Annotated in this window: 48 protein-coding genes (2 of these 48 cut by a window edge); 26 read left to right on the top strand and 22 right to left on the bottom strand. The window is 72.4% G+C overall.

Going from position 1 to position 57671, the window contains the following annotated elements:
- On the top strand, positions 1-185 hold the 3' end of the coding sequence (locus tag OHB09_RS25765; protein ID WP_167794766.1) for a GH92 family glycosyl hydrolase. The gene continues 3100 nt to the left of window position 1, outside the view; 185 of the gene's 3285 nt are visible here — the last part of the coding sequence; its start codon lies beyond the left edge, outside the window; the stop codon is at positions 183-185.
- Positions 186-713: 528 nt separating this feature from the next.
- Here OHB09_RS25765 and OHB09_RS25775 read toward each other — a convergent pair.
- Complete coding sequence (locus OHB09_RS25775) at positions 714-4514, bottom strand: GH92 family glycosyl hydrolase (protein WP_191889692.1); 3801 nt, start codon at positions 4512-4514, stop codon at positions 714-716.
- 581 nt (positions 4515-5095) lie between these two features.
- Here OHB09_RS25775 and ngcE point away from each other — a divergent pair.
- From ngcE to OHB09_RS25820, 9 genes are all read left to right on the top strand, one after another.
- Entirely contained in the window at positions 5096-6577 is a 1482-nt protein-coding gene (ngcE, locus tag OHB09_RS25780) for an N-acetylglucosamine/diacetylchitobiose ABC transporter substrate-binding protein (protein ID WP_006142779.1), read from the top strand.
- A gap of 96 nt (positions 6578-6673) precedes the next feature.
- The gene (locus OHB09_RS25785; protein ID WP_006142780.1) at positions 6674-7600 is read left to right on the top strand and encodes a carbohydrate ABC transporter permease; all 927 of its coding nucleotides are present in this window, start codon (positions 6674-6676) and stop codon (positions 7598-7600) included.
- 5 nt (positions 7601-7605) lie between these two features.
- Positions 7606-8529, top strand: coding sequence for a carbohydrate ABC transporter permease (locus OHB09_RS25790; protein ID WP_006142781.1), 924 nt, complete (start codon positions 7606-7608; stop codon positions 8527-8529).
- Positions 8530-8787: 258 nt separating this feature from the next.
- On the top strand, positions 8788-9987 hold the full coding sequence (locus tag OHB09_RS25795) for an ROK family transcriptional regulator (RefSeq protein ID WP_006142782.1): 1200 nt from the start codon (positions 8788-8790) through the stop codon (positions 9985-9987).
- A 121-nt stretch (positions 9988-10108) separates the two neighbouring features.
- Positions 10109-11227 carry a substrate-binding domain-containing protein gene (locus OHB09_RS25800; protein WP_006142783.1) on the top strand — a complete coding sequence of 373 codons (1119 nt, stop codon included), beginning with the start codon at positions 10109-10111 and terminating at the stop codon, positions 11225-11227.
- 240 nt (positions 11228-11467) lie between these two features.
- The gene (locus OHB09_RS25805) at positions 11468-12259 is read left to right on the top strand and encodes an ATP-binding cassette domain-containing protein (protein ID WP_167794367.1); all 792 of its coding nucleotides are present in this window, start codon (positions 11468-11470) and stop codon (positions 12257-12259) included.
- A complete protein-coding gene (locus OHB09_RS25810) occupies positions 12256-13557 on the top strand; it encodes a sugar ABC transporter permease (RefSeq protein WP_093594310.1) in 1302 nt (433 codons plus the stop codon). The genes OHB09_RS25805 and OHB09_RS25810 overlap by 4 nt, the downstream gene beginning before the upstream one ends.
- 173 nt (positions 13558-13730) lie before the next feature.
- On the top strand, positions 13731-15662 hold the full coding sequence (gene dxs / locus OHB09_RS25815) for a 1-deoxy-D-xylulose-5-phosphate synthase (RefSeq protein WP_006142787.1): 1932 nt from the start codon (positions 13731-13733) through the stop codon (positions 15660-15662).
- A gap of 154 nt (positions 15663-15816) precedes the next feature.
- Complete coding sequence (locus OHB09_RS25820) at positions 15817-17313, top strand: amino acid permease (RefSeq protein WP_328922605.1); 1497 nt, start codon at positions 15817-15819, stop codon at positions 17311-17313.
- A 16-nt stretch (positions 17314-17329) separates the two neighbouring features.
- Here the strand turns inward: OHB09_RS25820 and OHB09_RS25825 are convergent, their stop codons facing one another.
- Positions 17330-17725 carry a PIN domain-containing protein gene (locus OHB09_RS25825; RefSeq protein WP_040896495.1) on the bottom strand — a complete coding sequence of 132 codons (396 nt, stop codon included), beginning with the start codon at positions 17723-17725 and terminating at the stop codon, positions 17330-17332.
- 79 nt (positions 17726-17804) lie between these two features.
- On the opposite strand from OHB09_RS25825, the gene OHB09_RS25830 reads away from it, so the two are divergent.
- From OHB09_RS25830 to OHB09_RS25840, 3 genes are all read left to right on the top strand, one after another.
- Entirely contained in the window at positions 17805-18821 is a 1017-nt protein-coding gene (locus tag OHB09_RS25830; protein ID WP_006142791.1) for a hypothetical protein, read from the top strand.
- A 171-nt stretch (positions 18822-18992) separates the two neighbouring features.
- A complete protein-coding gene (locus OHB09_RS25835; protein ID WP_191851996.1) occupies positions 18993-20219 on the top strand; it encodes a thiolase family protein in 1227 nt (408 codons plus the stop codon).
- Positions 20216-22345 carry a 3-hydroxyacyl-CoA dehydrogenase NAD-binding domain-containing protein gene (locus tag OHB09_RS25840; RefSeq protein ID WP_319115994.1) on the top strand — a complete coding sequence of 710 codons (2130 nt, stop codon included), beginning with the start codon at positions 20216-20218 and terminating at the stop codon, positions 22343-22345. Before OHB09_RS25835 ends, OHB09_RS25840 begins: the two co-directional genes overlap by 4 nt.
- A gap of 289 nt (positions 22346-22634) precedes the next feature.
- Here OHB09_RS25840 and OHB09_RS25845 read toward each other — a convergent pair whose 3' ends face one another.
- From OHB09_RS25845 to OHB09_RS25855, 3 genes are all read right to left on the bottom strand, one after another.
- Positions 22635-23921, bottom strand: coding sequence for a ribonuclease D (locus tag OHB09_RS25845; protein ID WP_006142794.1), 1287 nt, complete (start codon positions 23919-23921; stop codon positions 22635-22637).
- Positions 23922-24076: 155 nt separating this feature from the next.
- Complete coding sequence (locus OHB09_RS25850) at positions 24077-24736, bottom strand: response regulator transcription factor (RefSeq protein WP_006142795.1); 660 nt, start codon at positions 24734-24736, stop codon at positions 24077-24079.
- 372 nt (positions 24737-25108) lie between these two features.
- Positions 25109-25777 carry a DUF3000 domain-containing protein gene (locus tag OHB09_RS25855; RefSeq protein WP_040896499.1) on the bottom strand — a complete coding sequence of 223 codons (669 nt, stop codon included), beginning with the start codon at positions 25775-25777 and terminating at the stop codon, positions 25109-25111.
- A gap of 218 nt (positions 25778-25995) precedes the next feature.
- Between OHB09_RS25855 and hemE the strand changes: the two genes are divergently transcribed.
- Entirely contained in the window at positions 25996-27057 is a 1062-nt protein-coding gene (hemE, locus tag OHB09_RS25860) for a uroporphyrinogen decarboxylase (RefSeq protein ID WP_328923059.1), read from the top strand.
- A gap of 13 nt (positions 27058-27070) precedes the next feature.
- Here hemE and OHB09_RS25865 read toward each other — a convergent pair whose 3' ends face one another.
- Positions 27071-27889: a rhomboid family intramembrane serine protease gene (locus tag OHB09_RS25865; RefSeq protein ID WP_006142798.1), complete on the bottom strand. Its 819-nt coding sequence runs from the start codon at positions 27887-27889 to the stop codon at positions 27071-27073.
- A gap of 102 nt (positions 27890-27991) precedes the next feature.
- On the opposite strand from OHB09_RS25865, the gene OHB09_RS25870 reads away from it, so the two are divergent.
- The gene (locus OHB09_RS25870; RefSeq protein WP_167792922.1) at positions 27992-28327 is read left to right on the top strand and encodes a hypothetical protein; all 336 of its coding nucleotides are present in this window, start codon (positions 27992-27994) and stop codon (positions 28325-28327) included.
- A gap of 19 nt (positions 28328-28346) precedes the next feature.
- Here the strand turns inward: OHB09_RS25870 and OHB09_RS25875 are convergent, their stop codons facing one another.
- Together OHB09_RS25875 and OHB09_RS25880 are read right to left on the bottom strand one after the other, a co-directional pair.
- On the bottom strand, positions 28347-29768 hold the full coding sequence (locus OHB09_RS25875) for an FAD-dependent oxidoreductase (RefSeq protein ID WP_191852157.1): 1422 nt from the start codon (positions 29766-29768) through the stop codon (positions 28347-28349).
- A gap of 80 nt (positions 29769-29848) precedes the next feature.
- On the bottom strand, positions 29849-30856 hold the full coding sequence (locus OHB09_RS25880) for a DUF4349 domain-containing protein (protein ID WP_328922606.1): 1008 nt from the start codon (positions 30854-30856) through the stop codon (positions 29849-29851).
- A 281-nt stretch (positions 30857-31137) separates the two neighbouring features.
- On the opposite strand from OHB09_RS25880, the gene hemG reads away from it, so the two are divergent.
- A complete protein-coding gene (gene hemG, locus OHB09_RS25885) occupies positions 31138-32598 on the top strand; it encodes a protoporphyrinogen oxidase (protein WP_328922607.1) in 1461 nt (486 codons plus the stop codon).
- A 4-nt stretch (positions 32599-32602) separates the two neighbouring features.
- Entirely contained in the window at positions 32603-33334 is a 732-nt protein-coding gene (gene hemQ, locus OHB09_RS25890; protein ID WP_006142804.1) for a hydrogen peroxide-dependent heme synthase, read from the top strand.
- Between the two features lie 104 nt (positions 33335-33438).
- On the opposite strand, the gene OHB09_RS25895 is transcribed toward hemQ, so the two are convergent.
- The 7 genes from OHB09_RS25895 to zapE all read right to left on the bottom strand — a co-directional run bounded on the left by OHB09_RS25895 (position 33439) and on the right by zapE (position 39857).
- The gene (locus tag OHB09_RS25895; RefSeq protein ID WP_234525373.1) at positions 33439-34224 is read right to left on the bottom strand and encodes a TIGR04222 domain-containing membrane protein; all 786 of its coding nucleotides are present in this window, start codon (positions 34222-34224) and stop codon (positions 33439-33441) included.
- Positions 34225-34277: 53 nt separating this feature from the next.
- Positions 34278-35033 (bottom strand): DUF4142 domain-containing protein, encoded by a 756-nt coding sequence (locus OHB09_RS25900; RefSeq protein ID WP_328922608.1) that lies wholly within the window; start codon positions 35031-35033, stop codon positions 34278-34280.
- Positions 35034-35157: 124 nt separating this feature from the next.
- Positions 35158-36459, bottom strand: coding sequence for a DUF692 domain-containing protein (locus OHB09_RS25905; RefSeq protein ID WP_328922609.1), 1302 nt, complete (start codon positions 36457-36459; stop codon positions 35158-35160).
- A 146-nt stretch (positions 36460-36605) separates the two neighbouring features.
- Positions 36606-37394, bottom strand: coding sequence for an aminoacyl-tRNA hydrolase (locus OHB09_RS25910; protein ID WP_234525377.1), 789 nt, complete (start codon positions 37392-37394; stop codon positions 36606-36608).
- Between the two features lie 39 nt (positions 37395-37433).
- Complete coding sequence (locus OHB09_RS25915) at positions 37434-37664, bottom strand: hypothetical protein (protein WP_328922610.1); 231 nt, start codon at positions 37662-37664, stop codon at positions 37434-37436.
- 53 nt (positions 37665-37717) lie between these two features.
- The gene (locus OHB09_RS25920; protein WP_328922611.1) at positions 37718-38623 is read right to left on the bottom strand and encodes a polysaccharide deacetylase family protein; all 906 of its coding nucleotides are present in this window, start codon (positions 38621-38623) and stop codon (positions 37718-37720) included.
- A 166-nt stretch (positions 38624-38789) separates the two neighbouring features.
- The gene (gene zapE, locus OHB09_RS25925) at positions 38790-39857 is read right to left on the bottom strand and encodes a cell division protein ZapE (protein WP_006142811.1); all 1068 of its coding nucleotides are present in this window, start codon (positions 39855-39857) and stop codon (positions 38790-38792) included.
- 73 nt (positions 39858-39930) lie between these two features.
- Here zapE and OHB09_RS25930 point away from each other — a divergent pair, with 73 nt between their 5' ends.
- The 4 genes from OHB09_RS25930 (at position 39931) to msrB (ending at position 43329) form a co-directional block, all read left to right on the top strand.
- Positions 39931-40749: a pyrimidine reductase family protein gene (locus OHB09_RS25930; RefSeq protein ID WP_328922612.1), complete on the top strand. Its 819-nt coding sequence runs from the start codon at positions 39931-39933 to the stop codon at positions 40747-40749.
- Between the two features lie 119 nt (positions 40750-40868).
- Positions 40869-41342 carry a hypothetical protein gene (locus OHB09_RS25935; RefSeq protein ID WP_006142813.1) on the top strand — a complete coding sequence of 158 codons (474 nt, stop codon included), beginning with the start codon at positions 40869-40871 and terminating at the stop codon, positions 41340-41342.
- A gap of 115 nt (positions 41343-41457) precedes the next feature.
- Positions 41458-42846: a UDP-N-acetylmuramate--L-alanine ligase gene (gene murC, locus OHB09_RS25940; protein ID WP_328922613.1), complete on the top strand. Its 1389-nt coding sequence runs from the start codon at positions 41458-41460 to the stop codon at positions 42844-42846.
- A gap of 57 nt (positions 42847-42903) precedes the next feature.
- Positions 42904-43329: a peptide-methionine (R)-S-oxide reductase MsrB gene (msrB, locus tag OHB09_RS25945; RefSeq protein ID WP_191852155.1), complete on the top strand. Its 426-nt coding sequence runs from the start codon at positions 42904-42906 to the stop codon at positions 43327-43329.
- 61 nt (positions 43330-43390) lie between these two features.
- On the opposite strand, the gene OHB09_RS25950 is transcribed toward msrB, so the two are convergent.
- Positions 43391-44164, bottom strand: coding sequence for a DUF4232 domain-containing protein (locus OHB09_RS25950; RefSeq protein WP_328922614.1), 774 nt, complete (start codon positions 44162-44164; stop codon positions 43391-43393).
- Between the two features lie 140 nt (positions 44165-44304).
- Entirely contained in the window at positions 44305-45822 is a 1518-nt protein-coding gene (locus OHB09_RS25955; RefSeq protein ID WP_328922615.1) for a serine/threonine-protein kinase, read from the bottom strand.
- Between the two features lie 44 nt (positions 45823-45866).
- Between OHB09_RS25955 and OHB09_RS25960 the strand changes: the two genes are divergently transcribed.
- The 4 genes from OHB09_RS25960 (at position 45867) to OHB09_RS25975 (ending at position 49143) form a co-directional block, all read left to right on the top strand.
- Positions 45867-46421: an RNA polymerase sigma factor gene (locus OHB09_RS25960; protein WP_006142819.1), complete on the top strand. Its 555-nt coding sequence runs from the start codon at positions 45867-45869 to the stop codon at positions 46419-46421.
- Between the two features lie 153 nt (positions 46422-46574).
- Positions 46575-47708, top strand: a complete 1134-nt coding sequence (locus OHB09_RS25965) for an ABC transporter ATP-binding protein (RefSeq protein ID WP_167792932.1) — start codon at positions 46575-46577, stop codon at positions 47706-47708.
- Entirely contained in the window at positions 47705-48481 is a 777-nt protein-coding gene (locus OHB09_RS25970) for an ABC transporter permease (protein WP_234528423.1), read from the top strand. The genes OHB09_RS25965 and OHB09_RS25970 overlap by 4 nt, the downstream gene beginning before the upstream one ends.
- On the top strand, positions 48478-49143 hold the full coding sequence (locus tag OHB09_RS25975; RefSeq protein ID WP_093594357.1) for an ABC transporter permease: 666 nt from the start codon (positions 48478-48480) through the stop codon (positions 49141-49143). Before OHB09_RS25970 ends, OHB09_RS25975 begins: the two co-directional genes overlap by 4 nt.
- A 95-nt stretch (positions 49144-49238) precedes the next feature.
- Here OHB09_RS25975 and OHB09_RS25980 read toward each other — a convergent pair whose 3' ends face one another.
- The 5 genes from OHB09_RS25980 to OHB09_RS26000 all read right to left on the bottom strand — a co-directional run bounded on the left by OHB09_RS25980 (position 49239) and on the right by OHB09_RS26000 (position 57100).
- Positions 49239-51365: an alpha-galactosidase gene (locus OHB09_RS25980; RefSeq protein ID WP_234528422.1), complete on the bottom strand. Its 2127-nt coding sequence runs from the start codon at positions 51363-51365 to the stop codon at positions 49239-49241.
- Between the two features lie 300 nt (positions 51366-51665).
- Positions 51666-53726, bottom strand: a complete 2061-nt coding sequence (locus OHB09_RS25985) for a beta-galactosidase (RefSeq protein WP_191852154.1) — start codon at positions 53724-53726, stop codon at positions 51666-51668.
- A 68-nt stretch (positions 53727-53794) separates the two neighbouring features.
- Positions 53795-55132, bottom strand: a complete 1338-nt coding sequence (locus tag OHB09_RS25990; RefSeq protein ID WP_093594363.1) for an ABC transporter substrate-binding protein — start codon at positions 55130-55132, stop codon at positions 53795-53797.
- Between the two features lie 95 nt (positions 55133-55227).
- Entirely contained in the window at positions 55228-56169 is a 942-nt protein-coding gene (locus OHB09_RS25995) for a carbohydrate ABC transporter permease (RefSeq protein ID WP_093594366.1), read from the bottom strand.
- A gap of 4 nt (positions 56170-56173) precedes the next feature.
- On the bottom strand, positions 56174-57100 hold the full coding sequence (locus OHB09_RS26000; protein WP_006142826.1) for a carbohydrate ABC transporter permease: 927 nt from the start codon (positions 57098-57100) through the stop codon (positions 56174-56176).
- Between the two features lie 352 nt (positions 57101-57452).
- On the opposite strand from OHB09_RS26000, the gene OHB09_RS26005 reads away from it, so the two are divergent.
- Positions 57453-57671, top strand: the 5' end (the start) of a protein-coding gene (locus tag OHB09_RS26005) for a LacI family DNA-binding transcriptional regulator (RefSeq protein ID WP_167792940.1). The gene runs 774 nt beyond the window's last position; the window shows 219 of its 993 coding nt (coding positions 1-219); its start codon is at positions 57453-57455; the stop codon falls past the right edge of the window.

Here is a 57671-nt window from a genome sequence, read left to right on the forward strand (position 1 = left end):
TCCAGTACGACAACGTGGTGCTCGCCAAGACCGCGTACCGCAACGTCGCCGGCGCCGACAAGGACCCCGTCGCCACGTACGTCTTCGCCACGAAGCCGTACGAGGCCCCGGCAGGCAAGCGCGTCGCGAGCGTCACGCTGCCCGACAACGGTGACCTGCACGTCTTCACACTGGCCACCGACTGACCCACCCCACCGGCCCCCGCCGGCCCGGACGCCGACCGCGCCCGGACCGACGGGGGCCTCTCCGTTGCCGACCGCCGACCGCCGAACCTGCCCCGGCGACACGGCGACACGGCGACACGGCGACACGGCGACACGGCGACACGGCGACACGGCGACACGGCGACACGGCGACACGGCGAGCCGTACGAGCCTTGCGTGGCAGCGTGCGAGGCGCTCGACTCAGGGACGGGGCGCGGGCCGGCGGCCTGTCCCGCGCCGAGACCGATCACCGGGTACCGGTCGCCGCCGGTCCGGCCGCCGGGGAAATCCCACATGGCGCGCCCCGGCGTGCTGCGCCACTGTCGCGGGAGCACGTCCCGGCGGACGCCCGCCTGGTGGTCCGGTTCCTCGAAGGCGAACGCGCGGGCCGCTGTGGGATCGGGGAGGTCGGGCACGAGGTGATCGGGGCCGCGGTTTCCCTGCGCGCGCACGGCAAGACGGGCCCGGGGAGACCCCCGGGCCCGTCTCTCGCGTGCTACAGCCGTGGCGTCAGCCCAGGAGTTCCACCTCCGCGAGGGTCGGCTCGCCGGTCAGGACCAGGCGGTAGTGGGCGTACGAGGCCGCGTGCGGGATCGTGAACGCCCGGGTCTGCCGGTCCCAGCGGAAGGACTCGCCGGAGCGCTCGTCCAGCGTCCGCCAGTGCGTGCCGTCGCTCGAGGCCTGCAGTGTCCAGCCCGTCGGGGCCTTGGTGTGGTCGGCGGGTGAGGTCAGCGTGTACTGGACCGCCTTGGCGCGGTCGCCGGACAGCGGCAGGTCCACCGTCGTGGCGCTCGCCTCGGTCGACGAGGTGTTGTCGAACAGGGCGCCCCCGGTCTTCAGGAGGTCCGCACGGGGCGTGGGCGTCTTGTCGTCCTTGGTCACGGACACGGGCGCGTCGTGCTTGCCCGTGCCCCAGGAGGACGGCTTCGCGCCCATGTCGAAGTCCAGCACCCCGCCGCGCGAGAGCAGCGAGTGCGGCAGGGAGGTCTTCGACCACCGCTTGCCGTTGACCTTCAGCCCCTGCACGTAGATGTTCTTCATGCTGTTCTTCGGCGCCTTGACGACCAGGTCGTGGCCGTTCTCCAGGTGCACGGTCGCCTTCTTGAACAGCGGGGAGCCGATGGCGTACTCGCCGCTGCCCATCACCAGCGGGTAGAAGCCGAGCGAGGAGAACAGGTACCAGGCCGACTGCTCGCCGTTGTCCTCGTCGCCGTGGTAGCCCTGCCCTATGGCGCTGCCGGTGTAGAGGCGGGAGAGCACCTCGCGGACGTTCTTCTGCGTCTTGTACGGCTGCCCGGCCGCGTCGTACATGTAGGTGATGTGGTGCGCGACCTGGTTGGAGTGGCCGTACATGCCCATCCGCACGTCACGCGCCTCGATCATCTCGTGGATGACGCCGTTGTAGGAGCCCTTGACGTCCACGGAGGCGGTCTCCGGGGTCGAGAAGAACGTGTCCAGTTTGTCCCCGAGCTTCTTCTTGCCGCCGTACAGGTTGGCCAGGCCGTGGCTGTCCTGCGGCACGGTGAAGGCGTAGCCCCAGCCGTTGGTCTCCGTGTAGTCGTAGCCCCACAGCCGGGGGTCGTACTTGTCGGAGGGCACCCGCCAGTCGCCGTTCTCGTCCTTGCCCTGGAAGAACCCGGCCTTGGAGTCGAACAGGTTGACGTAGTCGCGGGCGCGGTTGAGGAAGTACTCGGACTCCTCCTTGTAGTGCTTCTTGTGGGTCTTCTCGTACAGCGCCTTGCCCATCTGGGCGATGCCGTAGTCGTTGACGTAGCCCTCCATCGCCCAGGACAGGCCCTCGCCGGTCTTGGTGCTGGTGTAGCCGAGGAAGGGCGAGGTCGTCATGCCCTTGCGGCCGACACCGGAGGAGGGCGGGACGACGGTGGCGTTCTTCAGCGCCGCGTCGTACGCCGACTCGGCGTCCATCTTGACGCCCTTGACGTACGCGTCGGCGAAGGCCACGTCCGAGGACGTGCCGGTCATCAGGTCCGCGTAGCCGGGGGAGGACCAGCGGGAGGTCCAGCCGCCGTCCTTGTACTGCTGGACGAAGCCGTCGACCATCTCACCGGCCTGGGAGGGCGTCAGGAAGGAGTAGGCGGGCCAGGTCGTGCGGTAGGTGTCCCAGAACCCGTTGTTGACGTACACCTTGCCGTCGACGATCTTCGCGCCGGTGTGCGTCGGGGTGTTCTCGCCGGTCGCCTTGGAGAACGGGGAGGCGTACTGGTACTTGCCGCCCACCTTCTCGAAGCCGGAGTTGGGGTACAGGTACAGCCGGTAGAGCGAGGAGTACAGCGTGGTCAGCTGGTCGGAGGTGGCACCCTCGACCTCGACCTTGCCGAGGATCTTGTCCCAGGCCGCTTGCGCGCTCCGCTTCACCGAGTCGAAGGACCTGCTGTCCGGGAGTTCCCGGGACAGGTTGTCCTTGGCCTGGTCCACGCTGATGAGCGAGGTCGCCAGGCGCAGGGTGACCGCGTGGTCGTGGCCGGCGTCGAAGCGCAGGTACCCGGTGACGCCGGAGGACGAGCCGTCCTCGACCGCCGAGTCGAAGCGGCCGTAGACGAACAGCCGGGTCGCGCCCGCCGAGCCGCCGGACTTCACGTCCGAGTAGCCGGTGACGACGCCGTTGTCCTTGTCGAGGGTGAGGCCGCCCTCGTCCCGGATGTTGTCGAAGACGACGCTCGCGTCGTCACCCGGGTAGGTGAAGCGCATCGCGGCCGCGTGGTCGGTCGGCGCCATCTCCGCCTTGATGCCGTTCTCGAAGGTCACGCCGTAGTAGTACGGGCGGGCGGTCTCCTTCTCGTGGCGGAAGGGGAGCTGCCGGGCCTCCTTGCCGGTGTCCGGGGTGCCGGAGGCGGCGGAGGGCATCACCTGGAAGGTCTGCCGGTCACCCATCCACGGGCTGGGCTCGTGGCTGGCGCTGAAGGACTGGATGGTCGGCAGGTTGTCGTCGTTGTTGCCCCGGCTGTAGTCGTACAGCCAGTTCTCCACGCTCGCGTTGGTCACCGGCGTCCAGAAGTTGAAGCCGTGCGGGACCGCCGTGGCGGGGAAGTTGTTGCCGCGGGAGAAGCTGCCGGAGGAGTTGGTGCCCCGGGTGGTCAGCGCGTAGTCGGAGTAGTGCGCCTTGGGCCTCTCGGGGGCCGCGACCTTCAGCGAGACGTCGTCCACCCAGCCGCGGAACTTCGCCGGGCCCTTGGGGGAGTCGTAGGCCACCAGTATCCGGTCGACGGTCTTCCCGGCGGCCACCGAGCCGATCGAGGAGTTCACGTCGTTCCACTGGTTGACGTAGAGCACCTTGGCGTCGCCCTGGCCGCGCGGGGTCAGCGGGAAGCCGTGCTCGTCGAGGGCACCCAGCCGGCTGAGGTAGGTGCCGTCGGTGAAGGCGAGGTCGACGGAGACGTTGGTGGCGTCGTAGTCGAGGTCGCCGCCCGCCATCGAGGGGAAGATCCGGTACGACAAGCGCGTGTTCCGCTCGACGCGCACGTTGACGTCGAAGACCTTGTTGTACGAATACGCCCGGCCGTCCGCCTTGTGCCGGCCGGCGTACCGCAGCGCCCGCTTGCCGGTGAAGCCGGCGCCGGACTTGGCGGTCGGCGATCCGGTGGGGCCCTGGTCCACGAGGCTCAGCATGTCCTCGGGCGTGGTGGCGACATGCCCGTCGGAGAACTGCACGTCGGCGAGCTGGAGGATGTCCGCACCGTGGTTCTTGGTGAAGTCCAGCCGGAAGTGCTGGTACTCGGCCGGCTCGGCCAGGTCGTAGCTGTTGGTCGTCTGCCGGTCGGCGAAGGACTGACCGCTGCGCGTGTCGATCGTCTTCCAGTCCTTGCCGTCCGTGGAACCCTTCAGGGTCCAGTCGGCGGGATCGCGTTCGACGACGTCGTTGGCGGAGGTGAGGGCGTAGGTCTTGAGCTTGACCGGGGCGTCCATGTCGAACTCGACCCAGCCGGTCTTCTCGAAGGTGAGCCACTTGGTGGTGGGCTCGGTGTCGACGAGGTTCTCCTTGACCTCGCCGCCCTGCTTGTTCTCGGAGCTGGCCCGCACACCGGTGACGTGGTCGGTCACGCCGCCGGGAATGCCGGTGCTGTATCCGCCGTCGACGCCGGAGGCGCGCTTGCCGCCGCCCGCCGTCTCGACGGTGTTGACCCACGTCGGGGACGGGTCCCCCGACTCGAAGGAGGAGCTGAACTCCCGGTCGGCCTTCGCCGCTTGCGCGGGTCGGGCGACGGCGGCGCCCTGGGAGGCCGCCACCAGAGCGAAGGCGGTCGCTGCCACGACCGCCGAGGGACCCCATCTGTGCCGAGCTCTGTACTGCATGCGCGAGAACCCTTCCTGCGCGGAGTGGAAAGAGATACCGGACAACGTTGTCAACTTCGCGCGCAGAGACCAGTAGGGGTTCAAGTGACCGTCGGTGTCAAGGGTGTTGCCTACGGCATACGGGTCCCCTGCCGTCCGGAAACCGTCCGAGAGCCGTCCGGGGCCCGCCGCAACTCCTCCGCCGGGGAGTGCCGCCGAGTTGTCGATCTTCGCACGGGTGCCGCACAGGAAGCGCATATTTCCGGCGTCCCGGCGCCCGCGTGCCGCCTCCGGATCCGCTCACGTTTCCGCGAGGTCTCAACTCGGAAAAGGCGTCCGTCAACCTTGCGTTCGATCTTGCTCCGCCGAGGGGAAGTGGACTATACCTGTCGGCGTCCGGCTGGCCGTCACCTCGTGGTACGCGCCCGGCGGACGCGCACGACCCGGGGGGAAACGGGAGGGGGCGGATCGCCGGCGCGCACGAGTGAGTGCCGTATCGTCCCTTTTCGGTCCCTCGTGCACGACCCCAGCTTCACATCACCGCGGTGCCGGGGAAGGATCCGGTACACCGCCTGAGTCCTGGAGAAGGCGAGGACTTGAGCATGGGATCCACTTCCGCCGAGCACAGTTCCCCCAAGAGCGGCACCGACGGGCAGATCGCCCCCTCGGGCGTCGGCCGCCGCGACCTGATCAAGCGCTCCGCGGCGCTCGGCCTCGTCTCCGTCCCCGCCATGGGCTTCCTCTCCTCCTGCGCCAGCGGCGGCGGGGACGGCGAGGAGAAGGCCAAGGCGGGCAAGAAGACCGACAAGAACCCGCTCGCCGTCAACGAGACCGCGCAGATGGAGTTCGTGCTCTTCGACGGCGGCTTCGGCAAGGAGTACGCCGAGGACGCCGTCAAGGTCTACGAGAAGGCCTTCCCCAAGGCGAAGGTCAAGTTCTCCGCCACCCAGAAGATCCAGTCCACGCTGCAGCCGCGCTTCAACGGCGGCACCCCGCCGGACCTCATCGACAACTCCGGCGCCGAGCAGATGGACATGGGCGTCCTCGTCGGCAAGAACCAGCTCGCCGACCTCACCCCGCTGCTCGACGCCCCGTCCTACGACGACCCGAGCAAGAAGGTCCGCGACACGCTGCGGCCGGGCATCGTCGAGATGGGCCAGTTCGACGGCGAGCCGGTGTGGATCATGTACTACGCCTACACCGTCTACGGCGTCTGGTACTCCCAGAAGGCCCTGGACCGGCTCGACGAGAAGTACCCCGAGACCTGGGACGAGATGCTCGCGGTCTGCGCGAAGGCCAAGAAGAAGGGCATGGCGGGCTGGACCTACGCCGGCAAGTACCCCTACTACATCCCCTTCTCGCTCTACCCGATGATCGGCAAGGTCGGCGGCCGCGAGGTCCTCGACGCCATCGACAACCTCGAGCCCAACGCCTGGAAGCACCCGGCGGTCAAGGCCTGCTTCGAGGCGTACTACGAGCTCCAGCAGAAGGGCTACGTCCTCAAGGGCACGCCCGGCCTGGACCACATCCAGTCCCAGACCGCCTGGGCCAAGGGCGAGGCGCTGTTCATCCCGAACGGCTCCTGGGTGGAGAACGAGTCCGCCAACGTCATCCCCAAGGACTTCGACCTCGCGGTCTCCGCGCCCACCGGCATCGACTCCTCCGACAAGATGCCCTTCGGGACCATCTGGGCCTCCGGCGGCGAGCCGTTCATCGTCCCGGCCAAGGCCAAGAACGGCACCGGCGGCATGGAGCAGCTCCGCATCATGCTGAGCGAGGCCTCGTCGAAGAACTTCACCGCCAAGGTCAAGTCGCTCACCGCCTTCAACGGCGGCACCGACGGCATCTCCCTCACGCCGGGCCTGAAGTCCGGTGTCGCGGCGCTGGAGAAGGCCGGGGACAACGTGGTGAACCCGCGGCTCCAGGACTGGTACGTGAAGCTCCAGAAGGAGCAGATCGGCGTCTCCGGCCTCGGCGAGATGATGGCCGGCCGGGCCACCCCGGCGGAGGCCATCAAGAAGATCCAGGGCTACGCCGACGCGGCCGCCAAGGACGACTCGATCAAGCACTACAAGCACCAGTAAGCGGCACGCGACAGCACACCGGTGCCGCCGCCGGTGACACCCGCCAAGGGGTGTCACCGGCGGCGGGCACCCGCCCTGAGACCGAGGTCGGTGGCAATGCAGCACGGCAAGTACCGGTTCATCGTGGGGTTCCTCGCGCTGCCCCTGGGGCTGTACGCGCTCTTCGTGATCTGGCCGTTCATCCAGTCGATCTACTACTCGTTCACGGACTGGACGGGCCTGAGCCCAGAGTTCAAGACGGTCGGCTTCGACAACTACACGAAGATGTTCCACGACGACGTCTTCTGGAAGTCGCTGCAGCACAGCCTGCTCTTCGCGGTGCTGCTCCCGGTGGTGACGATCAGTCTGGCGCTGTTCCTCTCCTTCATGATCAACGTGGGCGGCCGGCGCCGCCGGGGCGGTCCGGCGATCACCGGGGTGCGCGGCTCCTCGTTCTACAAGATCGTGTACTTCTTCCCGCAGGTGCTGTCCATCGCCATCGTCGCGTTGCTGTTCGCCTTCGCGTACAACCCGGACAGCGGAGCGATCAACTCGGTGCTGCGGGGCGTCGGCCTCGACAGCCTCCAGCCGCTGTGGCTGGGCGACCCGAACCTCGCGCTGTGGTGCGTGATGGCGGTGCTCGTGTGGTCCACCGTCGGTTTCTTCGTCGTCCTGTTCTCCGCCGGTATGGCCTCCATCCCGGCGGATCTCTACGAGGCCGCGCTGCTGGACGGGGCCGGCCGGGCCAGCACCTTCTTCAAGATCACCCTGCCGCTGCTGTGGGACACCGTGCAGTCCGGCTGGGTCTACATGGGCATCCTCGCGCTCGGCGCGGAATCGTTCGCAGTCGTACAGATCATGACGACCGGACCGGGCGGGCCCGACTATTCGACCACCGTGCTGGTGCTGTACGTCTACCAGAAGGCCTTCCGTGACGGTCAGGCCGCCTACGCAACCACGATCGGTGTCGCCCTGCTCGTCGTCACGCTGCTGTTCGCGGCGGTCGTGATGCGGCTGGGCCGGCGCGAGCGGCTGGAGTTCTGAGGACCATGAAGACGACCGAGACCCCCGCCCCCGTACCGGCCGAGCCCGGTGTCACCGTGACCAAGGCGGACCCCCCGGCCGCGAAGCCGCCGAAGGAGGGCAAGGAGGGCGGCGTCCTCAACGCCTTCTCGCACGGCATGCTCGTGCTCTGGGCGGTCATGGTGGTGATGCCGCTGGTCTGGGCGGTGATGACGTCCTTCAAGGACGACAAGTCCATCTTCTCCTCGCCCTGGGCGCTGCCCGACAAGCTGCACTTCGACAACTGGTCGCGGGCGTGGACCGACGCCCACATGGGCGACTACTTCTTCAACACCATCCTGGTGGTGGGCGGTTCGCTCATCGGCACGCTGGTGCTCGGCTCGATGGCCGCCTACGTGCTGGCGCGGTTCGAGTTCCCGGGGAACCGGTTCATCTACTACCTGTTCATCGGCGGCATGAGCTTCCCGATCATGCTCGCGCTGGTGCCGTTGTTCTACGTGGTGAACAACATGGGCCTGTTGAACACCATTCATGGACTGATCCTGGTCTACATCGCCTACTCGCTGCCGTTCACGGTCTTCTTCCTGACCGCGTTCTTCCGCACCCTGCCCAGTTCGGTGGCGGAGGCGGCCTTCGTGGACGGTGCCTCGCACACCCGTACGTTCTTCCAGATCATGCTGCCGATGGCCAAGCCCGGCCTGGTCAGCGTGGGGATCTTCAACTTCCTGGGCCAGTGGAACCAGTACATGCTGCCCACCGTGCTCAACACGGATCCCGACAAGCGGGTCCTCACCCAGGGGCTGGTCCAGCTCGCCGCGAGCCAGGGCTACAAGGGTGACTGGTCCGGACTCTTCGCCGGACTGGTGATGGCGATGCTGCCGGTCCTCGCGGCGTACATCGTCTTCCAGCGCCAGGTGGTCCAGGGGCTGACGGCGGGCGCCGTGAAGTAGCCGCACCCCTCCGCGAGCAGGGAGAACACCGACCGGCACGTCCCGCCGTCCCCTCCCGCCGCCTCCCGCGAACCGCCGCCGCGAAGCCGCCTCCGCCCTTTGGAGGCGGCTTGTCGGCGTGTCCGGGACCCGTGGCGCGTTGGGCGTCGAAACGGTTCAACCTCTTGACGGGAGGCGACCCGAACGGCTCAGCTTAGAGTTCACTAGTTGGACACGGACGGGGCCTCGCCGAAGCGGTCCCGCGCGCAGGAGGTCGTCGTGGAGACTCCAGGGTCGCAGTCGTCGCTGCACCGAGCCAACCTGGAGCGGGTCGTACGTGCCGTACGCCTGGCCGGGTCGCTCACGCAGGCGGAGATCGCGAGGACCACGGGTCTGTCCGCGGCGACGGTCTCGAACATCGTGCGGGAACTGAAGAACAACGGGACGGTGGAGGTCACCCCGACCTCCGCGGGCGGTCGCCGGGCCCGCAGCGTCTCGCTGAGCGGGGACGCCGGCATCGTCATCGGCGTCGACTTCGGCCACACCCACCTGCGCGTCGCGATCGGCAACCTGGCCCACCAGGTGCTCGCCGAGGAGGCCGAGCCGCTGGACGTGGACGCCTCGGCCGCCCAGGGCTTCGACCGGGCCGAGGAGGTCGTCAGCCGCCTGATCGAGGCGACCGGCGTGGACCGCACCAAGATCGCCGGCGTGGGGCTCGGCGTGCCCGGCCCGATCGACGTGGAGGCGGGCACCCTGGGCTCCACGGCCATCCTGCCGGGCTGGACCGGCGCCCGGCCCGCCGAGGAGCTGCGCGAGCGCCTCGGCGTCCCCGTGCACGTGGACAACGACGCCAACCTCGGCGCCCTGGGCGAGCTGGTCTGGGGCAGCGGACGGGGCGTGAAGGACCTGGCGTACATCAAGGTGGCCAGCGGCGTCGGGGCCGGCCTCGTGATCCAGGGCAAGATCTACCGGGGTCCGGGCGGCACGGCGGGCGAGATAGGGCACATCACGCTCGACGAGTCGGGTCCCGTCTGCCGCTGCGGCAACCGGGGCTGCCTGGAGACCTTCGCCTCGGCGCGCTACGTGCTGCCGCTGCTGAGGTCCAGCCACGGCACCGACCTCACGCTCGACGGCGTCGTCCGGCTGGCGCGGGACGGCGATCCGGGCTGCCGGCGCGTCATCGCCGATGTGGGCCGACATGTGGGCAGCGGAGTGGCCAACCTCTGTAATCTACTGAATCCCAGCCGGGTGGTCCTCGGCGGCGATCTCGCCGAGGCCGGAGAACTCGTTCTGGGGCCCATAAGGGAGTCCGTGGGCCGGTACGCGATCCCCAGCGCCGCCCGGCACCTGTCGGTGCTTCCGGGGGCCCTCGGGGGCCGTGCGGAGGTGCTCGGGGCACTCGCTCTCGCGCTCAGCGAGATGGGTGATTCGACCCTTCTGGACGGGTCCGCCCCCGTGGCCAGCCCTGCCTTCACTTAGAGAACGGATGGCACCGTTGCCATCTCGTTAAGGATTTACTTCTTGACGCCGCACGTGTGGCCGAGTTGACTTCCAGCCACCTCGGCCGCAACGTCGCGGCCTCGTCAGGGAGGTTTCTGAAGTGAACACGCGTATGCGTCGCGCCGCTGTTGCGGTTGCCGCCGGTGCCATGGCCGTCTCTCTCGCGGCCTGTGGAAGCGCCAAGGAGTCCAAGGACAGCGACTCCAACTCCTCGTCCTCGTCCAAGAAGAAGGGCGACGACATCACCGTCGGCCTGCTTCTGCCGGAGAACAAGACCGCGCGGTACGAGAAGTTCGACAAGCCCCTGATCGAGAAGAAGATCAAGGAGCTGACGAACAACAAGGCCAAGATCCTCTACAACAACGCGCGCGGCGACGCCAACCTCCAGTCGCAGCAGGTCGACACGATGGTCACCAACAAGGTGGACGCCCTCATCGTCGACGCCGTGGACGCCAAGGCCATCAAGAACGCGGTCCAGAAGGCCGTGGACAACGGCATCAAGGTCGTCGCCTACGACCGCCTCGCCGAGGGCCCGATCAGCGGCTACACCTCGTTCGACAACGAGCAGGTCGGCAAGGCCCAGGGCGAGGCCCTGCTGAAGGCGCTGGGCGACAAGGCGAAGAAGAGCTCGAAGATCGTCATGATCAACGGCTCGGTCACCGACCCGAACGCCGCGCAGTTCAAGAAGGGCGCGCACTCCGCCCTGGACGGCAAGGTCACCATCGCCAAGGAGTACGACACCAAGGAGTGGGCGCCGGACAACGCCAACTCCGAGATGGAAGCCGCGATCTCCGCCGTCGGCGCGAAGAACATCGCGGGCGTCTACTCCGCCAACGACGGCATGGCCGGCGGTGCCATCACCGCCCTCAAGGCCGCGGGCATCAAGGTCCCGATCACCGGCCAGGACGCCGAGCTCGCCGCCGTGCAGCGCATCCTCACGGGTGAGCAGTACATGAGCGTCTACAAGTCCTACCCGCAGGAGGCCGAGGTCGTCGCGCAGCTCGCCGTCGCGGTCGCCAAGGGTGAGAGCACGGACTCCCTCGCCAAGACCAAGGTCGACAGCGCCAGCGCCAAGGGCATCCCCGCGGCCATCATCCCGGTGATCTCGCTGACCAGCGAGAACATCAAGGACACCGTCATCAAGGACGGCTACTACACGCTCGACGAGATCTGCACGGCCAAGTACAAGGCCGCCTGCAACAAGGCCGGCCTCAAGTAACACCCGGCCGGCCCAGGGCCCTCGGCGGCCGCCTCCCGCGGACCGCCGGCCCGAGAGCTGTCGCGTCCCTCCGCCCGCTCGCGGATCCGCTCCCGGATCCGCGAAACGGGGAGGGACGCGCCACGGACTCCGTCCGGTGCCCCGTGATCCACAGCCCCGCAAGCTCATGCGGGGCGCCGGACGGATCACCTTCCCCCCAACTTCTGTACAACCTCTCCGCCGGGTCAGGCGGCGAAGGAGATGGTTCACGTGTCCGCTACGCCCGTGCTGGCGTTGCGCGGGGTCTCCAAGCGGTTCGGTGCCGTCCAGGCGCTCACCGACGTAGAGCTTGAGGTCCACGCCGGTGAGGTGGTCGCCCTGGTGGGCGACAACGGCGCCGGAAAGTCCACGCTGGTCAAGACGATCGCCGGCGTGCACCCCATCGATGACGGCGTCATCGAGTGGAACGGCAACGCCGTGTCGATCGGCAAGCCGCACGACGCCCAGAGCCTGGGCATCGCCACCGTCTACCAGGACCTGGCGCTGTGCGACAACATCGACGTCGTCGGCAACCTCTACCTCGGTCGCGAGGTCAAGAGGTTCGGCGTCCTGGACGAGGTCGAGATGGAGCGGCGCTCCCGCGAGCTGCTGGACACGCTCTCCATCCGCATCCCCAGCGTCCGCATCCCGATCGCCTCGCTCTCCGGCGGTCAGCGCCAGGTCGTGGCGATCGCGCGTTCGATGCTCGGCGAGCCCAAGCTGGTCATCCTCGACGAGCCCACCGCCGCCCTCGGTGTCGAGCAGACGGCCCAGGTCCTGGACCTGGTCGAGAGGCTGCGCGAGCGCGGCCTCGCCGTCATCCTCATCAGCCACAACATGGCCGACGTCAAGGCGGTGGCCGACAAGGTGGCCGTCCTGCGGCTCGGCCGCAACAACGGTGTCTTCGAGGTCAAGACGACCTCGCAGGAGGAGATCATCTCCGCCATCACCGGCGCCACCGACAACGCCGTCACCCGTCGTGCGGCCCGCTCGAACGGGGAGGTCTCGAAGTGAGCATCGACAAGACGTCCGCGACGGCGTCCAAGGACGACGCCGTGCCCGTGGAGAACCCCGAGGCGGCCAGCGGCGCGGACGTCGCCGTCGACCCCCGCCTCCTGGTCCGCGAGCAGGGCCTGACGGGCTACATCGGCGAGTTCAAGCGCAAGATCAAGGGCGGCGACCTGGGGTCCATCCCCGTCGTCATCGGTCTGATCGTCATCTGCATCGTCTTCCAGAGCCTGAACTCCAACTTCCTGTCCGCGCAGAACCTGAGTGACATCACCGTCACGATGGTCGGCACGGGCATGATCTCGGTCGGCATCGTCTTCGTGCTGCTGCTCGGTGAGATCGACCTGTCGGTCGGCTCGGTCAGTGGTGCGGCCAGCGCCATCGCGGCCGTCCTCGCCGTCAACCAGGGCTGGCCCGAGTGGGTGGCGGTGCTCTTCGCCGTCGCCGCCGGCGCGGCCATCGGCGCGGCGCACGGCTTCTTCTTCGCGGTGCTCGGCGCCCCCGCCTTCGCCGTCACCCTGGCGGGTCTGCTGTTCTGGCTCGGCTTCATGCTGAAGGTGCTCGGCGAGAACGGCACCATCAACCTCGACAGCGACGGCTTCATCGGCAAGCTGACCACGTACTTCTTCGCCGACGTGGCCGCCGCCTACGGCCTCGCCCTCGTCGTGGTCGCGGTGTTCTTCATCAGCTCCTTCCTGGGCAACCGCCGCCGCGAGGCCGCGGGCGTCCCGTCCCGGCCGCTCAGCGACACGGTGCTGCGCACGGTGCTGCTGGCCGTCGTCGCCTTCGCCGCGGCCGCGATGTACAACCAGTACAAGGGCCTGCCGCTGGCCACCGTGGTCTTCCTGGCCTTCCTGGTCGGCAGCGACTTCCTGCTGCGCCGTACCTCCTACGGCCGCAAGATCTTCGCGCTCGGCGGCAGCGTCGAGGCCTCCCGCCGTGCCGGCATCAACGTCACCTTCATCCGGATCTCGGTCTTCGCGATCGCCGGCGGGTTCTCCGCCATCGGCGGCCTCTTCCTGGCCTCCAAGATCGCCTCGGCCAACCAGAGCGCCGGTACCGGTGACCTGCTGATGAACGCGATCGCCGCGGCGGTCATCGGTGGCACGTCCCTCTTCGGCGGCCGCGGCCGCACGTGGAACGCGCTGCTCGGTGTGCTGGTGATCGTCTCCATCCAGTACGGACTCCAGCTCGAGTCCATCGCCGAGCCGGTGAAGTACATGATCACCGCAGCGGTGCTGCTGACGACCGTGGTGATCGACTCGGTCACCCGCAAGACGCAGAAGACGGCGGGCCGCGCCTAGCACGCGCCGCCTCGCCCCTGTGCCCGGCACCCCGGTGGGTGCCGGGCACAGGCATGTCCGGAGGACGCCGGGGGTACCGCGTCGGGGGTGGGCGTCGGGCGGCGACGGTGAACATTAGACTCGTCGGGCCGAACGAAGCCTGGAACTGCCGGCTCTACTGCAAGGAGGCACGGGTGCCGCTGCTGACCCGCATCGGGGGACCGCGTGATCTGGACCGGCTCACCCTGGAGGAGCTGGACGAGCTGGCGGAGGAGATCCGCACCTTCCTGGTCGAGGCGGTCTCCAAGACCGGCGGCCACCTGGGCCCGAACCTCGGGGTCGTCGAGCTCACCCTCGCCCTGCACCGCGTCTTTCACTCGCCCAAGGACAAGGTGCTCTTCGACACCGGCCACCAGTCCTACGTCCACAAGCTGCTCACCGGCCGCCAGGACTTCTCCCGGCTGAAGCAGAAGGGCGGCCTGTCCGGCTACCCCTCGCAGGCCGAGTCCGAGCACGACGTCATCGAGAACAGCCACGCCTCCACCGTGCTGGGCTGGGCCGACGGCATCGCCAAGGCCAACCAGCTCAAGAAGCGCGACAGCCACGTCGTCGCGGTCATCGGCGACGGCGCCCTGACCGGCGGCATGGCCTGGGAGGCGCTCAACAACATCGCGGACGCCAAGGACCGCCCCCTCGTCATCGTCGTCAACGACAACGAGCGGTCCTACGCCCCCACCATCGGGGGCCTGGCCAACCACCTGGCCACCCTGCGCACCACCGACGGCTACGAGCGCTTCCTGGCCCGCACCCGCGAGGTCCTGGAGCGGACCCCGGTCGTGGGCCGGCCGCTGTACGAGACGCTGCACGGCGCCAAGAAGGGCCTGAAGGACTTCATCACCCCGCAGGGCATGTTCGAGGACCTCGGGCTGAAGTACGTCGGCCCGATCGACGGGCACGACATCGAGGCCCTGGAGTCCGCGCTGACCCGCGCCAAGCGGTTCGGCGGGCCCGTCATCGTGCACTGCCTCACCGAGAAGGGCCGCGGCTACCAGCCCGCCCTCCAGGACGAGGCCGACCGCTTCCACGGCATCGGCCCCATCCACCCCGACACCGGCCTGCCGGTCAAGGCGGCGGGCGCCGACTGGACCTCCGTCTTCGGCGACGAGATGGTCCGCCTCGGCACGGAGCGCGAGGACATCGTGGCCATCACGGCCGCCATGCTGCAGCCGGTCGGCCTGAAGAAGTTCGCGGACGCCTTCCCGGACCGCATCTACGACGTCGGCATCGCCGAGCAGCACGGCGCCGTCTCCGCGGCCGGCCTGGCCCACGCGGGCGCGCACCCCGTCTTCGCCGTGTACGCCACCTTCCTCAACCGCGCCTTCGACCAGGTCCTCATGGACGTCGCCCTGCACAAGTGCGGCGTGACCTTCGTCCTGGACCGGGCCGGCATCACCGGCACCGACGGCGCCTCCCACAACGGCATGTGGGACATGTCCATCCTCCAGGTGGTCCCCGGCCTGCGGCTCGCCGCCCCGCGCGACGCCGACCAGGTCCGCGCCCAGCTCCGCGAGGCCGTCGAGGTCGAGGACGCGCCGACCGTGGTCCGCTTCTCCAAGGGCGCCGTCGGCCCCGCCGTGCCCGCCGTGGGCCGCGTCGGCGGCATGGACGTCCTGCGCGAGCCCGGCACCGACCGCCCCGACGTGCTGCTGGTGTCCGTCGGCGCGCTCGCCCCGATGTGCCTGGAGATCGCCGGGCTCCTCGACCGGCAGGGCATCTCCACGACCGTCGTCGACCCCCGTTGGGTCAAGCCGGTCGACGAGGCCCTGGCGCCGCTCGCCGAGCGCCACCGCGTCGTCGTCACCGTCGAGGACAACTCGCGCGTCGGAGGTGTCGGCTCCACGATCGCCCAGGCACTGCGCGACGCGGGCGTGGACGTCCCGCTGCGCGACTTCGGCATCCCGCCGCGCTTCCTCGACCACGCCTCGCGCGCCGAGGTCATGGCGGAGATCGGCCTCACGGCGCCGGACATCGCCCGCCAGGTCACCGGACTGGTCTCCCGGCTCGACGGCCGCTTCGAGCGGCCGACCGCCGAGGCCGAGCCCGTCGAGGAACCCGCACGCGACTGACCCACACCGAGGAGCGAGCCGGTCCCCCCGCCTTTACGGTGGGGGGACCGGCTCCTTCGCGTGAATCCGGCCACACGGGGGCATACGCATGTACGCCCCGCCCCGATCACACATGCCGGACGGACCGGGGACGACGAGTGTGGGAGGTACGCCCGTGAGCAACACCCTCTTCCGGACGAAGAACATCGAGCAGTCGATCAGGGACACCGAAGAGCCCGAACACGCGCTCAGAAAATCCCTCTCCGCCCTCGACCTGACCGTCTTCGGCGTCGGTGTCATCATCGGCACCGGCATCTTCGTGCTGACCGGAACGGCCGCGAAGAACACCGCCGGTCCCGCCGTGTCCCTGTCCTTCGTCGTGGCCGGCATCGTCTGCGCGCTGGCCGCCCTCTGCTACGCCGAGTTCGCCTCCACGGTCCCGGTGGCGGGTTCCGCGTACACCTTCTCCTACGCCTCCCTCGGCGAGTTCCCCGCCTGGATCATCGGCTGGGACCTCGTCCTGGAACTCGCGCTGGGCACGGCGGTGGTGGCCGTCGGCTGGTCGGGCTACATCCACTCCCTGCTGGACAACGCGGGCTGGCATCTGCCCGCGGCGCTCAGCGGACGGGACGGCGCCTCCGGGTTCGGCTTCGACATCCTCGCCGCGGCGCTCGTGCTCGTCCTCACCGCCATCCTCGTCGTGGGCATGAAGCTCTCCGCGCGGGTCACCACGGTCATCGTCGCCATCAAGGTCGCCGTCGTCCTCGTCGTCATCATCGCGGGCGCCTTCTTCATCCACGGCGGCAACTACGACCCGTTCGTGCCCCCGGAGCAGCCGGTCGAGGCGGGCGGCAGCCTCAAGGCGCCACTCATTCAGCTCATCTTCGGCTGGGCACCCTCGAACTTCGGCGTCATGGGCATCTTCACCGCCGCGTCCGTCGTGTTCTTCGCGTTCATCGGCTTCGACGTCGTCGCCACCGCCGCCGAGGAGACCCGTGTGCCGCAGCGCGACGTGCCGCGCGGCATCATCGGCTCCCTGATCATCTGCACCACGCTGTACGTCGCCGTCTCGATCGTCGTCACCGGCATGCAGAAGTACACCAAGCTCTCCATCGACGCCCCGCTCGCCGACGCCTTCAAGGCCACCGGGCACCCCTGGTTCGCCGGTCTGATCAGCTTCGGCGCGGCGGTCGGCCTGACCACGGTGTGCATGATCCTGCTGCTCGGTCAGGCCCGGGTGTTCTTCGCGATGAGCCGCGACGGCCTGCTGCCGCGCTTCTTCTCGCACACCCACCCGCGCTTCCGGACCCCCTACCGGCCGACCATCCTGCTCGGCGTGATCATCGCGGTCGTGGCGGGCTTCACCAGCCTCAGCGAACTGGCCGAACTGGTGAACATCGGCACGCTCTTCGCCTTCATCGTGGTCGCCATCAGCGTGGTCATCCTGCGCCGTACCCGCCCCGACCTGGAGCGTTCCTTCCGCACCCCGCTGGTCCCCGTCGTCCCGATCATCTCGGTGCTGGCCTCCCTGTGGCTGATGCTCAACCTCCCCGCGGAGACCTGGCTGCGCTTCGGCATCTGGATGGTCATCGGCTTCGCGGTGTACTTCCTGTACGGCCGCACCCACAGCCGGCTGGCACGGGGGGAGGAGCGCGCCGCCGCGAAGGGCTGAGCGCGCCCCGGGACTCCTACTCCCCGGTGGGGCCGCCGCGCACCGCCCGCGGCCCCACCACCTCCGCGCCCAGCGCCCCCACCCTGCGGCGCAGTTCGCGGTCGGCCGTCACCACCAGGCACCGCCGTCCGGCCGCCGCCCGCACGACCTCCACGATCGTGTCGTCCCCGCTGCCGGCCGCCGCCTCCACCCGCACCCCGGGGACCGGCTCGACCCCGCGCGCGGCCCCCTCCACCACCATCACGATCTCCACCGGCGGCGCCCACCCGGCGAGCCCGGTCCCGCCGCGTCCCGCCAGCGCGTCCCGCAGCCGCTCCGCCGCTCCCCGCCGGTCCCGCCACCATCCGTCGGGCACGGAGCCGACGACATTCGCGGCGTCGACGACAATCAGGGGCACACTCCGCTCGGTCATGACGGACAGCCTCGCACGCGGCCGCGGTGCCCCCGCCCCGCCCTTCGGCCGCCGTCGCCGTGCGTCATAAAGTGGGCGGGTGAACGGCGACTGGCTCCTCCGCGGCCGCGACGGCCGGCTCAGCCTCTACCGACTCTCCGGCGACCACGTCCTGTGCCGGGCGGAGAGCGTCCCCTCCGGTGCCTGGGACGCCCCCCGCCGCATCGGCGGCGAGCAGCGACTGCATCCCGTCCTCGCCGTGGGGCAGGGCGCCGACCACTACGCCCACCTCGTCTCCTGGCGCCCCACGGTCGACGGGGAATCGGGCCTGGTGCACTCCACCCACTTCCGGCCCGCGCTGGCCGCCCTGGACTGGAGCCCGATCGGGCACCCCAACAAGAAGGGCAGAGTCACCGGACCGCCCGCCGTCGCCGTCGACGCCCAGGGCCGCGCGCACGTCTTCGTCCGCAACAAGGGCGGGGGACTGAGCATGGTCGCCCAGAAGGAGAAGGGCGGCTGGGACCCCTGGCGCGACCTCAAGGGCCAGGGCCTGCACGAGGATCTCGCGGCCGTCTCCACCCGCGCCGGGCTGGTGGAGGTGTACGGCACCGTGCCGGACGGCATCGCGTGCTGGCGCCAGCCGGAGCCGGGTGCCCGCCCGGTGCCCGGGGACACGCTGCGGGTGCCGGTGCGGCCGGGCACCCTGCGCGCGCTCGCGACCTCCGAGGCGCACGTCACCGTGTTCTTCACGGACGAGTCGGGCGACCTGTGCGCCTGGCGCTCCGGCGCGGAGCCGGTCGTCCTGCTGCCCGCCGCGGGCCCGGGCCCGGTGGCGGCGGTGGGCTGCGAACTCGAGGGCCTGCCCTGCACCTTGCTCGCCCAGCGCGCGAAGAGCGGCCGGGTCGTCTTCGCCGCGTACCCGGCGGAGCAGGAGTCGGCGGGGGCCTGGTGGACGGAGTCGGGGGAGCCGGTGGAGCCGGACGCGAGGGTCGCGCTCGCGGAGGACGGGGCGGGTCGGGTCGTGGCGGCGACGCTCTCGCCGGCCTCGGGGGAGCTGCGGCTGACCCGCCGCAAGGCGGAGCCGGGGCTGGCGCTGGAGGCCTGGCGGCTGCTCTGACCCGCCGTTTTCACCGCTCTCGTCCGGGTCCCGCGCCGCTCGGGGACATGTGACCTTCACCGCTCCCGGCGAGGGGGCTGGGCAGCATGGTTACCCGTAAGTAGCATAGAGTCTGAGCGCACGCTCAGCGTGCCGCGGCAGTGCCACCCCGCACCCTGGAGGAGAGCCATCGTGCCTCGTACCGTCAGGGACGTCGTCTTCGTCGACGGCGTCCGCACCCCGTTCGGCAAGGCGGGCCCGAAGGGCATCTACCACGAGACCCGCGCCGACGACCTCGTCGTCAAGGCGATCCGTGAGCTGCTGCGCCGCAACCCCGGCCTCGACCCTCAGAAGGTCGACGAGGTCGCCGTCGCCGCCACCACGCAGATCGGTGACCAGGGCCTGACCATCGGCCGCACCGCCGGCATTCTCGCGGGCCTGCCGACCTCCGTCCCCGGCTACTCCATCGACCGCATGTGCGCGGGCGCCCTGACCGCCGTCACCACGGTGGCCGGCTCCGTCGCCTTCGGCGCCTACGACGTCGCCATCGCGGGCGGTGTCGAGCACATGGGCCGCCACCCGATGGGCGAGGGCGTCGACCCCAACCCGCGGTTCGTGAGCGAGAAGCTGGTCGACGAGTCCGCCCTGTTCATGGGCATGACCGCCGAGAACCTGCACGACCGCTACCCGAGCATCACCAAGCAGCGCGCCGACGAGTACGCCGTGCGCTCCCAGGAGAAGGCCGCCAAGGCCTACGCAGGCGGCCAGATCCAGGCCGACCTGGTGCCGATCTCCGTGCGCCGCACCACCCCCGAGGGCGGCGAGACCGGCTGGGGCCTGGTCACGGCCGACGAGCCGATGCGCCCGGGCACCACGCTGGAGAACCTGGCGAACCTCAAGACCCCGTTCCGCGTGCACGGCCGCGTCACCGCGGGCAACGCGGCCGGTCTGAACGACGGCGCCACCGCCTCCGTCATCGCGAGCGAGGACTTCGCCCGCGGACACGGACTCCCGGTCAAGATGCGCCTGGTCTCCTACGCCTTCGCCGGCGTCGAGCCCGAGGTCATGGGCTACGGCCCGATCCCGGCCACCGAGAAGGCCCTGGCCAAGGCGGGCCTGTCGATCTCCGACATCGGCCTGTTCGAGATCAACGAGGCCTTCGCCGTCCAGGTCCTCGCCTTCCTGGAGCACTACGGCATCGCCGACGACGACGCCCGCGTCAACCAGTACGGCGGCGCCATCGCCTTCGGTCACCCGCTCGCCTCCTCCGGCGTCCGGCTGATGACCCAGCTCGCCCGGCAGTTCGAGGAGCAGCCGCACGTCCGCTACGGCCTGACCACGATGTGCGTCGGCTTCGGCATGGGCGCGACGGTCGTCTGGGAGAACCCGCACTTCGAGAACGCCGGAGGCGACAAGTGAGCACCACCGCCGACCTGTTGAAGCGTGCCGCCGAGCTCTTCCCGGGCGAGGTCGTCACGCAGGCACACGTACGCCACTTCGACCTGCCGCTGGGCGCCGGGCGGTTCGCGCTCATCACGCTCGACAACGGGCACGACCACACCAAGCCGACCACCCTCGGCCCGCAGTCGCTGGCGCACTTCGACGCCGCGATCGACCAGGTCGAGAAGGAGGCCGCGGCCGGTGAGATCGTCGGTGTCGGCGTCACCGGCAAGCCGTTCATCTTCGCCGTCGGCGCCGACCTCAAGGGCGTCGAACTGCTCGGCAGCCACGAGGACGCGCTCGCCATCGGCAAGGGCGGCCACGACGTCTTCAAGCGGCTGGCCGGGCTCGCCGTGCCGACCTTCGCGTACTACAACGGCGCGGCCATGGGCGGCGGCGTGGAGATCGGCCTGCACTGCTCCTACCGCACGGTCTCCGCGGCCCTCCCGGCGTTCTCGCTGCCCGAGGTCTTCCTCGGCCTGCTCCCCGGCTGGGGCGGCTGCACGCTGCTGCCGAACCTGATCGGCGCCGACAAGGCCGTCTCGGTGATCATCGAGAACAGCCTCAACCAGAACAAGCAGCTCAAGGGCGCGCAGGTCTACGAACTCGGCATCGCGGACGCGCTGTTCGAGGGCGCGGACTTCCTGGAGCAGTCGCTGACCTGGACGGCCGCCGTGCTCAAGGGCGAGATCGTGGTGGAGCGCCCGGTGATCGACCGCGGCGAGGGCTGGGACCAGGCCGTCGCCAAGGGCCGCTTCCTCGCCGACTCCAAGGTGCACGGCGCCGCCCCGGCCGCCTACCGCGCCCTGGACATCATCGCCGCCGCCAAGAACGGCGACCTCCAGCAGGGCTACGACGCCGAGGACCAGGCCCTCGCCGACCTCATCATGAGCGGCGAACTGCGCTCCGGCATCTACGCCTTCAACCTCGTCCAGAAGCGCGGCAAGCGCCCCGCGGGCGCGCCGGACAAGGCACTGGCGCGTCCCGTCACCAAGGTGGGCGTGGTCGGCGCCGGCCTGATGGCCAGCCAGCTCGCGCTGCTGTTCCTGCGCCGCCTGGAGGTGCCGGTCGTGCTGACCGACATCGACCAGGAGCGCGTCGACAAGGGCGTGGGCTACGTCCACGCCGAGATCGACAAGCTGCTCGGCAAGGGCCGCGTCAACCAGGACAAGGCCAACCGCCTCAAGGGCCTGGTCAGCGGCGTGCTGGACAAGGCGGAGGGCTTCTCGGACGCGGACTTCGTGATCGAGGCCGTCTTCGAGGAGATCGGCGTCAAGCAGCAGGTGTTCGCCGAGGTCGAGGCGGTCGCCCCGGCCCACGCGATCCTCGCGACCAACACCTCCTCCCTGTCGGTGACGGAGATGGCCTCGAAGCTGAAGAACCCCGAGCGGGTCGTCGGCTTCCACTTCTTCAACCCGGTCGCCGTGCTGCCGCTCCTGGAGATCGTCCGCGGCGAGCAGACGGACGACGCGTCGCTGGCGACGGCCTTCGCGGTGGCCAAGAAGCTGAAGAAGACCGCGGTGCTGGTGAAGGACGCCCCCGCGTTCGTCGTCAACCGCATCCTGACCCGCTTCATGGGCGAGATCCAGAACGTCATCGACGAGGGCACGCCGGTCGACGTCGCCGAGCGCGCCGTCGAGCCGCTGGGCCTGCCGATGTCCCCGTTGGTCCTGCTGGAACTGGTCGGCCCCGCGATCGGCCTGCACGTCTCGGAGACCCTGAACCGGGCCTTCCCCGAGCGCTTCACGGTCTCCCCGAACCTGAAGGCGGTCGTCGAGGCGGGCAAGCGCGGCTTCTACGTGTACGAGAGCGGCAAGCCGGAGCTGGACCCGGAGGTCGCCGCGCTGCTGAAGCAGGGTGACACCGTGCTGACGGAGGAGCAGGTCCGGGCACGGGTCCTGGAGGCGGTGGCCCAGGAGATCGGCCTGATGCTCGACGAGGGTGTCGTCGCCGAGGCCCAGGACATCGACCTGTGCCTGATCACGGGCGCCGGCTGGCCCTTCCACCTGGGCGGCATCACGCCGTACCTGGACCGCGAGGGCGTCTCCGAGCGCGTCAACGGCAAGCGCTTCCTCGCCCCCGGCGTGGCCAGCGTCCCGGCGTAGTCAGCACCACCAGCACCACCCGCACCCCCGGCGCCTCGCGGCCCGGGGGTGCGGTATGTCAGGGGCGCAGGACGCACCCGCGGAGTGCGAAGGGCAGCGCCTTCGAGGCGTGGGACGGACAGGGGAGGTGGGGGCGGAAAAGCCCCACGCCTGCCCGAATCCCGACGCGGATCTTGGCGTGATCTGTGCGGTCGCGGGGGCCGCCCACGGAAGCCGGGTGCCGCCCGTCAAGGCCGGGCGCGACCCACGGAGGCCGGGCACCGCCCGCAGGCGGCGCGCAGCGTCCCGCTCAGCCCGCGGAGCGCAGCGCCTCCACCAGCACCGGCGTCACCAGCTCCACCTGCCACGCCCGCGCCCCGTACCCCGCCAGCGCCGCCGCCACGGACTCGCCGTCGACGGTCTGCGGCGGCTCCCAGCACACCCGCCGCACGGTGTCCGGGGTGATCAGGTTCTCCGGCGGCAGGTTCAGCTCCTCGGCCCGCGCCGACACCGCCGCCCGCGCCGCGCTCAGCCGCGCGGCCGCCGCCGGGTCCTTGTCGGCCCACGCCCGGGGCGGCGGCGGCCCCGTCACCGGCTGCCCCGGCTGCGGCAGCTCCGCCTCGGGGAGCGCCTTCGCGCGGTCCACCGCGCTCTGCCACTGTTCGAGCTGCCGGCGCCCCATCCGGTGCCCGAAGCCGTTCAGCCCGGCGAGGGCGTGCACGTTCGGCGGCAGGGCGAGCGCGGCCTCGACGATCGCCGTGTCCCCGAGCACCTTGCCCGGCGAGACGTCCCGGCGCTGCGCGATCCGGTCCCGGGTCTGCCACAGCTCCCGCACCACCGCCATCTGCCGGCGCCGGCGCACCTTGTGCATTCCGGAGGTGCGCCGCCAGGGGTCCTTGCGCGGCTCGGCCGGCGGCGCGGAGGCGATCGCGTCGAACTCCTGCAGAGCCCACTCCAGCTTGCCCTGCCGGTCCAGCTCCTTCTCCAGCGCGTCGCGCAGGTCGACCAGCAGCTCGACATCGAGGGCGGCGTAGCGCAGCCACGGCTCGGGAAGCGGGCGGGTCGACCAGTCGACGGCCGAGTGCCCCTTCTCCAGGACGAAGCCGAGGACGTTCTCCACCATGGCGCCGAGGCCGACCCGGGGGAAGCCGGCCAGCCGTCCGGCGAGTTCCGTGTCGAACAGGCGGGTGGGACGCATGCCTATTTCGCGGAGACAGGGCAGGTCCTGGGTGGCGGCGTGCAGAACCCATTCGGCGTCGGCGATGGCCGCGCCGAACGCGGAGAGGTCGGGGCAGGCGACCGGGTCGATCAGCGCGCTCCCGGCCCCTTCCCTGCGCAGCTGCACGAGGTAGGCGCGCTGGCCGTAGCGGTACCCGGAGGCGCGCTCCGCGTCGACGGCCACCGGACCGCTGCCGGCGGCGAAGGCGGCGACGACCTCGGCGAGCCCGGCCTCGTCGGAGATCACTGGTGGAATGCCCTCGCGGGGCTCCAGCAAGGGGACCGGTGTCCGAGCCGCAGCGGCAACCTCGGTGTCCGGAGGGGCGCCCTCCGCGGTGCGCAGGGGGCTGTCTGCTGCGGTCTCTTGGGCGTCGGTCACCTGTCAAGGGTATCCGTGGATGCACCGCACCCGCCGACGGAACGTTCCGTCGGCGGGTGCGGGAGGGGCGTAAACCGGTCAGGGGCGGGGCACGACCGGTCGTTCGGCGCCGTGAACGGTCGGTGGCCGGGGCGGCCGGCCGGCCGGTGGGCCGCTCAGTGGATGATCCCGGTGCGCAGGGCCACCGCCACCATGCCGGCCCGGTCGCCCGTGCCGAGCTTGCGGGCGATGCGTGCCAGGTGGCTCTTGACGGTGAGCGCGGACAGGCCCATGGAGACGCCGATCGCCTTGTTCGACTGGCCCTCCGCGACCAGGCGCAGCACCTCGACCTCGCGTCCGGACAGCTCGCGGTAGCCGCCCGGGTGGCTCGGGGCACCCGGGGGGCGGCGGTGCATGCGGGCGGCGCCGCCGAGGGGGGAGACGCCGGGACGGGCGGGGAGCCCGAGGTTGGTGCGCGTGCCGGTGACGACGTACCCCTTGACGCCTCCGGCCAGGGCGTTGCGCACGGCGCCGATGTCGTCGGCGGCGGACAGGGCGAGACCGTTGGGCCAGCCGGCGGCGCGGGTCTCCGACAGCAGGGTGAGGCCGGAGCCGTCGGGGAGGTGGACGTCGGCGACGCAGATGTCGCGCGGGTTGCCGATTCGGGGACGGGCCTCCGCCACGGACGACGCCTCGATGACGTCACGCACTCCGAGCGCCCACAGATGGCGGGTGACGGTGGAGCGGACCCGGGGGTCGGCCACGACCACCATGGCGGTCGGCTTGTTGGGGCGGTAGGCGACCAGGCTTGCGGGCTGCTCGAGGAGAACGGACACCAGGCCTCCTGGGAGGTGGGGGGTGGGGACGGGACCGGCTTCGGGGTTTAAGCCGGGACGAACCGTGCTTTCAGGGTCACAGTCGTCTTCGGCAGCGACGGGGGGCTCCTTTAGAGAATGATCACGATTTGGTGAGTAACAATCCGTGCAATTCGGACGCACGAGCGATCACCCGAAGATCGAATCGGGTCGCTGGCGAGTCGATAGCTGTCGGAAAGTGGTCGTATCGACAAAGCGTGAGGTGTCATATCGACAAATTGAGCTGTCGGGTGGGGTGACCCGCACGGGAACGGGCGCGGACCGCGGGCGCGCACACGAGAAGAGCCGCACCGGGGGGTGCGGCTCTTCGGGAGGCGGTGGGGGAGAGGGGCGTCAGCGGGGCTGGGGGCCCCTGCGCTGCGGGAGGGTCACCACGGAGGCGTCGGACGGGCCGGCCGGGGGCAGACCGGCGACCTGGCAGAGCAGATCGCCCCAGGCGGCGAGGTGCGCGGCGGTGTCGGGGACCCCGCCGAGTCCCTCGCGGGGCGTCCAGGAGGCGCGGATCTCGATCTGGGAGGCGGCGGGCCGCTGCTCGAGGCCGCCGAAGTAGTGCGAGCTGGCCCGGGTGACCGTGCCGCTGGGTTCCCCGAAGGACAGGCCGCGCCCCTGGAGCGCACCGGTCAGCCAGGACCAGCACACGTCCGGCAGCAGCGGGTCGGCGGCCATCTCTGCCTCCAGTTCCGCGCGCACGAGGGTCACGAGCCGGAAGGTGCCCTGCCAGGCCTCGTGCCCGGCCGGGTCGTGCAGCAGGACCAGGCGGCCGTCGGCGAGGTCGTCCTCGCCCTCGACGACGGCGGCCTCCAGGGCGTGGGCGTGCGGGGCGAGCCGGCGGGGCGCCGGGGTCGCCGAGACCTCGATCTCCGGCCGCAGCCGGGCGGTCCGCAGCGCCTCCACGGCAGCGCGGAAGGGGGGCGGGGCCGTCTGCATCGCTTTACGGTTCTCCTCCGTCGCGTCGTCCCTTCCGTCAGCGTCGTCCGACAGTCGTCCCTGAGCCGCAGCCATGCGGGGAAGATTAAGGGGAAGTGACGGCTCGTGTGCGGAAGGACACCCGTGCGGCGGTGCACGACCGGTGCTTTTGCGCCCCGCCGCCCGCGCCCTTCCCCGCACCGGCGGGCCCACCGGCGGGGCCGCACCGTCCGTCGCCGCCGGTGACGCCCCACGCGTCCCGTCCCCGGAGCGCGTGGGAGACTGTGTGGGTGAGTGTCAAGGAAGAACGCCCCGTGACGGGCGGCCAGCCGTCAGCGATCGCCCCCGCCGTCGAGGAGTCCGCCTTCCTGAAGGCGTGCCGGCGCGAACCCGTGCCGCACACCCCCGTGTGGTTCATGCGCCAGGCCGGCCGCTCCCTGCCGGAGTACCACGAGGTGCGCGCGGGCATCCCGATGCTGGAAGCCTGCGCCATGCCGGAGCTGGTCGCGGAGATCACCCTCCAGCCGGTGCGCCGGCACCACGTCGACGCGGCCGTCTTCTACAGCGACATCGTCGTGCCGCTGAAAGCGATCGGCGTCGACCTGGACATCAAGCCCGGCGTCGGCCCCGTCGTGGCGCAGCCGATCCGCACCCGCGCGGACCTCGCCCAGCTGCGCGACCTCACCCCCGAGGACGTCTCCTACGTCACCGAGGCCATGGGCATCCTCGTCCGCGAGCTCGGCCCGACCCCGCTCATCGGCTTCGCCGGCGCCCCCTTCACACTCGCCAGCTACCTCGTGGAGGGCGGCCCGTCCCGCAACCACGAGCACACCAAGGCGCTCATGTACGGCGACCCGCAGCTCTGGGCCGACCTGCTGGACCGCCTCGCGGGGATCGCCTCCGCCTTCCTCAAGGTCCAGATCGCGGCCGGGGCCTCCGCCGTCCAGCTCTTCGACTCCTGGGTCGGCGCGCTCTCTCCCGCCGACTACCGCCGCTCGGTCTTCCCCGCCTCGGCGAAGGTGCTTGAGTCCGTCGCCGGACTCGGCGTCCCGCGCATCCACTTCGGCGCGGGCACCGGCGAGCTGCTCGGCCTGCTCGGCGAGGCGGGCGCGGACGTCGTCGGCGTCGACTGGCGCGTCCCGCTCGACGAGGCCGCCCGCCGCGTCGGCCCCGGCAAGGCGCTCCAGGGCAACCTGGACCCGGCGATCCTGTTCGCGCCGACCGCCGTCGTCGAGGCCAAGGCGCAGGAGGTGCTGGACGCGGCCGCCGGTCTGGAGGGCCACGTCTTCAACCTCGGCCACGGGGTGCTCCCGGCCACCGACCCGGACGCGCTGACCCGGCTCGTGGAGTACGTGCACACACGCACCGCGCGCTGACCCGGGGCCTCTCTCACCACGTGTGCCGCGCCTGCCTGCCGAACAGCAGTCGGCGCGGCTCCGGCGGCGGCGGGGTGCCCGGCCGCAGCGGCCAGGCCAGCGCCATGCCGACGAGGAAGCCGACGACGTGCGCCACGTAGGCCACCGTACCCGCCTCGGAGACGCCGCTGCCGGAGGAGTACACCGCCTGCAGCACGAACCAGAAGCCCAGCACCATCCACGCGGGCAGCCGCAGCGGCAGGAAGATCAGGAAGGGCACGAGGACCCACACCCTGGCCCTCGGGTACAGCACCAGATAGGCGCCGAGCACCCCGGCGATCGCCCCGGAGGCCCCGATCAGCGGGTCGCCCGAGCTCTCGTTGACCAGCGCGTAGCCGTACGCCGCCGCGTAGCCGCACACCAGGTAGAACAGGGTGAACCTGACGTGCCCCAGCCGGTCCTCGATGTTGTTGCCGAAGATGTACAGGAACAGCATGTTGCCCAGCAGGTGCAGCCAGCCGCCGTGCAGGAACATCGCCGTGAGCACCGACAGCGGCGGCGACTTGTCGTAGTCCGGCGGCGCCGCCAGACAGGCCGCGCCGTGCGGTCCCGCGGCGACCTCGCCCGTCGGGACCAGGTGCGGCATCTGGTGGTGGATCAGCTCCCGGGGCACCGCCGCGTAGTGGTCCAGGAAGGCCTGCAGATGGCAGAGCTGCGCGAGATCGCTCTGCCCGGCCACCGAGCCCGACAGCCCGGGCATGAACAGGAACACCAGGAAGTTGGCCGCGATCAGCGCATACGTCACGTAGGGCGTGCGGCGCACCGGGTTGACGTCATGGACGGGGATCACCACAGGTAAGTACTGCCCGGGACGGGCCCGGCGAATCGGTGAACGCGGCCGTTCGCCGCCGCGTATGACTCCTCGACCGTCCCCGGACGACGTGAGGAACGAACGATGAACGACCGAGCCACCCCCGCGATGCACGCCCTGCCCGACGGCGAGGCGGAGATCGCGCTCGTGCTGCACCTGCCCTGGGAGGACGTCGCCCGGCTGGGCCAGGAGGCGGGGCGGCTCGCCGCGCAGATGCAGCGGCCGGTGACGCTGGACGAGGCGGTCAGCCACCGTCTGCGCTCGACCCGGACGGCGGCCCATGCCCGCTCGGCGCCCACCGCCGGGTCCGCCGTCGGCGCGACCTCCTCCGCCTCGGTGTCCTCGCTCCCGCCGAGGCCCCCGGCGGAGCCGGCGCGGGCGGGCGCGGAGCGGGTCGGCGGGAGCGGGGAGTCGGCGTAGCGGGGCGGGCGTCCGGCGGTCAGGCGCCCTGTGCCCGGACCGCCGCCGTCGCCTTGCGGGCCGCCACCAGGACCGGGTCCCAGACCGGTGAGAACGGCGGGGCGTAGCCGAGGTCCAGCGCCGTCATCCGCTCGACGGTCATGCCCGCGGTGAGGGCCACCGCGGCGACGTCGACCCGCTTGGCGGCCCCCTCGCGGCCGACGATCTGCGTGCCGAGCAGGCGGCCGGTGCGGCGCTCGGCGAGCATCTTCACCGTCATCGGGGCCGCGCCCGGGTAGTAGCCCGCGCGGCTGGAGGACTCGATGGTGACGGTCACGTACTGCAGCCCCGCCCGCCGGGCGTCCTTCTCCCGCAGCCCGGTGCGGGCGATCTCCAGCGCGCACACCTTGCTCACGGCCGTGCCGACGACCCCGGGGAACGTGGCGTAGCCGCCGCCCGCGTTGGTGCCGATGACCTGGCCCTGCTTGTTGGCGTGGGTACCGAGGGCGATGTGCCGCTCGCTGCCCGAGACGAGGTCGAGGACCTCCACGCAGTCGCCGCCCGCCCAGATGTTCTCGTGCCCGCGCACCCGCATCGCGAGGTCGGTGAGGAGCCCGCCGTGGGCGCCCAGCGGCAGCCCGGCCGCCTTCGCCAGCGCCGTCTCGGGGCGCACGCCGATGCCGAGCACCACCACGTCCGCCGGGTACTCGGTCCTCCCGGAACCCTCCGGGCCCTCGGCCACGACTCCCCGCACCCGGCCGCCGGCGCCGGTGAGCACCTCGGTGACCTCGGCGCCGTTCACCATGGTGATGCCCATGCCCTCCATGGCCTCGTGCACCAGGCGGCCCATGTCGGGGTCGAGGGTGGCCATGGGCTCCGTGCCCCGGTTGAGGACCGTCACCTCGTAGCCTCGGTTGAGGAGCGCCTCGGCCATCTCCACGCCGATGTACCCGGCGCCGACGACCACCGCGCGCCGGCCCTGGGTCGTGGCGAGCGTGTCCAGCAGGGCCTGGCCGTCGTCCAGGGTCTGCACCCCGTGCACCCCGCGCGCGTCCATCCCGGGCAGCTCCGGCCGGACGGGACGCGCACCCGTGGCGATGACCAGCTTGTCGTACGAGGTCCAGGACTCGGTCCCGGAGTCCACGTCCCGGGCGCGGACCCTGGCGGCCGCGACGTCGATCTCCGTGATCTCGGTGCGCATCCGCAGGTCGATGCCGCGGGCCCGGTGCTCCTCGGGGGTGCGGGCGATCAGCTCGTCCCGCTCGGCGACGTCCCCGCCCACCCAGTACGGGATCCCGCAGGCGGAGAACGAGGTGAAGTGGCCGCGTTCGAACGCGACGATCTCCAGTCGCTCCGGGTCCCGCAGCCGGCGCGCCTGCGACGCGGCGGACATGCCCGCCGCGTCGCCGCCGATCACGACCAGTCGTTCCCTGCCGCCCCTGTCCGGGCGCGTGGCATCCATGCTCATGCGGACACGCTACGGGGAGAACGGAGTTCGGCGTCCGGCGGGCGGCTCGCCGCCGCCCGCCGGACGCCGGTGGATCAGCTCTTCCCGTCCCGCGCGGGAGGCGCCGACGGAAGTGTGCCGGGAGCGGCCGGGGACGTCGCCGGGGCCGGGCGGCGGGGGAGGCGCGGGCGGAGGACCCGCCGCCAGACCACAGCTCCCAGGGCGAACACCACCAGGAACGGCAGCAGCGCGCCGACCACCAGGGCGATCCAGCGCAGCACCGCCAGGAAGACACCCCAGCCGCCGGCCAGGGCGTCCAGGAAGCCGGGGTCGTCCTCCGCGGCGGCCGTCTTCCTCGCCGCGGCCGTCTTCTCGCTGAGGGTGAGCGTGACGGTGGCGAGGCCCACCCGGTCCTTCAACGAGGCCTGCTGGGCCAGGAGCGCCTCCAGGTCGGCCTCCCGGTTGCCGAGCTCGCTCTCCAGGCTGACGACGTCGCTCAGCTCGGTCGCCCGGTCCATCAGCTTGCGGACGCGGGCGACGCTGGCGCGCTGCGACTTCACCCGGCTGTCCACGTCGACGACCTGGTCGGTGACGTCCTCCGCCTTGGAGTTGCGGCGCAACAACTCGCCGGTGCCCTCCAGTTCCCCGAGGACCTCGTCGTACTTCTCGGTCGGCACACGCAGCACGATCTCGCTGTGCCGGCTGCCGTCCTCGTCCCGGCGCGTGTTCTCGTCCCCGACGAAGCCGCCCGCGTCCCTCGCCGCCGTGCGTGCCGTGTCGAGGGCCTCGGTCATGTTCTTGACCCGGACGGTGAGGGAGGCGGTGCGGACGACGCTGCTCGGGGCCGGCTTCGAGGCCCCGGGCCCCGCGGTGCCACCGCTGCGGGCGGCGGCGCTGCCGGCCGCGCCCTGCCGCCCCGCCTCGGCGCCGGGCGCGGCCGCCTTGCCGCCGGCCGCGTCCGCGCCGGAGTCGCCGGATTCGGCGCTGCAGCCGGCCAGCACGAGGGCGGCGCCCAGCAGCACCGCCGCCGGCAGCCGGCCGGACGGACGGGTGCCGGACCGCGTGCGCCTGCCGCGGCGCCTGGGATGTGTGGTGGTGCGCATGTGGGAGCCCCCCGGGTTGTCGATGTGACGCTTACCGTTTCGACGTGCGTCCACCTCTGGACGTTCGCCGATCGGGGTCCCGTTGCGGTCACGTTCGGGACTCGAGCCGGACACCGGGCCCCCGGCGCGCGGCCGTGCGGGCGGCAAGGGCCGGACGGCGGCGCCCTCTCGGGCCGTCCGGCCCCGGGCCGGGTGGGCCGACCGGCCCCTTTCCCGCGCGGACGGGCCCCTCGGCGCGGGGGCGGGTCCGGGACGGCGGGGCGGTTTGAGAGGGTGGAGCCATGAGCGCAGAGGAGGCCCGCGCACAGGCCGGGCATGTCGTCGTCGTGGGAGGCGGGATCGCCGGACTGGCCGCCGCGCACCGCTCGCTGGACCGCGGTGCCCGGGTCACGGTCCTGGAGGCCGCGGACCGTGTCGGCGGCAAGCTGCTGCCCGGCGAGATCGCCGGCGTCCGCGTCGACCTCGGTGCCGAGTCGATCCTGGCCCGCCGCCCCGAGGCCGTCGCCCTCGCCCGCGAGACCGGTCTCGCCGACCGCCTGACCCCGCCCGCCACCGCCTCGGCCTCCATCTGGACCCGGGACGCGCTGCGCCCCATGCCCAAGGGCCACGTCATGGGCGTGCCCGGCACCGCCGCCGCGCTGTCCGGACTGCTCACCGAGGAGGGCCTCGCCCGCATCGAGCGCGAGGCCGAGCTGCCGCCCACCGAGGTCGGCGAGGACGTGGCCGTCGGGGAGTACGTGGCCGGCCGGCTCGGCCGCGAGGTCGTCGACCGCCTGGTGGAGCCCCTGCTCGGCGGCGTCTACGCGGGCGACGCCTACCGGCTGTCGATGCGCTCCGCCGTGCCCCAGCTCTTCGAGGCCGCCCGCACCCACTCCTCCCTGACCGAGGCGGTCCGCGCGATCCAGGCCCGCACGGCGGCCGCGCCCCGGCAGGGCGGCCCCGTGTTCACCGGCATCGAGGGCGGGGTCGGCCGACTGCCGCTCGCCGTCGCCGAGTCGGTGCGGGCCCGCGGCGGCGAGATCGCCCTCGGCACCCCGGCCACCGCGCTGCGCCGGACGCCCGAGGGCTGGCGGATCACCGCGGGGGAGCGGGAACTGACCGCCGACGCCGTCGTGGTGGCGCTGCCCGCCGGGCCCGCCGCCGCGCTGCTGCGCGCCGAGGCGCCCGCCGCCGCGGCCGAGCTGTCCGGCGTCGAGTACGCCTCCATGGCGCTGATCACCCTCGCCTACCGCCGCCGGGACACCGCGCTGCCCGAGGGCAGCGGCTTCCTGGTGCCCCCGGCCGACGGCCGCGCCATCAAGGCCGCCACCTTCGCCTCCCGCAAATGGGGCTGGATCGCGGAGGAGGACCCCGAGCTGCTGGTGCTGCGCACCTCGGTGGGCCGGTACGGCGAGAGCGAGATCCTCGGCCGGGACGACGCCGGCCTCGTCGCACTCTCCCGGCGTGACCTGCGGACGGCGACCGGCCTGAGCGCCGAACCCGTCGCCACCCGGGTCACACGCTGGGACGACGGCCTGCCGCAGTACCCGGTGGGCCACCACGCGCGCGTGGCACGGATCCGCGCGCACCTCGCCGCCCTGCCCGGCCTCGCGGTCTGCGGAGCGGCCTACGACGGCGTCGGCATCCCGGCGTGCGTCGCGAGCGCCCACGCCGCCGTGGAGAAGCTGGGCGCCGACCTCACCGGAGTACCGGAGAACAAGCGGCACCCGGTGCCGAGCGCCCAGGCAGGAGCGGGAGAATAGACGCATGAGTGACGACGCACCCACCACCGAGCCCGGCCGGATCCCGAACAAGGGCAAGCTGGCCAAGGACCTCAACGAGGTCATCCGCTACACCCTGTGGTCCGTCTTCAAGCTGAAGGACACCCTCCCCGAGGACCGCGCCGGGTACGCCGACGAGGTGCGGGAACTGTTCGACCAGCTCGCCGCCAAGGACGTCACCGTCCGCGGCACCTACGACCTCTCCGGCCTGCGCGCCGACGCCGACCTCATGATCTGGTGGCACGCCGAGACCGCCGACCAGCTCCAGGAGGCGTACAACCTCTTCCGCCGCACGAAGCTGGGCCGCGCGCTGGAGCCGGTGTGGTCGAACATGGCGCTGCACCGCCCCGCGGAGTTCAACCGCTCGCACATCCCCGCGTTCCTCGCCGACGAGACGCCCCGCGACTACATCAGCGTCTACCCCTTCGTGCGCTCCTACGACTGGTACCTGCTGCCCGACGAGGACCGCCGCCGCATGCTCGCCGACCACGGCAAGATGGCCCGCGGCTACCCGGACGTGCGCGCCAACACCGTCGCCTCGTTCTCCCTCGGCGACTACGAGTGGATCCTCGCCTTCGAGGCCGACGAACTGCACCGCATCGTCGACCTCATGCGCCACCTGCGCGGCTCGGAGGCCCGCCGCCACGTCCGCGAGGAGATCCCGTTCTACACCGGGCGCCGCAAGGACGTGGCGGACCTGGTGGCGGGGCTGGCCTGAGGAAGCGGGCCGGGGGGCCGGCGGTCGACCCTCGGGGGACGGGGCACCGGGCGCCGCAGGGAGGTGGCGGGGCCGGCTTGCCGGCCGCGGTACGTCTCCCGGGGCTACCGGTGGGTGAACGCCGCCCTCAGTCCCGGCTCCTCCAGCGCCCGGGTGCCGCGGACGGCGACCAGCGCCAGCTCCCGGTCCACCCCCTCGGCGGCGACCGCCGCCGCGAGCAGCCGCTGACCGGTCGGTGAGGCCCACCGCGCGTACGGGTGGGCCTCCACGCGGGTGATCGCCAGACAGCCGAGGGCCAGCAGCAGCGGCAGCGCGAACCACAGCGCCACCAGCCAGTCCTCCGCGCCGCCGTCCTCCGGCATCAGCAGCGCGACGAGTCCCAGCGCCACCACGGCCGCGGCGGCGACGCGCACCTGGCGCGCCGCCTCGGCCACCGTCGTACGCCCTCCGCCCCCGTCCGGCACCGCGAGCCCCGCGCCGACCAGCCGGTCGGCGAGCCCCCGCACGGCGTCCGCGGCGGCGGCCGCCCGGCGGACCGGAGCGAGCCGGGACTGGCCCTGCGGCCCTATGGCGCCGAGCACCGACCGCTCCCACTCGTCCTCCGGTTCCGGGTCGACGACCGTGACCCAGCCGGTGTGTGCGAGCAGCAGCCGTCGCCCGCGGGCCATGGAGACCAGCGTCAGATCGACGACCCTGGTGGGACCGCCGGACAGGAACGCGGCCTCGTACAGCGTGAGTTCACCGCCCGGTTCCCGCTCCCGGCCGCCGCTGCCGGAGGCCTCGGCGGACGTCACGACGGCGGTGGCCGCGCGGACCGCGGCGAGACAGAGCCGCGCGCAGGCCGTGCCGGCGGCGCACCAGGCCAGGAGCAGCAGGAGGACCGAGAACACCGGGAACATAGTCTTGATCCAAGACCAACCGGCCGGTCACCGCCACGGGGTTCTCACGATGCGGACGTGGCGGAGGTGGCCGAGGCGGCGGCGGACGGAAGGGGCACCACGCTGCCCGGCGGCGGGCTCGCGACCCCCGCGTCACGGGCCATCGCGTCGAAGTCGACGTAACCCGTGGCCTCCAGCACCTTGATGTGGTCCAGGACGGTGGTGTTGGCGTCCTCGGCGAGCTCCCGCACCAGGACGTTGCGGGTGCTCGCGCGGACCTGGGCGACCAGCGGGAAGACCGTGCCGTGCGCCTGGCGCAGCAGGGTCGCGAAGTCGCGGTCGTACGCCTCCCCCTGCGAGGAGTCGAGGGTGTCGAGCCACCGGCGCTGCTGGGCGGTGGGTTCCTCGGGCAGGACGAGGCCGAGGTGGCGGGCGACGTTGCGGACGCGGGCGTCGAGGAGGGTGTGCCCCTCGACGAGGTGCTCGCCCGCGGTGCGGACCGCCGGGGTGGTGCCCTTGCGTTCCGCCTGCCGGCCGGCGGGGAGTTCCCAGAGGCCGGCCAGCCGGACCTTGGTGAGGAAGTCCTGGTCCAGGGGGGAGAGGGGCCCGTACTGGGTGGAGAGGGTGCTGGTGCTCAGGGTCTCGGCCTCGTCGGCGGAGCGGTCGGCGTAGGTCCAGACGGGGAACACCAGGGCGGCGAGGGTGGCGGCCAGCCCGGCGAGGATGAGGGTGGTGCCGGTGAGGTGTCTGCGGCGCAGGGGCGTGGAGCCGGTGGCCCGGCGCGCGCGTCGGCGCGCCGCTCCGGAGGCGGGGTGGCGCATGGTGCCCTCCTGTGGCGCGGCACCGGGTGGTGTCTCCCGTTCGGTGACATGCATGGTACTGCGCCGATTTGTCGCCCCCGCCGTCGCCCACCCGTCCGCGCCCCACCCCGCGCGGGCGTCCCCGTCAGGGGCGCGAGAGGAGACGGCGGGTCGCCCGGGTGAGCCGGGACGGCGGGGTGGGGGCCGCGCGGTCCCGCCACCACCGGCGCAGCCGGCGCCGGGCCCGGGCGTCCTCCGGCCCGCCGTCGCCGAGCACCTGCGCGGCGAAGTCCAGCGCGTCCCGCCGGTAGCCCCCGCTCATCGCCCGTGCCTCCGCGTACGCCAGGAACGCGGCCCGGTAGTCGCCGCCGAGGATCTCCGGCAGTTCCGGTGCCACCTTCGCCACCACCGAGGCCCGCTTCGCGGCCAGCGCCCGGGCCTGCACACCGACCCGGACCATGTCGAAGCCCTCCGGCACCTCCGTGCCCGCGACGAGCGCGGACAGCAGCGCCGTCTGCGCCCGCCCCAGCCGCTCGCGCGCGGCCTCGGAGACGGGGGCGGGAGCGCCGTCGGGGCGGGAGGGCGAGAGGGGGGTGACCGCCGTCGATCCCGCCGCCCCCGCCGCGCCCTTCTCCACCGCCTCCCCGATCGCCCGCAGTTCCGCCTCCAGCTCCGCCGCCGAGGGGAAGTTCTCGTCGCGCTCCAGGAGCACCCCCGGCGGCCGTACCCGGCCCGCCAGGTCCGTCAGGATGTCGAGGACCCGGGGCGGGATCGGGTGGGCGTGGCTGTCGTGCCAGACGCCGTCCCGCTCGTAGCCGCCCGCCACGTGCACGTAGGCGATCGCCTCGACGGGCAGTTCGTCGAGCGCGCGGGCCGGGTCCTCGCCCCGGTTGACGTGGTTGGTGTGCAGATTGGCCACGTCGATCAGCAGCCGCACCCCGGTGCGGTCGACGAGGTCGTACAGGAACTGGCCCTCGGTCATCTCCTCGCCGGGCCAGGCGAGCAGCGCCGCGATGTTCTCCACCGCGAGCGGCACCGGGAGGGCGGCCTGGGCGGCCCGCACGTTCGCGCACAGCACGTCCAGCGCGTCCCGGGTGCGCGGCACGGGCAGCAGATGGCCGGCCTCCAGCACGGGGGAGCCGGTGCCGGGGCCGCCCGCGCGGACGAACGCGATGTGCTCGGTGACCAGGGGTGAACCCAGCGCGTCGGCCCGCTCGGCGAGGGCGGTCAGCCGTGCCTCCTCGGGGCGGTCGGCGCCGCCGAGGCCCAACGAGACGCCGTGCGGGACGACGGTCACCCCGCGCTCGCGCAACCGCAGCAGCGACTCGGGGAGATGGCCGGGGCAGAGGTTCTCCGCCACCGCCTCCACCCAGTCGATGCCCGGCATCCGTTCCACGGCCTCGGCGATCTCCGGCCGCCAGCCGATCCCCGTCCCCAGACGCTCCATCGCGGGCCCCCTCCTCCCGTAGGTGACGGTGTCATCGCCCCGCCGGACCCCGCCGAACCGCCCGCGGCCGCCCTTCAGAGCAACATTTGAGCTTGCCGGGCCCGCCCCGGGAACCCCGGTGCGGGCCCGGGCGGCGGTGCGGTCCGTCAGTCCCGTCGCAGCGCCGGATGGTCCGCGACCACCGTGGCCGAGCCGGGGGCGATCTCCGTGAAACCCGCGTCCCGGACCAGGGGCAGCCCGGACGCGGTCAGTTCGGCCCAGTGGTCCGCCCGGGCCGTGCGCACGGCCAGCGGGAACCCGGCCTCGCGCCAGTCGGCGCGCCGCGCCTCGGACAGCTCCCACCAGGCCAGCTGCGCCCCGTGCCCGGCCTGGGCCATCGCCTTGCCCGCCGACATCTCCAGCTCCGGGTTGAGCCACAGCACCGGCACGCCGGGCGCGGCGGGGGACGGCGGCTCCGGGTCGTCGAGGTCGGTGCCGGAGACCTGGAGACGGGCCAGGTCCTTGGGCCAGCCGTCCAGCGGCACCGGCGGGAAGACCCGCACCTGAGCGGAGCCACCGGTGACCGTGATGCCGTCCAGCGCCTCCGCCCGCCGCCACTCGGCGCCGCGCGCCCGCCGCACCACCTTGCGGATGCGGGCGTCCTGCCAGTCCCGCATCACCTGCGCCCAGGGGCCCTCGCCGAGCGAGCGGGCGTCGCTCAGCATCACCAGGACCGCCCGGGCCGCCGTCTCCAGCGCCTCGGTACGGGCCGGCGGGGCCGACCGCTCGATCCGGACGACCAGCGGCAGCACGAACTGCCGGGCGGTGTCGCGGGCGTTCGGCTCGGTGCGGAAGGGACTGTCCTGCCCGTCGCCGGGGGAGGCCCCGGCCTCGGAGAGGGCGGTCGTGCCGGAGGCGGGGGCAGAGGCAGGGGCGGAGGCGGGGTCGATCGTCACGTCCTCCAGTCTGCCAGGGCGCTGAGCAGGTCCCTCCGGTCAGCCCGAACAGGCGTTCCGCTGGGCCTCCTGCCACTCGCAGACGGGGCACAGGGTCGGGCCCTTCCACGACTGCGGGTACTCCGTCGGCTCCCGGCACAGCACGCACTCGGCGTACGGCGGCCCGTCCGCCTCCGGCGGCGCGGCCCGTGCCACGGCGGGCGCGCAGTGTCCGTTCGTGTCCGGTGCGGGCTCCGCCGCCGTCCGCGCTTCCCTCGTCGTCTCAGCCATGACTCCAGCGTAGAGCCGCGCCCGGCGGTGGCGGGCGGGGCTCGTGGCCGGGCTCAGTGCCGCCCCGCGGAGGCGCCGATGAGTTCGGAGACCCGCACGAACCGGTAGCCGCGCTCGCGCAGTTCCGGGACGATCTTCCGCACCGCCCGCTCGGTGGCCGGGGCCGCGCTGCGGGTGCAGTGCAGTACGACCACGGAGCCGGGCCGCACCCCGTCGAGCACCTGGCGGGCCACGGCGTCCGCGTCGGTGGCGAAGGCGTCCCCGCCGACCACGTCCCACTGCACCGCCGTGACGCCGAGCGCGCCGACCGCCCGCAGGGAGCGGCGGTCGTGGCAGCCGCCGGGGAACCGGAAGTAGGGCATCGGGTGGGGCACGCCCGCCGCGCGGATCGCGGTGAACGCGCGCTCGACGTCGGTGCGCATGCGGTCGGTGTCCCCGTCCAGCGTGGGCAGCCCGTAGCAGTCGCCGGTGAAGGAGTAGTGGCTGTAGGAGTGGTTGGCGACCTCGAAGAGCGGGTCACGGCCGAGGGCTCTCGCCTCGTCCGGGTACTCCTCGGCCCACCGCCCCGTCATGAACACGGTCGCCGGGACCTCGAGCGCGCGCAGGGTGCCGATCAGCGCCGGATTGTCGAAGCGCTCCCCGGCGGCGGCGCGGGGCCCCTCGTCGGCGGTCATGTCGGCGTCGAAGGTGAGGGCGACGGTCTTGTGCGCGGCCTCGCGCGGCCCGTGCGAGAAGACGGGGGTGAGGCCGCCCGGGCCGGGGGCGAGCGTGGGCGGCCGGGGAGTCGCGGGCGTGGAGTGCCGACCGGAAGGAGTGGACGAGGTGGCCGGGGCGGCGGCGGAGGAGCCGGGGCCGGGGTGCGCGGTGGTGGTGCCGCAGGAGGCGAGGGCGGCGGCCAGGGCCGCGGCGGGGAGAAGCCGGAGGGCGGGGACGCGGTGGCGCGAGCGGCGGGAGATCATCGCATGAAGATAAGCGGATAAGTGTGAGGAATCGGCCTCCGTGAGCAGGCGTCGCCCGCGCCGGGGCGCGACATCACCCGTCGGCGGTAGTCCGCCCCCTCCGGCCCCCGGCCGGTCCGTCCCTCAGCGACTCAGCCCTTACGCCCCCTACCAGCCCCTCCGCCCCCTACTCGGCCACGAGCCCCTTCGACTCGCGGGCGAGGGCCGTCAGGCGGGAGATCGCGCGGAAGTACTTCTTGCGGTAGCCGCCGTTCAGCATCTCCTCGCTGAACAGCCGGTCGAACGGCAGGCCCGAGGCCAGCACCGGCACCTCACGGTCGTACAGCCGGTCGGCGAGGACGACGAGGCGCAGGGCCGTCGACTGGTCCGGCACCGGGCGGACGTCGGTGAGGCAGACCGCCGCGAGCCCGTCGGTGAGCGCGCCGTAGCGGCTGGGGTGGACCCGGGCGAGGTGGTCCAGGAGGGCGGGGAAGGTGTCGAGGGAGGCGCCCGCCGTGGCGTGCGCGGCCTTGGTGACCTGCGCGTCGGTGAACGGGGCAGGGGCCTCGGGGAGCCCTCGGTGGCGGTAGTCCTCGCCGTCGATGCGCAGGGTCCGGAAGTGCGCGGACAGGCCCTGTATCTCGCGCAGGAAGTCGACGGCGGCGAACCGGCCCTCGCCGAGCTTGCCCGGCAGGGTGTTGGAGGTCGCGGCGAGCGCGACCCCGGCCTCGACCAGCCGGGCCAGCAGGGTGGAGACGAGGACCGTGTCCCCCGGATCGTCCAGCTCGAACTCGTCGATGCACAGCAGCCGGTGCCCGGACAGGGTCTTCACGGTCTGCTGGAAGCCGAGGGCGCCGACCAGGTTGGTCAGCTCCACGAAGGTGCCGAAGGCCTTGCGTTCGGGCTCGGCGGGAGTGGCGTGCCACAGGGAGGCGAGCAGGTGGGTCTTGCCGACGCCGTAGCCGCCGTCCAGATAGACGCCGCGGGGGCCGGCCGGGGCCTTGGCCTTCCGGGCGGCCTTGCCGAAGCCGAGGAACGAGCGCTTCGCGCCGCCCGCGGGGTCCCCGTCGAGCCCGGCGGCGAAGCCCTCCAGGACGCGGACGGCCTCGGTCTGGCTGGGCTGGTCCGGGTCCGGGAGGTACGTGGCGAAGCGGACCGAGTCGAAGCGCGGCGGCGGCACCATTTCGGCGACCAGCCGGTCGGCCGGGACGTGGGGCTCGCGGGCGCACAAGGAGAGCGGGGCCGTGTCGGCCATGAGGTCGATCCCGGTGGCGGAGGTGGAGGAGGGCACGGTTCCCCATGGTAGGCGCCGTGCCAGACTGCACCGCATGCGACGCCTGCTGCCTGTGACCGACGCGACACCCGGGGCCTTCGCCGCGGAGGGTGGCCCCGGGGGAGCCCGCCCCGCCACCGCCGACCACGCGTGGACGTTCGACGAACTCGCCGCCGCGTACGCGTACCCGGTCGCCGGGGGCGGCCGGCCCCGGCCCTGGCTGCGGGCGAACATGGTCTCCACGCTCGACGGGGCCGCGCAGCACGAGGGCCGCTCGAAGTCGATCTCCGGCGCCGCCGACATGCGGATCTTCGGGGTGCTGCGGGCGCTGGCCGACGTGGTGGTCGTCGGCGCCGAGACGGTACGGCAGGAGGGCTACGGGCCGGCCGGGGCGCGGGCGGAGGCGGCGGCGTCGCGGAAGGCCGCGGGCCAGGGGCCGGCGCCGGCGATCGCGGTGGTCAGCGCGGGGCTCGGGCTGGACTTCACCCTGCCGCTGTTCACCGCGCCGCCCGTGCCGACACTGCTGCTGACCGGGGCGGCGGCCGACCCGGCACGGGTGGCCGAGGCGGAGCGCGCCGGGGCACACGTGATCCTCGCGGGCGAGGGCACCGGAGTCGATCCGGCGCGCGCGGTGCGGGCGCTGGCGGAGCGGGGCCTGACCCGGCTGCTGACGGAGGGCGGTCCCCGGCTGCTCGGGCAGTTCGTCGCCGCGGACGTGCTCGACGAACTGTGCCTGACGGTGGCGCCGGTGATGGTGGCGGGCGGGGCGCAGCGGATCGGCGGGGGGCCGGAGGTGAGGGTGCCGCGGCGGTTCCGGCCGGTGTCCGTGCTGGAGGAGGAGGGGTTCCTGTTCACCCGCTACCGGCGGGAATGACCGCCGGGGGAGACACCCGCGCCCGGCGCGGGGGCGCGTGGCCCCTCCTCGGCCGGGCAGACGGGGCAGGATGGTAGAGGCCCGGTCCGGGTTCCCGAGGGAGAAGAGGGGCAGACGGCGTGTTCACGAGCGTACTGATGATCGAAAAGGCCCTGACGTCAGCGGACGTGGAGTTCGTCACGACCCTGCACGGCGAGGAGCCCGTCTCCTTCCACGTGCTGCTGCAGCCCCGCGGCGACCAGGCCGACCGCCTGCTGCGCGCCCTGGACGACGTCGCCCTCGGTGAACTCGACGAGGCGGCCCGGGAGGGCGAGACCCCCGAGGGCGAGGAGGCGCTCGCCCCCGGCCGGCAGGCCCTCGACGTCTCCCTGCGTGCCCTGCACGCCGCCGGCAGCGAGGCGGACGGCAGACTCGTCGAGGCGCACCCCCTCGACGCGCTCAAGGCGCTCGTGGCGGAGACCGGCGCCGACGAGGTGATCGTGCTGACCGACCCGCACTACGTGGAGGAGTTCTTCCACCGCGACTGGGCCTCCCGCGCCCGGCACAAGGTCGGCGTGCCGGTGCTGAAGCTGTTCAGCCACAGCAAGGACTGAGGCACGGCGGGGATCCGGGTGTGCGGCGGGCGCCGGGCGCGGACGGGCACCGCATAGGCTGTGCCCGGCGCCCGAGGGCGCGCCCACCGTCGTACCGCACCTGGGAGAGACACCTATGGCACCCGGCCTTCCCCCCGCCATGGACCGACCGCACTTCATCGGCATCGGCGGCGCCGGAATGTCGGGCATCGCCAAGATCCTCGCCCAGCGCGGCGCCGAGGTGGCCGGCAGCGACGCCAAGGACTCGCCGACGGCACAGGCCCTGCGCGCGCTCGGCGTCACCGTGCACCTCGGCCATGCCGCCGAGCACCTCGCCGACGACGCGAGCTGCGTCGTCGTCTCCTCCGCGATCCGCGCCGACAACCCGGAGCTCGCCCGCGCCGCCGAGCGCGGCATCCCGGTCGTCCACCGCTCGGACGCGCTCGCCCGGCTGATGGACGGGCTCCGCCCGATCGCCGTGGCCGGCACGCACGGCAAGACGACCACCACCTCGATGCTCGCCGTCTCCCTCACCGCGCTGGGCCGCGAGCCCTCCTACGCGATCGGCGGCGACCTCGACGCGCCCGGCTCCAACGCCCTGCACGGCGAGGGCGAGATCTTCGTCGCCGAGGCCGACGAGAGCGACCGCAGCTTCCACAAGTACGCCCCCGAGGTCGCGATCGTCCTCAACGTCGAACTCGACCACCACGCCAACTACGCCTCCATGGACGAGATCTACGAGTCCTTCGAGACCTTCGCCGGGCGGGTCGTCCCCGGCGGCACCCTGGTCGTCAGCGCGGACCACGAGGGCGCCCGCGAGCTGACCCGGCGGCTGGCCGGAACGGTGCGGACGGTGACGTACGGGGCGGCGGAGGACGCCGACGTGCGCGTGCTGTCCGTCGTCCCGCACGGGCTGACCAGCGAGGTCACCGTCGAGCTGGACGGCGCCCCGCTCACCTTCACCGTCTCCGTCCCCGGCCGGCACTACGCCCACAACGCCGTCGCCGCCCTCGTGGCCGGCCGGGCGCTCGGCATCCCGGCCGCCGAGCTGGCCCCCGCCCTCGCCGCCTACACCGGCGTCAAGCGGCGCCTGCAGCTCAAGGGCGAGGCAGGCGGCGTCCAGGTCGTCGACTCCTACGCGCACCACCCCACCGAGATGACCGCCGACCTGGAGGCGATGCGCTCCGGGACGCGGGGCCGCATCCTGGTCGTCTTCCAGCCGCACCTCTTCTCCCGCACCCAGGAGCTGGGCAAGGAGATGGGACAGGCCCTCGCCCTCGCCGACGCCTCGGTCGTCCTCGACATCTACCCCGCCCGCGAGGACCCCCTCCCCGGGGTCACCAGCGAGCTGATCATCGACGCCGCCCGGGCCGCGGGGGCCGACGTGCGGGCCGTGCACGGCATGGCCGAGGTGCCCGAGGCCCTCGCGGGAATGGCGGAGCCCGGTGATCTCGTTCTCACCATGGGCGCCGGGGACGTGACCGACCTCGGTCCGCTGATCCTGGAGCGCCTGGAGCGGCGGTAGACACCGCGGCGGCAGCGGAAACGCGGAAACGCGGCGACAAGGTAAGGGGTGGCGATCGTGGCGTACGACGTCGAGAAGCCGGACGAGCAGTGGCGCGCGGAGCTGAACCCGGCGGAGTACGCGGTGCTCCGCCAGGCGGCCACGGAGCCGGCGTTCACCGGTGAGTACACCGACACCAAGACCAAGGGCGTGTACTCCTGTCGCGCCTGCGGCGCGGAGCTGTTCACCTCCGGCACCAAGTTCGAGTCCCACTGCGGGTGGCCGTCCTTCTACGACCCGAAGGACACGGACGCGGTGGAACTGATCGAGGACCGCTCCCACGGGATGGTCCGCACCGAGGTGCGCTGCGCCCGCTGCGGCTCCCACCTCGGGCACGTGTTCGAGGGTGAGGGGTATGCGACCCCCACGGACCAGCGGTACTGCATCAACAGCATCTCGCTGCGGCTGGAGCCCGAGGAGCCCGAGGAGCCCGACGAGAGCTGACACCGGGCGCGGGCGCCGGGGGGAGTGAACCCCCGGCGCCCGCGCCGGTCGGTCGCCCCCGTCAGTCGCCCGTGCCGGGGCGCAGTGCCGTCAGCCTCACCGAGGAGGCGTTGCCGGACACCGGGACCTTGCCGCCGGTCCACCTCACCGACAGGTGGTCGCGTTCGTCCGGCGGGGTGACCAGCAGCGACGCCGGGGTGGCGGCACGGGCCTCGCTCACCTCGGGGTTGGAGAAGGACAGCCCCGCCCAGGCGCTGTGTCCCGGCGTCAGCCTGATCGTCTTCGCCGTGTCCCCGGTGGTGCGCACGGGGTCCGGGCCGAGCTGCTTGCCGGAGGCGTCCGTGAAGGCGGCGCCCGGGTAGCCGCGCAGGGTGCAGGTGCGGTGCGCGGTGTTGGTCAGCACGACGGCGAAGTTCTCCTGCCCGGCACCGGGGTGGTTCGGACCGAGGGCGGCGGACAGCTCCGAGGTGTGGCAGCGGGCGCTCCCCGCCGAGGACGAGTCGCCGTTCGAGGTGCCCTTCGTGCCGTCCGTCCTCCCCGGGGTCGTGGCGCCCGCCGAGCCGTCCCCGCCGCCGGGGCTCGCCGTGGTGCTCTCGTCCCCGGGTGCCGTACCGCTGTCCCCGGAGGCCGGTCCCGCCGTGCCGGAGAGGGTCTGCGGGCTGCTCGCGGAGCCGTCGTCCGAGCCGCAGGCGGCCACCAGGCCGAGTGCCCCGGTCACCGCGAGCACGGTCGCGGCCCGGCGGAGGGCGGAGGACCGCCGGGGCCGCCGTGCGGGGGAGACAGGGCTGGTGGGAGAGCTGGGGGAGACGACGGGGGTGGGGGGAAGAACGGTCATGTCGACAACACTCCTGGGGTCGCATCGCGCGGACTCGGCGAGCCCGTGGACGGCGGCAGACTGCCCCGTCACAGAGGTCCGATGCGGGGCCGGGCGGAAAAGTTCGGCACCTGAGGGATTCTCGCGCGCGAGGACGGTCCTCACGAGGCGACCCGTACCGAGTCCAGGACCCGGTCGGCCTCGTCGCCGCCGTCGGACTCCCTGATCTGCACGTAGAGCTGCGGGTGCGCGGTGCCGTCGGCCGGGGTGAGGGCGGCCTCGGTGAGCGAGCCCTCCTCGCCCGGACACCCGCTCCAGGTGCGGACCCTGCCGTGCCAGTCGCCGCCGGCCCAGGCGTGGCCGCCCTCGTAGTGGCAGCCGGCGTGCCCGAGGGCCCCGACCCGGGCGGCGACGTCGCCGTGCCCGCTCAGGCCGAGGAAGACGCCGTTGACGGGGGTGTCCAGGTCCTGCCACCGGGAGAGGTCGTCGGCGACGGCCAGCCCGGGTTCCTTCCCGGCCCGCAGCCCGAGTGCCGCCGGGTCCCAGCCGGAGGCGCGCACCTGGCCGCCCCAGTCCGCGGGCACCTCGACCCGGACCCGTCCGGAGGAGTCGGTGACCCGCAGCCCCTCGTCCTTCGCGGGCGGCGAGCGGTGCAGCAGTACGGCGGCGGCGGTCCCGCCGAGGACCACGGCGAGGGTGGCGAGGACGGCGGGCAGCACGAGCCGCCGGGGACGCCGGGCCGCGAGTGGTGCGGCCACCGTCGAGGCGGAGGCGGGAACGGGGGCGGCCGTGGGTGCGGAGTCGTGCGCGGGCGCGGCCGCGTCGGCCGCCCCGGTCCCGCCCGTGGCCTCCGCCGTGCCGGTCGCGCCCGTGGCTGCCGTCCCGTCCGTCAGCCGCTCCAGCTCCCGCGCGAACGCCAGCGCCGTGGGCCAGCGGTCCTCGCGGTCGGGGGCCAGGGCGCGCAGCAGGGCCCTCGACACCGCCGGGTCGAGCCCGGGCCGCAGCCGGTCCGGGCGGAGCACCTCGCCGGGCGGGCCCGGCACCGTGCCGGTGACGAGGTGGTGGCCGAGGGCGCCCAGGCCGTAGACGTCGGCCCGGGCGTCGATGCCCGCGCCGGGCACGGCCTGCTCGGGCGGGCGGTACCCCTCGGACCCCGCCGCCATCGTCAGCCCCGAGGCCTGCGCCAGGCTCTTGGCCAGGCCCAGGTCGGCGAGGAGCAGCCGGACGCGGCCGTCGGGGGAGGAGTGCCGCAGCACGTTGGAGGGCTTGATGTCCCGGTGCACGATGCCCGCCGTGTGCAGGGCCTCGGCGGCCCGTGCCGCGAGCGCGGTGAGCCGCAGTGCCTCGGGCAGCGGGAGGGGGGTGCCGGCGGCCAGGGCGGGATGGTCGGCGAGGGTGCCGCCGTCGGCGTACTCCATGACGAAGTAGGGCCTGCCGTCGGGCAGCTCCCCGATGTCGTACACCTGGACGATCCGGCTGGAGCCGGCCCGGCGCAGCAGCCGGGCCTCCTCCAGGAACCGCTCCCGGACGTCGAGCCGGCCGGCCCAGTTCTCCGCCAGTACCTTGATGGCGACGGGGGCTTCGAGCACGTCGTCGTGGGCGAGCCAGACCACCGCGAAGGCGCCGCTGCCGAGTCGTCGTTCGAGGCGGTACCGGCCGATCCGCTCCAACGAGTGCATGTGCCTATCATGCCTGCCTCCCCCCGACGCCCGAGGAGGCACCCTTGCAGGACACGGCACGGACCGAGGAGCTCGCCCGGCGGGCGGCCGCCGGTGACACGGCGGCCCTGGAGGAGCTGCTCGCGGCGGTCCGGCCCGAGGTGCTGCGGCGCTGCGGGCGCTTCCTGCCGTGCCGGGAGGACGCCGAGGAGGCCGCGCAGGACGTGCTGCTGCAGATCGCGCGCCGGATCTCGACGTTCGAGGGGCGCAGCCGGTTCGGGACGTGGCTGTACACGGTGGTGGCGAACTGCGCGCGGCAGAAGTACCGGGAGCTGAAGCGGCGGGCCGCCGAGGGCGCCGCGCCGCCGGTGGAGACGGTCCAGGTGGCCGACCCGAGGACGACGAGTGTCATCGCGGGCTCGCGGATCGATCTGCTGGAGGCGCTGGAGCGGCTGGAGCGCGAGGCCCCGCTGCTGGTGGAGCCGCTGGTGTACCGGGACCTGTGCCAACTGGAGTACGCGGAGGCGGCGGAGCGGGTGGGGGTGCCGCTCGGCACGTTCAAGTCACGTCTGCACGAGGCCCGCCGCAGGGTCAGGCCGTGGCTGCTCGCGGCGTCGTAGTCCGGGTCGCCCGCCATACCGCCGCAACACGGGCCGTCTACACTCTCCCCCTACGGCCTGCGTGACTCTCCCCCACGGCCTGCCCGCCAGCGATCATAAAAACGTGACCAGAACACGGCAGTTCCCGGCCACACCCGAAGGGTTTGCGGCGTCTTGATACGCATAGATTCAGTCACCAAGCGGTACCCGGACGGCACGGTGGCGGTGGACCGCCTGTCGCTCGAGATCCCGGACCGCTCCATCACGGTGCTCGTCGGGCCGTCCGGCTGCGGCAAGACGACGACCCTGCGCATGATCAACCGGATGATCGAGCCCAGCGAGGGCACCATCCTCATCGACGGCGTCGACATCCAGAAGCAGCCGGTCAACACGCTGCGCCGGGGCATGGGTTACGTCATCCAGAACGCGGGCCTCTTCCAGCACCGCACGATCGTCGACAACATCGCGACCGTGCCCCGGCTGCTCGGCTGGAGCAAGGACCGGGCGCGGGGCCGGGCCCGGGAGCTGATGACGCGGGTCGGGCTGGACGCCTCGCTCGCGAGCCGTTACCCCTACCAGCTCTCCGGCGGCCAGCAGCAACGCGTCGGCGTCGCCCGCGCGCTCGCCGCCGACCCGCCGGTGCTGCTGATGGACGAGCCCTTCTCCGCCGTCGACCCCATCGTGCGCAAGGGCCTGCAGGAGGAACTGCTGCGCATCCAGGAGGAGCTGGGCAAGACCATCGTCTTCGTCACGCACGACATCGACGAGGCGATCCGGCTCGGCACCATGGTCGCCGTGATGCGCACCGGCGGCCACCTCGCCCAGTACGCGCCGCCCGCCGAACTGCTCTCCTCGCCCGCCGACGCCTTCGTGGAGGACTTCCTCGGCGCCGACCGCGGCATCCGTCGGCTGTCCTTCTTCACCTCCGCCGGACTGGAACTGACCACCGCCCCGGTCGTCGCCCTCGACACCACGGCCCGTCAGCTGGCCGCGCGCGAGGCCGAGATCGCCGAGGTCGCGGCGCCCCACCTCCTCGTCACCGACCTCGACGGCAAGCCGCTCGGCTGGTGCGCCCCGGAGGACTTCCCCGGCGCCGAACCCGGCCGGCTGCTCTCCTTCGGCAGGCCCTTCGAGTTCGGCAAGGACTCGCTGCGGGCCGCCCTGGACTGCGCCGTGCTCTCGCCCACCGGCTGGGCGGTCGCCGTCGACGCCGAGGGCCGTGCCGTCGGCGTCGCCTCGCAGGAGACCATCGGCGAGGCCATCCGCGCCGCGCACGCCGAGCGGCGGAAGGCGGACGTCGCCGGATGAACGGCTTCTTCGACATCCCCAGCGACCTCCAGCACAGCTGGCTCGGGCTGATCGGGCTGCATCTGCGCGAGGCGCTGATCCCGGTCGCGGTGGGGCTCCTCCTCGCGCTGCCCATCGGGCAGTTGTGCGTGCGGGTGCGCTGGCTCTACCCGCCGGTGCTGTGGGTGACGACCATCCTGTACGCCGTGCCCTCGCTCGCGTTCTTCGTCGTCCTCATCGACTACACCGGGCAGAGCGAGACCACGGTGATGATCCCGCTCGCCGTGTACAGCCTGGTGGTGCTCGTCCCCGCCATCGTGGACGGCGTGCGCTCGGTGCCCCAGGAGACCCTCGCCGCCGCCACCGCCATGGGCTTCGGGCCCGTTCGCCGTTATCTCCAGGTGCAGTTGCCGATCGCGGTGCCCGCCCTCATCGCGGGGCTGCGGGTCGCCACGGTCTCCAGCATCTCCCTGGTCAGCGTCGGCACCCTGATCGGCAACCAGGGGGCGCTCGGCAACCTCCTCGCCGACGCGATGTTCTACCACCGGCCCGTGCTCGCGGTGAACTCCGTGGTCACCACCGCCGTCCTCGCCATCGTCATCGACGCCCTGCTGGTTCTCCTGCGCAAGGTGCTCACCCCCTGGGCGCCGCCCGCCTCCGGGGGCAGCCGGTCCGCCGGGCGCGGCGGCCGCCGGACGCCCGGCCGGGCGGCGAAGCAGCGATCCGTCGTACGTCCGCAACCGGCCGCGCTCGCCGTGCAGGACACCGCACCCGTGAAGGACACCGCCCGATGAACGTCCTGCACTTCATCAACGCCTTCTTCAGCGACAGCGCCCACTGGCACGGTTACGACGGCATCCCGCACCGCCTGCTCGAACACGTCCAGTACTCGCTGATGGCGCTCGCCATCGCCGCCGCGATCGGCCTGCCGGTCGGCCTGATCACCGGCCACACCGGACGCGGCGGCACCACGCTGGCCCTCATCGCGACGGCGGCCCGTGCACTGCCCAGCTTCGGCCTGCTGGTCCTGATGTTCGTGCTCCTCGGACTGGGCATGCTGCCGGTGATGATCCCGCTGGTCGTGCTCGCCATCCCGCCCATCCTCGTCACCACCTACGAGGCGGTCCGCACGGTCGAGCCCGCGCCCGTGGACGCCGCCCGGGGCATGGGCATGACGGAGCCGCGCATCCTCTTCCAGGTCGAGCTCCCGGTCGCGCTCCCGCTGATCCTCAGCGGGCTGCGCTCGGCCGCCATCCAGATCGTCTCCACGGCCACGATCGCCGCGTACGTCAGCCTCGGCGGCCTCGGACGGTACATCGTCGACGGCCTCTACCAGCGCAACTACGAGAAGGTCGTGGGCGGCGCGACCCTGGTGGCCGTGCTCGCCCTGATCACCCTCGGCCTGTTCTGGGCGGCCGCGAGGGCGGCGGTCTCCCCGGGCGTGCGCAGGAGCTAGACCACACCGGCGCCGGAGCCCGAACGCCCCCGGTGCGGAAGCCGCGCGGCTTCCGCACCGGGGGCGTTCGGGCTCCGGGGTCCGCGCCCGGTGTCCTACGGCACCCGCTCCAGGTGGATCAGGGCGCTCGCCCAGTCGCCGCTCGGCAGTTCCGGGTCGAGGCCGTACTCCGTGAGCACCGTGGAGTGGTGGACCGCGCCCGTCCCCGTGTCCCGGTAGCGCAGGCCCGGCGGCAGGCCGCGCAGCCGGAGGGGCACCCGCGGGCTCCCGTGCCGCGGGCTGCCGCGGAAGGCGAGCACCAACGCCTCGGCGCCGTCCGCGGCCACGTACTCGACGGCCGAGACGCCCTCGCCGTAGGGCTCGCCGATCCGGTACTGCTCGCCGTGCTGCACCAGGTGCCGCACCTCCTTGTACCGGGCGACCAGCGCGGCCCCCTCGGCGAGTTCCGCCTCGCTCCAGCGGGCGAGGTCGCCGCCGATGCCCAGGAGCCCGGCCGCCGCCGCGTGGAAGCGGAAGCGCAGCGGCACCGACAGCCCGGTGAGCTGGTTGGGCACGTCGGTGACCCAGGCGGACATCACCCGCGCCGGATAGATCTGGCCGAAGCCCCGCTGGATGCCCAGCCGGTCCACGGCGTCGGTGTTGTCGGAGGTCCACGCCTGGTCGGTGCGGGCCAGGATGCCCAGGTCGACCCGGCCGCCGCCCCCGCTGCACGTCTCGATGCGCAGGTGCGGGTGGGCGTCCCGGAGCCGGTCGAGGACGCCGTACAGATGGTGGACGTACCGCGTCCACAGCAGGTCGTTGCCGCCCTCGGGGCCGGACCAGCCGGCCTCGCCGATGGCCCGGTTCATGTCCCACTTGAGGAAGTCCACCCGGTGCTCGGCGACGAGCCGGTCCAGCCAGCCGTAGGCCCAGTCGGCGACGTCCCGCCGGGCGAAATTGAGCACGAGCTGGTTGCGCAGTTCGGTGCGCGCGCGGCCCGGCAGGTGCAGCACCCAGTCGGGGTGGGCCCGGTACAGGTCGCTGTCCGGGTTGACCATCTCGGGCTCGACCCAGACACCGAACCGCATGCCCAGCCGGCGCACGGCGTCGGACAGCGGGCCCAGGCCGCGGGGGAAGCGGTCCGGCGCCGGGGTCCAGTCGCCGAGGCCCGCCCGGTCGCTGCGGCGGGCGCCGAACCAGCCGTCGTCCACGACGTACAGCTCCACCCCCAGCCGGGCGGCACGCTCGGCGAGGGCGAGCTGGCCCGCCTCGTCGACATCGAAGCCCGTGGCCTCCCAGGAGTTGTAGAGCACCGGTGCCGTCTCCTCGGCGTGCCGCAGCACATGGGTGCGGACGTAGGCGTGCCAGGCCCGGCTCGCCCCGCCGAAACCGCCGTCGGCGCACAGGCCGGCCGAGACCGGCGTGGTGAACTCCTCACCCGGGCCGAGCGGCACGCACGTCCCCTCGTGCCCCACGCCGCCGGTCAGGCCCGCCCGCCCGTCCGGGGTGCGCTGCACGGTGATCCGCCAACTGCCGCTCCACGCCAGGGCGGTGCTCCACACCCGGCCGCGGTCCTCGGTGGCGGTGCCGTCGTCGAGCATGGTCCACGGGTTGGCGTGGTGGCTGGTGGTGCCGCGCCGGCTGGTCAGCACGGTCTCCCCGTGGGGCAGCCGCTCACGGCGCAGCCGGCTCTCCGCCGACCACTGGCCGGTGACGTGGCTGAGCCGGTAGTCGGGCAGCGGCGGCAGGGTCCACGCGGCGGAGTCGGCGCGCAGCAGGTCCACCCGGTGCCCGCCCTCGTTGCGCAGCACGGTCCAGCGCTCGATCACGTCCGTGTCGGAGCGGACCCGGTAGTGCAGGTCGACCGACAGCGGGAACACCCGGTCGCGGAAGGAGAGGACCAGTTCGGCGCTGTTGCCGCGGGCGGACTCCTCCACCCGCTGCCCCGCCGGCTCCCATTCGAAGGCGCGGGAGCCGTCGGCGTACCGCACCTGGAGCGAGGGCGGCCCGTAGCGGGTGCCGCCGTCCACCGGGAGTTCCTCGCCCACGGCCGGGCGGCCCTCGAAGCTGTCCGAGGGCTCCCCGGCGGGCACCACGAGCGTGTCCGCCTCCGCCGGGGTGAGCCGTGGACCCCACGCCACGTGGCAGGGCGCACCACTCTCGTCGATCCGCAGCGCGTACGAGGTGCGCGGGGTGTTCAGCAGCCAGACCCCGGTGGCGGGGGAGCGGGTGATGAGCGGCATGGGTCTCACGATCAGGGGTCGGGGAACAGGGGACGAGCGGCCCGGTGGCGTGACCGGGCCGCTCGTGGAAGGTGCGAGGGAGGGCGGCCGGGGTCTCCCACAGCGGCGGCGGGCCGCTCGCGGGACGTCCCGGCCGCGGCTCCATGGCGTGTTCCGGAAGTCCCGCCTGTCCGGGGGCGTCTGGCACGCGCCCTCGCGGTGTTGTCGGGACCACCCCGATACATCCAGTATCGGGGTGCCCCTCCGCCTTGCGATGGCACGCACCAGACGCCCCCGGACCCGCCCTCGGGGCGGACGGCGCTACTTCCGGAACACGCCCTGGCCGCCCGGCTGCCGCAGGACGGCGACGGCGCGCGGGCCGAGGACGAGGGACCCCCCGGCGTCGGTCTCGCCGAGCAGCGGCTCGCCCTCGACTCCCGGCACCGCGACGGTGCCGTCGGTCCGGTTCACCAGGAACAGGAACCGTCCGCCCGGACCCCGGCGCACCACCTGCTCCACCGATCCCCGCGCCCCGGCGGGCAGTTCGCTCTCCACACCGGCCGGTTCAAGCAGCCGGGGCAGCAGCGAGGCGAGTCCCTCGACGCCGAGCCTGGTGGAGACGTAGGAGGCGGAACCGCGGTCCGTGCGGCGCCGGGTCACGGCGGGCCGGCCGGCCTGCTCGCCGGTGCGGTAGCGGAGAAGGACCTCCGTCTCCGCGTCCGTCACCGTGACGTGGTCGGTCCACAGGGTGCCGGTCGTGGCGTCGTCCAGCTCCACGCCGTCCCCGGGCAGCAGGGGCGCGAACTCCTCGACGCGGATGCCCAGCAGGTCCCGCAGGGCGCCCGGGTAGCCGCCGAGCCACACGTGGTCGTGCTCGTCCACGATTCCCGAGAAGTAGGTGGTGATCAGGTGGCCGCCCTGTTCCGCGAACCGGGTGAGGGTCTTGGCCAGGTCTGCGGGGACCACGTGCAGCACCGGCGCGATCAGCACCTGGTGGCGGTGGAGGTCGGAGCGGGTGGTGACGAGGTCGGCGCGGATGCCGAGGCGGAGCAGCGCCGAGTACCAGTCGAGGGCCTCCTGCCGGTAGTTCAGCAGGGCGGTGGGGTGGGAGTCCTGCTCGGAGGCCCACCACGAGTCCCAGTCGAACAGGATGCCGACCCGGGCGGGCTCCCGCTCGCTGCCGGCCACCGGGGCCAGCGCCTTCAGCGTGGCGCCCAGCTCCGCCACCGAGCGGAACAGTTCGCTGTCCGCGCCGGCGTGCGGCACCATCGCCGAGTGGTACTTCTCGGCGCCCGCCGCCGACTGCCGCCACTGGAAGAAGCAGACGGCGTCGGCCCCGTGCGCCACGTGCAGCAGGGAGTCCCGGGCCAGCTCGCCGGGACGCTTGGCGACGTTGACGGGCTGCCAGTTGACGGCGCTGGTGGAGTGTTCCATCAGGAACCAGGGCCGGCCGCCGGAGATGCCGCTGGTGAGGTTGGCGGAGAAGGACAGCTCGTCGCGGTCCTGCGGCCCGGGGTGCACGTAGTGGTCGTTGGAGACGAAGTCGATCTCCTGCGCCCAGTCCGCGTAGTCCATGCCCTTGGTGTTGCCCATCACCATGAAGTTGGTGGTGACCGGCACGTCCGGGGTGATCTCGCGCAGCAGGTCGCGTTCGGCGCGCAGGTGGTCCTTGAGCGCGTCCGAGGAGAACCGCTTGAAGTCGAGCTGCTGCGTGGGGTTGGGGTGCGAGGCGGCCAGCCGCGGCGGGAGGATCTGCTCCCAGGCGGAGTAGCGCTGCGACCAGAAGGCGGTGCCCCAGGCGTCGTTGAGGGCGTCCAGGGTGCGGTAACGGTCGCGCAGCCAGTCGCGGAAGGCGTGGGCGGCGTCCTCGGAGTAGTCGTAGACGTTGTGGCAGCCCAGCTCGTTGCTGACGTGCCAGGCGACGAGCGCCGGGTGGTTCCGGTAGCGCTCGGCGATCGTCCGCACCAGGGCCAGGGCGTGCCGGCGGAAGACGGGCGAGGTGGGGCGCCAGTGCTGGCGCGCGCCCGGCCAGAGGGTCTCTCCGGTGGCGGTCACCGGGAGCACCTCGGGGTGGGCGGTGGTCAGCCACGGCGGCGGTGAGGCGGTGGCGGTGGCCAGGTCGACGCCGATGCCGCCCTCGTGGAGCAGGTCGAGCACCTCGTCCAGCCACGCGAAGTCCCAGGTGTCCGCGGTGGGCTGGAGGCGTGCCCAGGAGAAGATCGCGAGGGACACGACATTCACGCCGGCCTCCCGCATCAGCCGGACGTCCTCCTCCCACACGGAACGGGGCCACTGCTCGGGGTTGTAGTCGGCGCCGAAGAGGAGACGGGGAGCGGTGTCACCGTCCGCCCCGCCGGCGCGGGACAGGAGGGTGGAGATCATGGCGGTCCTTCCGGAGGGCACGGGGAGGCGCGCGAGGGCGCGCGCCGCCCGCGGGGTGGTGCGTGTCGTCACTGCTCGACGGTGAAGCCCTGCTCCTTGCCGTACTTCACCGAGGCGTCCTGCCAGGCCTTGAGGCCGTCCGGCAGCCGGGTGCCGGAGATGTAGGCCTTGCCGACCGTGTCGTTGAAGATCGAGTTGGCGTACGCCTGGAACGGCAGGTACGACCAGTCGTCGGCGACGTTGGCGGCGGAGGCGGCGAAGATCTCGTTGGCCTTCTGGCCGTCGAAGTACGAGAACTTCTTGTTCAGGAACTCGGTGGACTTCAGCTCCGCCTTGGTGGCGGGGAAGGCGCCCTCGGACACGCGGGAGGCGACACCGGCACCGGAGTTGGCGTACTCCACGAAGGCGTAGGCCAGTTCCTTGTTCTTGGCGAGGGCGGGCACGGTCAGCGCGCTGCCGCCGTTCTCCGCGCTGGCCTTGTCGCCCTCGGCCCAGGCCGGGAGCGCGGCGGCGCGCCACTGGCCGGAGGCGTTCGGCACACCGGACTCGAAGTTGGCGGGCATCCAGGCGCCGGTGGACAGGGTGGCGATCGAGCCGTCACCGAGGCCCTTGTACCAGTCGTCGGTCCAGCTCGTGACGGGCGCGAGCAGCTTCTCGTCGATCAGCTTCTGCCAGACGTCCGTGAACTTCTTGGCGCCCGCGTCCTGGAAGTCGATCTTCACCTTGGTGCCGTCGACCTTGTAGGGCCGCGAACCGGCCTGCCACAGCAGGCTGGTGGTGAAGCCGGCGTCGCCGGTGTCGTTGGCGATGTAGGCCTTCGGGTCGGCCTTGTGCAGCTTGCGGGCCGCGTCCAGGTACTCGTCCCAGGTGGTGGGGACGGTGATCTTGTACTTGTCGAAGACCTTCTTGTTGTAGAACAGCGCCATCGGACCGGAGTCCATCGGCAGGCCGTAGACCTTGTCGCCCTCGGTGACCGCGTTCCACGGGCCGGGGGTGTACTTGGCGGCCAGCTTGCCCGCGCCGAAGCCGGACAGGTCGGTCAGGCCCTTGGTGAGGGCGTACTGGCCCATCGAGAAGTACTCGAGCTGGGCCACGTCCGGGACGCCCTTCCCGGCCGAGATCGCGTTCGACAGTGCGGTGTAGTGCTTGTCGCCGGAACGCTCGCTGACCAGGTTGACCTTCACCTTGGGGTACTTCTTGTGGAAGTCGGCGGCGACGGTCTTCAGCGTGGGCTCCCACGACCAGACGGTGATCGAGCCGCCCTTGTCCAGGGCCGCCTCGACGTCCGCCGCGGACACCGCCTTGGTGCCGGAGTCGTCGTCCGAGCCGCCGCAGGCGGTGGCGCCGAGGGCCACGGAGGTCACGAGGGCGATGCCGCTCAGCAGGCGGCCGGTCCTTCTGCGCATGAGTGTGCTTCCACTTCGTCGTGGTGGGACGGGGGAGGGTGGGGGAGAGGGGACGTGCACGGGGGGTTCGGGGGCGGCCCTCGCGGGCCGCGGGCTCACTCCTTGACGCTTCCGGCGGCGAGCCCCGACTGCCAGTACTTCTGCAGGAGGAGGAACGCGGCGATCAGCGGCACGATGGTGAGCAGGGAGCCGGTGATCACCAGGTTGAAGACCACCTCGCCGCCGACCGTCTCCGCCTGGGAGTTCCAGGCGCTCAGGCCGAGCGTCAGCGGATACCAGTCCGGGTCCTTGAGCATGATCAGCGGCAGGAAGTAGTTGTTCCAGGTGGCGACCGTGGTGAACAGCAGCACGGTCACGATGCCCGGCGCCAGCAGCGGCAGCGCCACCTGGAAGAAGGTGCGGAACTCGCTCGCGCCGTCCATGCGGGCGGCTTCCAGCAGCTCGGCGGGGATCGCCTCGGTGGCGAAGACCCACATCAGATACAGGCCGAAGGGCGAGACCAGCGAGGGGATGATGACCGCCCAGGGGGTGTCGGTCAGGCCCATCTTGCTGAACATCAGGAAGGTGGGGACGGCGAGCGCGGTGCCCGGGACCGCCACCGCGCCGATGACCGTGGCGAAGACGCCCCGCTTGCCGGGGAAGTCGAACTTCGCCAGCGCGTACCCGCCGAGCACCGCCAGCAGGGTCGCGCCGCCGGCGCCCGCCACCACGTACAGCAGGGTGTTCAGCAGCCAGCGCGTGAACACGCCGTCGTGGTAGGTGAACGTGTCGCGGATGTTGTCCCACAGCGCGAAGTCGTCCGCGAACCACAGGCCGTTGGAATCACCCAGCCCCTGCTGGGTCTTGGTGGCGTTGACGACCAGCCAGAGCAGCGGGACCACGGTGTAGAGGACCATCAGCGCCATGAGCGCGGTCATCAGCTTGCTGCGCCGGGGCTTCCCCGGACGGTGGGCCTTGACGCGGCGCAGGCGCGGGGCGCCCTTCGCGTGGCCGGAGTCCGCGGCAGTGGCGGCGGGGGTGGTGACAGAGGTGCTCATCGGGTCACGCTCCCTTGCGCATGCCGCGCAGCTGCACCAGGTAGGCGACCACCATGGTGATCAGGCCCATGATGATGGCCACGGTCGCGGAGTAGTTGTGCTGCTGGCCGCTGAAGGACAGCGAGTACGTGTAGAAGTTGGGCGTGTAGTCCGTGGTGATGGCGTTGCGGGCCAGCGGACGCAGGATGCTCGGTTCGTTGAAGAGCTGGAAGCTGCCGATGATCGAGAAGATCGTCGCGATCATCAGCGCGCCGCGGATGGCGGGCAGCTTGATCGCGGTGATCACCCGCCACTGGCCGGCTCCGTCGATCTCCGCCGCCTCGTACAGGGAGTGCGGGACGACCCGCAGCGCCGAGTAGAAGATCAGCATGTTGTAGCCGACGAACTCCCAGGTCACGATGTTGCCGATGGAGGCCAGCACCAGGTCCGCGGAGAGCGGGTCCGGCAGCGACCAGCCGAAGGCGGAGTTGAAGTCCCCGACCAGGCCGTACTTGGTGCCGTACATGAAGCCCCACATCAGGGTGGCGACCACGGCGGGCACCGCGTACGGAAGGAAGATCGTGATGCGGAAGAAGCTCTTGCCGTAGAGCCGTCCGCTGTCCAGGGCGAGTGCCACCAGCAGGGCGATGCCCAGCATGATCGGAACCTGCACCACGAGGAAGAGCGCCACCCGGCCGAGCGAGGCCCAGAACAGGTCGTCCTTGAGTGCCTGCTGGTAGTTGTCGAGGCCGACGAACGTGTTGCCGCCGATGAGCTGGTCGCGGAACAGGCTCAGATAGATCGAGTAGGCGATCGGTGCCAGGAAGACCAGGGCGAACACGGCCACGAACGGGCCGATGAAGCCCCAGCCCTTCCAGGATCGCCGGTCCCGTCGCGCCGGGGGCGGGGCCGGCCGCGGCTCGGCGGCCGCCGGCGGATGCAGCGTCGTCATGTTGTTCCTCGCTCGTCGGCGTTCGGTCACCAGCGGCTCGGCACCCGGCTCGAGGCCGGGCGGCAGGTCGCCCGCCACCTGATGTTTACGCAAACATCGCTGGTCGGACAAGCGGCCAGAGGTGTTATGTTTGCGTAAACATCTGGTGGCGAATGTCTACACTGCCCCGAGGACGGCGGTCAAGGGTTCTTCGCGAACGAGACAAGAGAGACAGAAAGGCGGCGTCCGAGTGGAGACGGTCGAGGAAGCGGCGGCGGACCCGGGCGATCCGCCCGGCGCGCCGGGGCCGGTCGCGCGGGGGACCGGCGCCGCCCGCCCCCCTGCCCCCCGGCGCGCCCGCGCCACCGCCTCGATGGCGGACGTGGCCCGGCTCGCGGGGGTCTCGGCGCAGACCGTCTCCCGCGTCTCCAACGGCTACCCCGGGGTGACCGAGGAGACCCGCCGGCAGGTGCGTGCCGCGATGCGGGAGCTCGGCTACCGGCCCAACAGCGCCGCCCGGGCGCTGAAACGGGGAGAGTTCCGCACCATCGGCGTGATCACCTTCACCCTCGCCACCACCGGCAATGTGCGC

Origin of the sequence: Streptomyces griseoaurantiacus (genome assembly GCF_036189845.1) — a bacterium.
Taxonomy (GTDB): Bacteria; Actinomycetota; Actinomycetes; order Streptomycetales; family Streptomycetaceae; genus Streptomyces; species Streptomyces griseoaurantiacus.

Bases quoted from the DNA above. Each gene is read 5' to 3' on its own strand.
- OHB09_RS25985 (WP_191852154.1), bottom strand. From the start codon at position 53,726: ATGATCTCCACCCTCCTGTCCCGCGCCGGCGGGGCGGACGGTGACACC.
- OHB09_RS25870 (WP_167792922.1), top strand. From the start codon at position 27,992: ATGAACGACCGAGCCACCCCCGCGATGCACGCCCTGCCCGACGGCGAG.
- OHB09_RS25785 (WP_006142780.1), top strand. From the start codon at position 6,674: ATGCAGCACGGCAAGTACCGGTTCATCGTGGGGTTCCTCGCGCTGCCC.
- OHB09_RS25950 (WP_328922614.1), bottom strand. From the start codon at position 44,164: ATGACCGTTCTTCCCCCCACCCCCGTCGTCTCCCCCAGCTCTCCCACC.
- OHB09_RS25855 (WP_040896499.1), bottom strand. From the start codon at position 25,777: ATGGCTGCGGCTCAGGGACGACTGTCGGACGACGCTGACGGAAGGGAC.
- zapE (WP_006142811.1), bottom strand. From the start codon at position 39,857: ATGGCCGACACGGCCCCGCTCTCCTTGTGCGCCCGCGAGCCCCACGTC.
- hemQ (WP_006142804.1), top strand. From the start codon at position 32,603: ATGAGTGACGACGCACCCACCACCGAGCCCGGCCGGATCCCGAACAAG.
- OHB09_RS25790 (WP_006142781.1), top strand. From the start codon at position 7,606: ATGAAGACGACCGAGACCCCCGCCCCCGTACCGGCCGAGCCCGGTGTC.
- OHB09_RS25900 (WP_328922608.1), bottom strand. From the start codon at position 35,033: ATGCGCCACCCCGCCTCCGGAGCGGCGCGCCGACGCGCGCGCCGGGCC.
- OHB09_RS25920 (WP_328922611.1), bottom strand. From the start codon at position 38,623: ATGATCTCCCGCCGCTCGCGCCACCGCGTCCCCGCCCTCCGGCTTCTC.
- hemG (WP_328922607.1), top strand. From the start codon at position 31,138: ATGAGCGCAGAGGAGGCCCGCGCACAGGCCGGGCATGTCGTCGTCGTG.
- OHB09_RS25970 (WP_234528423.1), top strand. From the start codon at position 47,705: ATGAACGGCTTCTTCGACATCCCCAGCGACCTCCAGCACAGCTGGCTC.
- OHB09_RS25825 (WP_040896495.1), bottom strand. From the start codon at position 17,725: ATGACCGAGCGGAGTGTGCCCCTGATTGTCGTCGACGCCGCGAATGTC.
- OHB09_RS25905 (WP_328922609.1), bottom strand. From the start codon at position 36,459: ATGGAGCGTCTGGGGACGGGGATCGGCTGGCGGCCGGAGATCGCCGAG.
- OHB09_RS25875 (WP_191852157.1), bottom strand. From the start codon at position 29,768: ATGGATGCCACGCGCCCGGACAGGGGCGGCAGGGAACGACTGGTCGTG.
- OHB09_RS25955 (WP_328922615.1), bottom strand. From the start codon at position 45,822: ATGCACTCGTTGGAGCGGATCGGCCGGTACCGCCTCGAACGACGACTC.
- OHB09_RS25975 (WP_093594357.1), top strand. From the start codon at position 48,478: ATGAACGTCCTGCACTTCATCAACGCCTTCTTCAGCGACAGCGCCCAC.
- OHB09_RS25880 (WP_328922606.1), bottom strand. From the start codon at position 30,856: ATGCGCACCACCACACATCCCAGGCGCCGCGGCAGGCGCACGCGGTCC.
- murC (WP_328922613.1), top strand. From the start codon at position 41,458: ATGGCACCCGGCCTTCCCCCCGCCATGGACCGACCGCACTTCATCGGC.
- OHB09_RS25805 (WP_167794367.1), top strand. From the start codon at position 11,468: ATGGTTCACGTGTCCGCTACGCCCGTGCTGGCGTTGCGCGGGGTCTCC.
- OHB09_RS25915 (WP_328922610.1), bottom strand. From the start codon at position 37,664: ATGGCTGAGACGACGAGGGAAGCGCGGACGGCGGCGGAGCCCGCACCG.
- ngcE (WP_006142779.1), top strand. From the start codon at position 5,096: ATGGGATCCACTTCCGCCGAGCACAGTTCCCCCAAGAGCGGCACCGAC.
- OHB09_RS25990 (WP_093594363.1), bottom strand. From the start codon at position 55,132: ATGCGCAGAAGGACCGGCCGCCTGCTGAGCGGCATCGCCCTCGTGACC.
- OHB09_RS25995 (WP_093594366.1), bottom strand. From the start codon at position 56,169: ATGAGCACCTCTGTCACCACCCCCGCCGCCACTGCCGCGGACTCCGGC.
- OHB09_RS25775 (WP_191889692.1), bottom strand. From the start codon at position 4,514: ATGCAGTACAGAGCTCGGCACAGATGGGGTCCCTCGGCGGTCGTGGCA.
- OHB09_RS25930 (WP_328922612.1), top strand. From the start codon at position 39,931: ATGCGACGCCTGCTGCCTGTGACCGACGCGACACCCGGGGCCTTCGCC.
- OHB09_RS26000 (WP_006142826.1), bottom strand. From the start codon at position 57,100: ATGACGACGCTGCATCCGCCGGCGGCCGCCGAGCCGCGGCCGGCCCCG.
- OHB09_RS25980 (WP_234528422.1), bottom strand. From the start codon at position 51,365: ATGCCGCTCATCACCCGCTCCCCCGCCACCGGGGTCTGGCTGCTGAAC.